The sequence below is a fragment of the Opitutus sp. GAS368 genome (genome assembly GCF_900104925.1).
Lineage (GTDB): Bacteria > Verrucomicrobiota > Verrucomicrobiia > Opitutales > Opitutaceae > Lacunisphaera.
In genome coordinates this window covers 2,047,846-2,105,268 of record NZ_LT629735.1, presented here as the reverse complement: position 1 = coordinate 2,105,268, position 57,423 = coordinate 2,047,846, and the positions used below count along the sequence as shown (strand labels likewise).

The following is a 57,423-nucleotide window of genomic DNA, read 5'->3' as shown; positions in this document are numbered from 1 at the left end:
GCGAACGCATGGATTCTTCACTTCGTTCAGAATGACAGGAAACGGGTATTTGTTGGGTTTGAAACACTCCCTAATGGATCAGCTCCACGCCACGGATGCCTACGCCAAAATCCTTGCTGATCTAAAGGCTGCGCGTCTGTGCTGCGCAGAGTCGGGTTTTAGAACGGTCAGCAACCGCCTTGAGTTCTACGCGAGAGAAATTGCCCGACTTGTTGAGCTGGGACCCGAAGGCATCATGCGAGAATTTGACGGAGCTATTGCTGTCGGCCCGGCCCGGCATCTCCTGACATAGGGCTGTCAGCGGGCTGTGTTAACCTGCGGGATGATCGTCCTTGTGCTGATTCTGTCCGCGCTGTGCTTGCTGGTGTCGACCGACGCCAGCAAAACATCCGAGTAATCGTTGCTCTTCACGACCTTTACGCGGCCGGTGATTTCTGCATCGTTTCCGCCACGGGCCGCTCATTTTATGTGTGCCCGTCTGCGCAAATCTTCTGTCTCGAATGCTCCGTCCGCTCCGATCGCTTCCGTCGAGAGCGTTATCTACACCGTCCGCGGCGAGCGCGTGATCCTTGATGCAGAGTTGGCCAAGCTCTACGGCGTCCCGACGAAAGCCCTCAATCAGGCCGTCCGCCGCAACCGCCGGAAGTTCCCGCCAGATTTCCTGTTAGAGCTCACAAATGCGGAAGCCGCAAATCTGCAACGTCTCAGGTTCCAACAAGATACAATCTCAAGGTCACAAATTGTGACCTTGAAACACGGCAAAAATGTGAAGTTCCGGCCCTTCGCCTTCACGGAACACGGCGCCATCATGGCGGCCAATATCCTCAACAGCCCGCAGGCTGTCCAGATGAGCGTCTTTGTCGTGCGGGCGTTCGTGAAGATGCGCGGGCTGCTCACCGACACCCGCGAGCTGGCGAAGAAACTTGCCTCGTTGGAAAAGGAACTGACCTCGCGACTCGATTCGCACGAGACCGCGATCTTCGACGTGCTGCAGCGCATCATGCTCCTGCTCGATCCGCCGCCCGGACCCGACGCGCCGGCCAAGGAGATGGGATTTCACACCACGCTGAAAAAACGCCCGTGAGCATCCCCCGGTCGTTCGTAATCTAATAGACTACCAACGACGGGTGCTCCCGCCTCCGGTTTGTCATCCATTAGATGACATTCGCCAAAGGGGAGGGTGAATCTCAGACTGTTTAGCCGCCTTCCCGCGCGATCAGGTCTTGCAGCAGGAATCGGTGGCATTGCGTCGCGTGCTCGGCGCAGTGGCACAGGAGCGTGACGTTTTGCTTTTCGGCGAGCTTGGCAATCAGCCGCAGCGTGAACTTCTGCCCGTGGTTTTTGATCGTGGCATTGGCGGCGTCGGTCGCGGCCGGCGCGAAGAGTTCGTCACGGTAACGCCTGGCAAATTCCTTCCACGTGATCTTGCTGGCGAGGACCGACTTCAGCAGCCGTTCGCTCGGGCCGAGGTTCGCCATCCACACATCGTAGCGGTCCGCCGGCAGCCCGCGCCCGCGGAAACGCGCCACGAGCAGCCTCAGGCCGTCACCCGGCTCGATCGGTGAATGGACTGACTTGGTCTGCAACATCGCCCCGCTCAGCTTTTCGCCTTCACCTTCTTGTCCAGCCGCGCCTTGCGGTAGGCCTCGTAGTCCGGCACGCGGCGCTCATAGGCCGTGTTCAGCAGCGGAGACGAGATGATGAAGTCCGCGGTGGCGCGGTCGCACGCGGTGGGCACGTTCCAGACCACGGCCATGCGCAGCAGCGCCTTCACGTCGGGGTCATGCGGCTGCGGCTCGAGCGGGTCCCAGAAGAAAATCAGGAAGTCGATCTTGCCCTCGACGATCATGGCGCCGATCTGCTGGTCACCGCCCAGCGGGCCGCTGAGCAGCTTGTTCACCGGCAGGCCGAGCACACCCTCCATCATGGCGCCCGTCGTGCCGGTGGCCCAGATCTCATGCGTGCCGAGCGTGCCGCGGTTGAACTTGGCCCACTCGACGAGGTTCTGCTTCTGGCCGTCGTGGGCGACCAGGGCGATGCGCTTGCGCGCGGGCATGGCGATTTTGCGGTAGGTCATGGGCGGAGGCAGGATGGGATTGGAGGGACGGTCAGCCCTTGGTTGCCGGTTTCGGCGTGGCGTCGGTCACGATGCGCATCACATAGTAGGTTGCGGTCGTGGCGCCGGCGTTGCGCCAGCCGTGCTCCTCGTTGGAACCCGCGAGAATGATCGATCCCGGTCCGGCACGCGAGACGGTGCCGTTCATGGTCACCTCCAGCGTGCCTTCCTTCACGAGGACAATCTCCTCGTCGGGATGGTGGTGCGGGGCGTGCGGGGCTTCGCCGGGTTTCAGCGTGGTGACGTGGCACTCGAAGCTGGCCAGCGTGTTGGTCGGTGAGTTCACGACCTCGCGGCGCTCGCCGGTCTTGGTCGGCCTCACCTCGAGCTTCGCCCAGTCAAAGACAGACGAGGCCAGCTTGCCCGGCACGGCCGCGGCGGCCGCGCCCTGCTTCGGGGCGGACTTGGTCAGGCCCGACGTGAAATTGAACACGAAGTAGGTCGCCGGCGTGTCGCCGACGTTCTTCACGTTGTGAAAATCGTTCGCGGCGAAGAACAGCAGCGAACCGGCACCGGCGCGGGTCGTGACGCCGTTGATCGTCACGTCGAGCGTGCCTTCGCGCAGGATGATGATCTCCTCCTGCGGATGCTGGTGCGGCGGATGCGATATCCGGCCGGGCAGCAGCGTGGTGATGTGCGACTCGAAGCGTTCGAACGTGGCGGTCGGCGCAGCGGTGACATCGCGGCGTTCCCCGTTGCCGGTGGGCTTCGCCGCCAGGTCCTCGAACTTGAAAACCGCCGAGCCGCGCTTGGCGGCGGGCCCGGGCGTCTGGGCGGGGGCGATCGTCGCGAGACCGGCGGCCAGGAACAACAGGCGGGGTAGCTTCATAAGCCGGGCCAGTCTTCGCCGGACCCGGCGCCAAGGCAAGCCGCCTCAGACCCGGGCGGCCCGCAACATCGCGGCGACGCTTTGGTCCACGTCGGCCTCGGTCGTGGCCCAGGACGAGACGCTGATGCGCATGGCCGTGCGCCCCTGCCAGACCGTGATGCCCGCCCAGCAGGTCCCGTCATCCTGGATCGCCTGGATGACGCGCCTGGTCTTCTCGGCGTCGCCGAAGGCGACGAGCACCTGATTGAGCACGACGTCGTTGAGGATTTCGCAGCCGCCCGCTGATAGTTTTTCGGCAAAGCGCCGCGCTTGGGCGCAATTCCGGCCGACCATGTCCGCGAGGCCCGCGCGGCCGAGCGAGCGCAGCGCGGCCCAGACCTCGACACCGCGGGCGCGGCGCGACAGCTCCGGCGTGAAATCGCTCGGGTTGCGCTGCTCGGTCTGCGTCGGCAGGTATTCGGCGGTGATGGCCATGGCCGCCTGCAGCGCGTGCGGGTCGCGCACAAAGGCGAGGCCGCAGTCATAGGGCACATTGAGCCACTTGTGGGCGTCGGTCGCCCACGAGTCGGCCTCGCCCATCCCGGCCACCAGCTTCGCGCGGTCCGGCACGGCGGCAGCCCACAGGCCGAAGGCCCCGTCCACATGCACCCAAGCCCCGGCGGCGCGGGCCCGGGCGCAAATCTCGCCGATCGGGTCGACGGCCCCCGTGTTCACATTGCCGGCCTGCACGCAGACGATCGTCGGACCGCTGATCGCCGGCAACCGGTCGGCGCGCATGCGCCCCTGGTTGTCCACGGGCACCTTGATGACGCGGTTGCGGCCGAGTCCGAGCACACCGAGCGCCTTGGTGACCGACGGATGAACTTCGTCGCCGACGATCACCGTGATGGACGGCGCCCCGAACAGGCCGTCGGCCTCGACGTTCCAGCCCGCGCGCCGGAGCAGGGCGTGGCGCGCGGCGGCCAAAGCACTCAGGTTGGCGACGGTCGCCCCGGAAACAAAAGCCCCGGTCGCGGTCGCGGGCAGGTGCAGCACATCCAGCAGCCAGCGCAGGGCAACCTGCTCGAGATGCGCGGTGCCCGGCGAGGCGCGGTAAAGCACGGCGTTCTGGTCCCACGCGCCGGCGAGCCAGTTGGCACCCAGCGTGACGGGCAGCGCGCCGCCGATGACAAACCCGAAGAAGCGCGGCCCGGCCATGCCCATTGTCGCGGGCGAGCCGACTTCGTCCAACAACCGCAGCGTAGCCGCGGGATCAGTCGGCCCCGCCGGCAGGGGTTCATCAAAGGCCCCGAGCGCGGCCACCGCCGCATCCGAGGGCGTCACGGCGCGGGTCTGGATGTCCTGCAGGTAGCGGATGGCGCGCGCAGAGGCATCGGAAAGTATGGTTTCCATGCCGGCATCAAACCCGGGCGCACGATGGCGTCAACCGGCCGGGCGGCTGTCCTGGGGCAAAATCGCGCCAACTGCCCGCCCGGCATCGCGCGGTGCGGACTGTCGGTTTGGCTCAGGCCTGCCTGTTCATGGCCGCCGCGACCAGTCCCAGCAGGATCGTCGCGCCGCCACCGAAGAGCATCTGCTTCACGGCCAGCATCAGGCCCATGGGCTGCACGGCATAGTAGATCAGGAAACCGGGCACGCTGCTGGCCACCGCAAACCACAGGCCGAAACGCAGGCCCTGGCCCAGCCAGCCCTTGCCGGTTTCCCGGCCGCGCTGGTAGATGACGGTGACACCGGCGGCGAGGAACAAATGCGCGAGCAGCATCGCGGGGAAGTGCCGCTGCGCGTCGGCTTCCTGGCGCATGAGCGCCGGCTGTGCGGCGTAATCGTTCTTCAGCAGGAGACCGTGCACGCAGAAATCCAGGGTCATGGAGACAAGAAACAGGACGACGATCGAGATCACACACTGCTTGGTCATGGGAATGAGCGGGGTTGGGGTTGGCCGCCGGGTGGTGGCGGGCAGCCGAGGAATAAGCGCCATCCGCCCCCGAAACAAGTCCCTGGTGACGCCACTGGCGCCACAAACGTCATTGCTTTGCAGCAGGAATTCGCGCCGGCGGCCCTTTGCCCCGCAAAAAAACAGCGCGGGAAATCCCGGCGCCGGGCGTCAAAGCCGCGCGACTCCAGTGGTTTTACGCCCGGAGCGAATTCTACGACGGGCGCTACCTGCTCCACCCGGTCGGGATCGAGCGCTGATTTGCCGGGGAATCCGCCGGAGGACGGAATTCCCCGGACAAACCCCGGGCCGCGAGCACGCGGCAACGGGGCCTCAACGCGCGGCGATGCCGGCGGCGACCGCGGCCGCCTCGGGCGCCGTGCCGCGCGCGATGCTGGCCTGGGCCGCGATCACGGCATCGAGCGGCGGTTCAAGCAGCACGTGGAGCCTTTGCAGTTCCGCCGGCTTGAGTCCCTCGATCGTGAAATAGCTTCCATTGATCTTGCGCAGTTCCAACCCGACCAGGGCCGGGGTGCCCCCGGCCGAACCCCAGCCGTAGGTGCTCGTGAAGGTCTGCGGCCGCACGAACTGGATGTCCGTCCACGGAATGACCCGCAATGAATTGACAGAAGGGCCTAATGCCAGGCCGTCGCTGCGGAATTCCACGGTGCAGGACCGGCGGGCGCGCCACCATTTGCCCCCGGCGATGAAAGCGCCGAGCAGGCACATGATCGCGATCACGGGCGGCCAGTCCCCCTTTACCTCCAGCGCCTGCCCGGTGGCCACCGCCGCGACCGCGCCGACCAGGGCGAGCGGCACCAGCCAAAACGGGATGATGGTAAACCTGAACTGCAGGGGTTGCTGCCAGCGGAGGCGCTGGAGATCGGCCAATCTGGCCTCGGCGCGCTTCGTCCCGCGGAACACCTCGTCGATGTAATCGAGGATGCTGCGCTGGATGCGCGCGACATTCGGGCTGAACACATCCCAGCCGAAAGCCACCAGCCCCTGCTTGGTCTTGATGCGCAACTCCTGCACGATCGGGACGCCGTTCACGCGATGGGTGAACGTCTCGGTCTGGCCGAAATCGGCCCAGGAAATCGTGTAATCACGCATCCGGTAATACGGCAGGAAAAAGCCCGTGAAGCCCGTGCCGTGCCAGCACCGCAGCTTGACGCCCTCGGGGCTGAGCTGCAGGAACGGCGGGCGGAACAACGCATGGATGTTGCGGCAGCCGGCCAGGGCAAAACCGAGGGCCACCGCGCCAAAGCCCGCGGCGAAACCGAACTGGACCCCTTGGTCCTGCATCCTCTCATCGAGAAAGCCGAACTGGATCGCGGCAAAGCCGAGGAAAGCCGCCACGGTGAGGTGCAGCAGCCCTTTGACCACATGATTGATCACGGCGGGGCGAACGCTGCTGGCGGGGGAATTCATCAGGGTAACGCGCGCCAACTCAGTCGGCGCGCCGGCGAGCAGACGAAATTCCGCCCCGGCCTGCAATCCCAATACCAGCCCGGTCTCCGTCTATTTCAGGCTTCTGCCGTGGCGCCCGCCCGTGTAATCCGTGGGGACAAATATTCCCCCATGCTCCGCACCCTCGTCAAAGACGCCCTCCATGCCGCCGGCCCGGTCGATACCATTTTCCTGCAGGGCTGGGTCCGCACCCGGCGCGACGCCAAGGCCTTCTCGTTCATCGAGCTCAACGACGGCTCCTGCCTGAAGGGCCTGCAGGTCATCGTCGACACCACCCTGCCCGACTACGCGAACGTCGCGCATGCCAACACCGGCGCCTCGGTCGAGGTGCACGGCAAGCTCGTCGAGTCGAAGGGCCAGGGCCAGAAATGGGAGGTCGTCGCCACCGGCTTCAAGGTGCTGGGCGAGGCCGACGCCACCTACCCGCTCCAGAAGAAGGGCCACACGCTGGAGTTCCTGCGCGAGATCGCGCACCTTCGCCCGCGCTCGAACCTCTTCGGCGCCGTCTTCCGCGTGCGCAGCCGGCTCGCCTACGCCGTGCACCAGTTTTTCCAGGAGCGCGGCTTTTATTACGTCCACACGCCGATCATCACCGCCAGCGACGCCGAGGGCGCGGGCGACATGTTCCGCGTGACCACCCTCGACCTCGAGAACCCGCCGAAGCTCGAGGGCGGCAAGCAGGTGGACAACACGAAGGACTTCTTCGGCAAGAAAACCTTTCTCACCGTGTCCGGCCAGCTCGAGGGCGAGATCTTCGCCCACGCGCTCTCGAACGTCTACACCTTCGGGCCGACCTTCCGCGCAGAGAACTCCAACACCTCGCGCCACGCCGCCGAGTTTTGGATGATCGAGCCCGAGGTCGCGTTCTGCGACCTGGCGGGCAACATGGACCTGGCCGAGGCGTTCGTGAAGCACCTCATCCGCGACGCCAAGGAGCACTGCGCCGCCGACCTGGAGTTCTTCGCCAAGTTCGTCGACAAGGATCTGATGCCCCGCCTCGACTTCGTGCTCGAGAAGCCCTTCGTCCGCTGCAGCTACACCGAGGCGGTCGAGATCCTTGGGAAATCCGGCAAGACCTGGGAGCACCCCGTCGCGTGGGGCGCGAATCTCCAGGCCGAGCACGAACGCTACCTCACCGAGGAACATTTCAAGTGCCCGACGACGGTCTACAATTACCCGCGCGCGATCAAGGCGTTCTACATGCGCCAGAACGACGGCACGGCAGAGGGCCGCGAGACCGTGGCAGCGATGGACCTGCTGGTGCCCGGCATCGGCGAGATCATCGGCGGCAGCCAGCGCGAGGAGCGGCTCGACAAGCTCCGCGCCGGCATGGCCCTGCACCATCTCGACGAGAAGGCCTATTGGTGGTATCTCGATCTACGCCGCTACGGCAGCGTACCGCACGCGGGCTTCGGCCTCGGCTTCGAGCGCATGCTCATGTTCGTCACCGGCGTCGGCAACATCCGCGACGTCATCCCCTTTGCCCGCACCCCGGGCACAGCGGACTTCTGAGGCGCGGATTGCCCGGTAGGGGCGCTTGTCCTCAAGCATTCTTCCCAACCACGAGGGCCGTTGGGGGCAACGGCCCCTACCGCTATTCCGCGCGCAGCAGTTTCACGACGTCCACCTGGCCGGCCCGCCGCGCGGGCCGCCAGCACACTTCACCCGCCAAACAAGTCCGCTGGCGGTCATATCACTCTACGCCAAAAGGGCCAAAACTGCGCCTGCCGGGCGCCCCCGACCGCTCAGCGGTTGCACCCGGGCGGTTCTATCTTTCTCCTTGGCGCATGGCCGTCGCCAAATCCCCCGCCCCGCTGCGCATCCTGACCGCCGTCCCGGTCTGCGACGGCCATGACAGCGCGGTCACGACCATCAACATCGAGCTGGCCCGTCATGGCCTCGAGGTCATCTACCTCGGCTACCACCAGCCCGCCTCGGCCATCGTGCGCGCCGCCATCCAGGAAGACGTCAATGTCGTCGGGCTCAGCTCCTACAACGGCGGGCACATTGTCTTCTTCAAGGCCGTCGCCGATCAGCTCAAGCAGTCGGGCAATGGCGACATCCCGGTCTTCGGCGGTGGCGGCGGCACGATCACCCAGGCCGATGCCCGGGTGATGAAACGCCAGGGCACCGACCGCATCTATTTCGCCGGCACGCCGCTCGACAAGATGATGGCCGAGATCAAGCGCGCCTACGCCCGCGCCGCGAAGCCAAACGCCAAGTTCAAGGGCGACCGCGTTCTGGCGCGCGCGATTACGATTGCGGAAGGTGGAGCCCGACCTCCGGGCGGGCTTCCCCAACCTGCCCGGAGGTCAGGTTCCACCAAGAAATCCTTCGTCGTGGGTGTCGCCGGCCCCGGGGGCGCGGGCAAGTCCACGCTCATTGACGAACTGACTTCGCGCTTCCTGCGCGCCAACCCCACGGGCCGCATCGCCCTGCTCGCCAACGACCCGTCGCATCCCGATTCCGGCGGCGCCATCCTCGGCGACCGCGTCAGCGCCATTTACGCCCAGGACGACCGCGTTTTCTTCCGCTCGCTCGCCACGCGTGGCAGCCTCACGGGCTTGTCGGCCGCGGCGCCCGCCGCGATCGATATTCTTAAAGCCTCCGGCGAGTTCGATCTCATCCTTGTCGAGTCCGTCGGCGTCGGCCAGGAGAGCGACCCGTTCCGGATTTTCGGCCAAGGCCCGAAGCTCGTCGACGCCACGCTTTTCGTGCTCGCCCCGTATTACGGCGGCCTGATCCAGCTGCAGAAGATTGCCCTGCTCAACGGCGCCGACCTCGTCGCGCTCAACAAGTGCGACCATGCCATGGCCCACACGGCCAAGGCCGAGATCCAGGCCCGCCTCAACCAAAACGGCAAGGGCCAGACGCTCCACGCCACGACGGCCGCGAAGCATTTCGACCCGGGCGTGGATGCGCTCTTCGCCACCATCGCGAAGCTCGGCGACCTGCCCTTGTCCGCCGGCGGCGAGAAAGCCTGCCACCTGGAGGTTTCCTCATGAGCCAGCTCGGGAAAATCGCCGACTCGATCGACGCCTACAACGCCCACGTGGCCGCCGAGGTGGCCCGCGCCCGCACCGACGCCAAGTTTGCCGCCGAGCTCCGCGCGAAATGGGCTCAGCTGCGCGCCTCGGTCGAGATGACCCAGTCGCCCACCGGCACGCTCCTGCCACGCCTTGCCCTGCCCGACACCGACGAGCCCGGCGCCATCGCCGAGTATCTGCTCGGCCAGGGCTTCCCCGGCCAGTTTCCCTACGCCACCGCCGCTTACCGCGAGATGTATCTGGATCAGGGGGTGGAGCGCGCTGACCCCAGCGCGCTGCACACGTCCGCAGCGAAGCCGAAATCCCCGCGTGCCCGGATCAGCCCGCGCCACCCGCAAACCAACGGCAAGGTCAACGAGGAGCCGATGCGTCTCTTCGCCGGGCTCGGGCTCGCCGAGGACACCAACGCGCGCTTCAAATACCTCAACACGCACCAGAAGAGCCTGCGCCTCTCCACCGCGTTCGACGGCCCCACGCTCTACGGCCTCGACTCCGACCACGAGGGCGTGCTCGGCAAGGTCGGCGAGGGCGGCGTGGCCATCGACACCGTCGAGGACATGACGCGGCTGTTCGCCGGCTTCGACCTGACGCGCACCGACGCCTCGGTTTCGATGACGATGAACGCGCCCGCGCCGGTCATCCTCGCGATGTTCATCGCCGCCGCGAAGCGCCGTTTCGGCCCGGACTGCGTCGCCAATCTCCGTGGCACCATCCAGGCCGACATGCTCAAGGAAGTGCAGGCGCAGAACGAGGTCATTTTTCCCGTGGACGCCTCGCTCCGTTTCCTGTGCGACATGATCGAGTGGTGCGTGCCGAACATGCCGAAATGGTATCCCGTTTCCATCTCCGGCTACCACATCGCCGAGGCCGGGGCCACGCCGGTGCAGCAGGCGGCGTTCACGCTTTCCAACGGCTTCACTTACGCGGAGCTGCTCAAGGCGCGCGGCGCCGACGTCAACCAGTTCGGGCCGCGCCTCTCCTTCTTCTTGGACTGCGGCCTCGACGTCGAATACCTCGTGCTCGGCCGCGTCTGCCGCCGCATCTGGGCCATCGGCATGCGCGACGTCTTCGGCGCCAACGCCAAGGCGCAGGCCCTCAAGCTCCACACCCAAACCTCCGGCCGTTCGCTGATCGCCGCCGAGTTCCAGAACAACCTCACGCGTACGGCCGCCGAGCTGATGATCGCCTACATGAATTACACCAATTCATGCCACTCGAACTCCGCCGACGAGCCGTTCACCACGCCGACCGAGAAATACGCGCTGCTCGCCTCGCACGGCCAGTCCATCCTCCTCGAGGAATCCGGGATCTTCAAACACACCATGAACCTCTTCGGCGGCGCGCCGGGCCTGCTGATGCTTGAGCGCCAGGTGGAGAAGGCCATCCTCGATGTGTTCCGCGAGATGGACACGCTCGGCGGCGTCATCGCCGCGATGGAGCAGCGCTACCAGCGCAGCAAGATCCAGGAATCCGGCCACCGCATCGAGACGCAGATCTATTCCGGTGAGCGCCCCATCATCGGCCTCAACAAATATATTTCGCCCGAGCCGATGCCGAGCGTTCCCCTCGCCCGCACCCCGCCGCGCAAGCAGCGCCTGCAGGTCGAACGCCTCAAGGCCTTCAAGAAGAAGCACGCCAAGAAATCCCCGGAAGCCCTGCAGCGGCTGGAAAATGTCGCGCGTGGCGGCGGCAACGTCTTCGCTGAGCTCGTGCACACCGTTGAGGCCTGCTCACTGGGTCAGATCACCGCATGTTTGACCGGCGTGGTCGGAAAATTCCGGCCGATGGTGTGATTTGAGGAAGCAATCGCGAAAGCCCGGAAGAGCGAAAACACGGAGCTGGATTCGGATTCGATCAAGTCAGGCCGGAATTTCCGCGCTTTCGTCCTTTCGCGTTTCCGCGATCTCCTCCCCTTCCGCGGGCAGCTCAGTCCGCCAGCCGCAGTTCCAGGATGGCGCGGAGGCCCACGCCCTCGGGGCCGGCTTCCAGCGTCAGCGGCGCATGGTGCAACGCCGCGATGTGCACGGTGATGGCAAGGCCGAGCCCGAGGCCCTGCTGCTCGTGCTTGGCGCGGTCAAACTGCCGGAAGGCGGCGATCTGCCCGATCTCATCAAGCGTCATGCCGGGGCCGCGGTCCGTGATCTCGAGGCGATAGAGGCCGTCGGTGATCCGGCCCGTCACCATCACGGGCGTGCCCGCCGGGGAAAACTTGAAGGCGTTCTCGACGAGCTCGCACGCCGCGGCGCGGAGCCAGGCGGGGCTGATGCGGACGGCGGCGGGCGCACAGTTCAGGTGGAGGTCGGCGGAGCGGTTGAGCCGCTCGGCGACGCCGATCACCTCGTCCTCGATGCCCGCGCCGGCCTCCATGGCGGCGCCGGGATCGCTCCAGTTGGCCTCGCGGAGCTGCTGGAGTTGGAAATACTGCAGCAGTTTGCGGGCGAGGCCCTGCTGGCGCCGGGCGCTCTGGCTGATCGAGCGGGCCAGGTCGCGCAGGTCGGCCGGCGGGATGGAGCCGGCCTCCGACTCGAGCATGGCCGCGATGCCGAGGATGCCGTTGAGCGGCGTGAGCAGTTCATGCGCCCAGGGCGCCGCCATCTCCCGGTGGTATTCGTCGGTGTAGTGCTTCAACCGCTCGGAGAGGGTCTCGCGCTTGGCCAGCACGCCGGCAATGCTCTCGACCAGCTCGCGCGGCTCGAAGGGCTTGGTGATGTAATCGTCCGCGCCGAGCACCATGCCCTTGCGCTGGTCGGACCGGGCCGCGCGGGCGGTGAGAAAAATGAACGGGATCGAGCGCAGCTCCGGCTGCTGGCGCAGCGCCTCCAGCACCGCGTAGCCGTTGAGCCGGGGCATCTCGACGTCGCACAAGATCACATCCGGCTTCTCCGAGGCCAGCGCGAGCCCGGCCAGGCCGTCCGCCGCGGTCAGCACGCTGTGGCCGTCGGCCTCGAGACTCAGTTCGACGAGCGTGCGCCAGCGGGCGTCGTCCTCAATGACAAGCACCTTCCAAGTCTTGTGCTTGGCCGGTTCCACGCGAACGGGAGGAGTGCTTTGGGTGGTCATGCGGTCTGCCCGGGACGCGGCACCGTTCCGGGCGGAGGACATTTAATAGCCAGTTGTTGGCGTCAGTCGAGTCCTACTCACCCGACCACCTTATATCAGGTGGTTTAAATCAGGTGCGATCGCCCGTGTGAATCTTGCCCTTGGCCGCGAGGCGCTTGGTGGTCTCGGCCCGGAACGTGGAGTCAGCCGAGGCGAAGGCCTGCGTAATGACCCCGACAAAATTGTCGGCCGTGACGAGCTCGGCGTCCTCCTCGTCGTTGTTGACGCCCTGCACGAGGTAACCGCCGCGCGTCTCGCCGACGACGCTGTGTGCAACCCGGTGACCGTTGCTCTTGATGTAGACGACCGTCATGCCCTTCTTGATGTCGTCGTAATTGATTTCCTGGACGATCACGGCGGTGTTGGTGGCGTAAAGGGGCTCCATCGAGCCGCCGATGCCCCAGAGGGCCTTGGCGTGCGGCAGGGTGGCGGCGATCGCCTCGGCGGTCTTGAGCTGCGTGCCCTCGGCGACGAGCCGGGGCGCCGGTGTGCGCTCGATGATCGCGGCGAGCACGCGCTCGGACTTGATCCCCGCCTGTGCCACCAGCGCGCTGCCGGCGACCACGAGGGTCGTCAGGAGGAGGCGGGCGGTGCGGCGGTCGTTTTTCATGGGCTCAGTGTGCCCGAAACCGCCGCGCCCTCCCATCGGGCCACCCCCGTAAACCGGTCTGCGGGATTTCGCTGGGGGATTTTCCCGGACGGGACCAAGGTTTTTCTCGCCCCGGGGTTAAAATCGTGGCAATTAACCCTTTGCCCCCGTAGGGCCATGCGGGGCCGACCTCCTATCCGACCATGATGCGCGTGCTTTACGCCGAAGATGATCCGAACGTTGCCGCCGTGGTGCGGAGCTACTTCACGCACTTTGCGCCCGAGATCGACCTGGAGATTGTGCCCGACGGCCGCACCTGCCTCGCCCAGATGGCCCAGGCCCAGGGCGGATACAACGTGCTGCTGCTCGACCTCGTCCTGCCCGACATCAACGGCCTGCAGATCCTCGGGGAGCTCGCGCGGCGCGCCGATCCCACACCGGTGGTGATGGCCAGCGGTCTCGGGCAGACCGACCTCGCCGTGCGCGCCCTCCGCGCCGGCGCCGTGGACTGCGTGGACAAGACGTCGCCGCAATTTCACCAGATCGTGGACATTGTGAAGCGGGTCCACGCACGGCACCTGGAGGAAAAATTCACCCAACCCGCCGCGCCGCCGGCCGATCCGCCGCAGAAGCACCGCGTGCTGCTGGTCGAGGTCTCCACCGTCACCCGCCGCACCCTCGAGGATTTCTTCCGGGCCAACGCGCCGCAGATCGAGCTGACGGGCGACGCCACGCCGGCGGCCTTCGAGCGCATCCTTGCCGGTCACGCCGAGGCGGAGGCCGTGCTCATCGGCCCGACGCCGGGCGAGGCCAGCTCGCTCGACACGCTGCGGCGGCTGCGCTCGCACCGCGCGAAGCTGCCGGTCGTCGTCCTCGCCGCCCGCGGCGACGGCGAGACCGCCGTGGCCGCCTTCAAGCTCGGGGCGCAGGATTACATCCTGCACAAGCCCGACTACCTGGCCGACCTCGTGTTCTCGCTGAACAACATCCTGCGCCGCGCCGACACCGAGCGGAGCAACGAGCAGCTGACCCGCGAACTCGAGGCGCTCAACCGCTCCCTCGAGGCCCAGGTGCGCACCCGCACCGGCGAGCTCCAGGCCCTCTCGATGCGGCTCCTGCGCGTCCAGGAGGAGGAGCGTCGCACGATCGCCCGCGAACTGCACGACCACCTCGGTCAGTTGCTCACCGGCCTGCGGTTCCAGCTCGAGGCCGCGCACCGCGACGCACCGCCGGCGCTGCAGGGTCTGCTCCAGGAATCCCTCGGCGCCAGCGACGAGATCCTGCGCTACCTGCGGGAGATGACCCAACAGCTGCGCCCGCGCGTGCTCGACGACCTCGGCCTCGCCCCCGCCCTGGAGTGGCATGTCAACCTGTTCCAGCGCCAGACCGGCATCACCGTGGCGCTCGATGTCTCGCTGCCCCCGGGCCGCCTGCCCGGCGACCTGGAGACCGCCCTCTTCCGCGTGGTGCAGGAGGCGCTCACCAATGTCGCGCGGCACGCGGGGACCACCGCCGCCACCGTCACGCTCACGACCGGCGGCGCCCGACTGATCGTCGAGATCACCGACCGCGGCCGCGGCTTCGACATCGACGCCGTGCAGGCGCGCCGCGATTCGCTCGGCCTCACCGGCCTGTGCGAGCGCGTCATCCTCGCCGGCGGCCGGCCGGAAATCTTCTCGCGCGTCGGCCAGGGCACGCGCATTCATGCGGAGTTCCCGCTGGCCCCTTTGCCCGGCGACCGGCCGGGACAAACGCCGGGCCAGTAGCAACCGGCAACGACGTCCGCCTCCCATTCCCTCATGAACACCGTGATCCTGGCCGATGACCATGAAGTCGTGCGCCGCGGCGTGCGCAGCATCCTGGAGGCCGACGGCGGCTTCAAGGTGCTCGCCGAGGTCGCCGACGGCCTCAGCGCCGTGCAGGCGGTCGAGAAGTTCAAGCCCGCGCTGCTCTTCCTCGATCTCTCCATGCCCCGGTTGCACGGTCTCGAAGCCCTGCGCCAGGTGCGCACGGTCAGCCCGCACACCAAGGTGCTCGTCCTCTCGATGCATAACGACGAGCCCTACGTCATCGAGGCGCTGCGCGCCGGCGCGATGGCCTACATTTTGAAGGGCTCCGAATCCACCGAGATCGCCCGGGCCGTGGCGGAAGTCGTCGCCGGCCGGCGCTACCTGAGCGCGCCGCTGTCCGAGCGCGCCATCGCCGCGCTCACCAGCCGGACGCCCGACCAGGCCGACCCGCTCAACGGGCTCACGCCGCGCGAGCGGGAGGTGCTTTCGCTCGCCGCGGAGGGCCTGAGCACGACCGAGATGGCGGAGAAGCTCTTCATCAGCCCGCGCACCGCCGAGACGCACCGCACCAACCTGATGCAGAAACTCGGCCTGCAGTCGCAGACCGACCTGGTCCGCTTCGCCATCCGCAAGGGGCTGATCCAGCCGTAGGCCGGGGCTCAGCCCGGCGTCACCGGCGGATGCCGCGGCAGTTCGACGACAAAGAGCGCGCCGCCGCCCGCGGCGTCCTCGCTCCACACCCGGCCGTGGAGGGCGGCGACGACGCGCTGCGCGATCCACAGCCCGAGACCGGTCGATTTCTCGCCCCCGGTCGGCTTGGCGTCACCCAGGCCATATTGGGTGAAAACCTTGGCGCGCGCCTCCGGGCTGATGCCGGGCCCGTGGTCCCGCACCTGCACGCGCAGGCCGGTGCCGGTCCACCGCACCTCGACCTCGACGGCGGAGTCCCGCGGGGAAAATTTCACGGCATTCGAAACGAGGTTGTCCGCCACCTGGCGCAGTGCCGTGAGGTCGGACTGGATGGACATGGCCGGCTCTTGCGCCGTGAAGGTGAGCCGGATGGCCTTGCGGGTGGCCGGGGCCGTCAGGCTCTCCACCGCCTCGCGGAAAACGGCCGCCGCGTCCACCCGGGCCCAGCTGAAATTGCGGCGGCCGGTCTCGAGGACATTGGCGTCGACCAGGTCGTTGATGAGCCGCATCATTTGCTGGGCGGTGGCGCGCATCTGGTCGAGATTCCGGCGGGTGTCGTCCGCGCCCCGGCCGAGACGCAGGAGATCAATGCCCAGCGTGAGACCGGTCAGCGGATTGCGCAGGTCGTGGGTCACCGTGCGGAGCAGCTCGGATTTCTGTTCGCTGATCTCCGCGAGGCGGTCGTAAGCCTGCTCCAGCTCGGCCTGGATGCGACGGCGCTCGGCCAGCTCGCGGGCCAGCCGGCGGTTGTGCAGGAAGAGCAGCAGCAGCACGAACAGCACGCCGGCGGCCACCGCGGAGGCGATCTTGACGGCCCGGGACGACCACCGGTCGTCCTGCACGTCGACCGCCACCCAACGATTGGAAATCTCGTGCCGCTCCGCCGCGGAGATATCCGCCAGGGCCTTGTCGATGATCCCGGCCAGCACGGGCAGGTCCTTGCGCACCCCGAGGCGGATCTCGCTGGAGCCGGACATGCCGATCACGCTCCCGAGCCGGAGATTCGTCAGCCGCCGGGTCTTGACGAGGTAGGCGGCGTTCACCACGTCCGCCAGGGTCCCGTAGACCTCGCCCCGCGCCAGCCCGACCAGCGCCGCCTCGGTGGTCGGATATTCCACCGGAATGGCCGACGGGGCGGCATCGGCCAGCTCCGCCCGCAGAGTGTCGTAGCCGCGCACGATTCCGACCCGGCGGCCGTTGAGGTCGCTCAGGTCGAGGAGATGCGCCGTGTCGTCGCGCATGACGACGACATCCGGCGCGTAGCTGTAAGGCCGGCTGTAGATCAGGAAATTCTCGCGCTCCGGCAGGTAGCCGAGGCTCATCAGGACATCCACTTCGCCGGCCTTGAAGGCCGTCAGCACGTGCGGCCAGTCTTCGCGCACCTCGTTTTGGAAGCGCAGGCCGGTGCGGTGCGCAATGTGCGCCAGGTAATCGAGGTCGATGCCCACGAGATTGCCCTTCGCGTCCAGAAAGGCGTAGGGCGGATAGGTCGCATCCTGCCCGACCCGGACCACCGGATGTGCCGCGATCCAGGCCCGCTCCTCCTCCGTGAAGACCAAACCGCCCGTCTCCACCGGTTCGGCCGCGGCCAGCCGGAGCACCCTCAGGAGACCGAGGGCCAGGAACAGGGTTTTTCGGAGCAATTTCTTCAAGCGTAAACGTGCAGCTATTACGCACCGGCCCTGACCCGTCAATCGGTAGTTTGGTAAAATTACCCGCGGGAACGCCGGCATCAATCCGGCGCCGGTTGGGCATAAACCGCGACTTACCTAAAGTGGTTCAGCCCGGCAGCTTGAACCCTTCCATCAGGTTCTTCACCTCCTGCAGGAAGGCTGCGGCGCTCGCGCCGTTGACGACCTTGTGGTCGAAGGTGAGCGAAAGCGTGACGACCTCCGCGGGATGGATGACGCCGCCGTCATTGATCAACCGCTCGTGCGCGGAACCCACGAACAGCGTGCCCATGGCGGGCGGCACCACGATGGGCGTGGCGCTCTCGACGCCGAACGCGCCCAGGCTGGTCAGGTTCACCGGCGCCTGCACCTCGATGATCTTGCCGGCGCGCGTGTCCTCGACGGCCCGGTTGTAGGCCCCCACGAAATCGGCCCAGGCCAGTTTGTTCGCGTTGATGACCGGCGCGGTCGCGAGCCGGTCGCCCTCGAGCGCCACGGCCACGCCAAGCTCGAAGTCGGCCTGCTCGAGGATCGCGCCGTCCTTGTTGACGATGCAGCGGAAGGCCGCGTGCTTCTCCTGCGCCCGGACGACGCACCAGGCCATCATGGTCGAGGGCGACGCGGCGGCCTTGCCGTGCTGCTGTTTCGCCGCCTCGCGCGCGGCGCGCAACCCGTCCCAGCGGACATCCATCAGCATGTTGGCGGGGACAACGGCATCGAGACGCTTGGTGATGGCCGGATGCAAAGCGGGCGGGCGGACATTGCCTTTCATGGGAGCGGGTGTTGAGGAAATGACGGGAGCAGGCGCGGCGGATTTCGCGACGACGACGGCGGGCGCCGCGGGCCTGGTCGCGCCCTCGGTGGCGAGACTCGCGGTGCTCGCGGCATCGCCGGTGACGAGCGCGATCTCCTGGCCGATGAGCACGGTGTCATCGACCTTGATCTGCCAGGCCTTGAACCTGCCGGCGAACGACGCCTCGATCGGGTAGACCGCCTTGTCGGTCTCGACCTCGCAGAGCACGTCGTCATGCTTCACGGGATCTCCGGGCTTTTTGTTGAGTGCCACGACGCGGGCCGAGCGCAGGCCCTCGCCCATGATCGGCACGCGGACGATGATGTCGTTCGTGCCGGCGACCAAGGTGTTCTGCGGGGCGTGGGCGGCGGGAGCGGATGCGGTGGGAGGGGCTTGATGCCCCGACCTGTCGGAAGGTAAACCCCCTCCCGCATTTTCGCCGCGCGCCACGTTCACCGCCACCGTGCGCCAGATGGCGTCGAGGATGCGCGGCACGTCGGGCAGCGCGGCGTATTCGTAGATGGGGTTGTAGCCGATCATCACGTTGCCCTTGGAGACGAGCACCGGCGGGGCTTTCAACGCCGCCCACAGGTCGGGCTGGCTCATGATGTGCGTGATGATCATCTGGCCGACCGAGCAGTTCTCGGTGTCCTCCTGCACGATGACGAGGCGGCCGGTCTTGCGCACCGAGGCTTCGATCGTCGCCTTGTCCCACGGGACGATCGAGCGCAGGTCGATGAGATCGACCCCGACCTCGCCCTTCAGCCCGGCGATGGCCTCGAGGGCTTTCTCCATCGTGTTGCCCCAGGCGACCAGCGTGAGATCGTCGCCCTCGAGGCAGCGGCGCGCCACGCCCAGCGGGATGGAGACGACCGGGCTCGTGACCTCGCGCTCGGCCCAGAGCATGTGCTTGGGCACGAGGAAGAGCACGAGGTCCTCGGCGTGCATCGCGGTCCAGAGCAGACCGGCGGCGTCCTCCGGCGTGCTGGGGATGACGATGTTGATGCCGGGGAAATGCGCGAAGACCGATTCGTTGGCCTGCGAATGCCAGAGTCCGCCGCCCGGCAGGTAGGCGCCGTAGGGCGCGTAGATGACCGCCGGCACCTTCCACTCGCCGTTGGAACGCCAGCGCAGGTTGGCCAGGTTGGCCGTGAGCTGGTTGAAGCCGGGGTAGATGAAATCGATGAACTGGATCTCGAACACCGGGCGGCGGCCGTAGAGCGCCAGGCCGCCGGCGAGGCCGATGATGGTGGACTCGGCCAGCGGGGAATTGAACACCTGGCCGGGAAAATCCGTCGTGAGCTTCTGCGTCAGCCGGAACACGCCACCCTTCGGGTCCTCGACGTCCTCGCCGAAGATGATGCGGCCCGGGTCGGCGTCGAGTCCGGCGCGCAGCGTGCGGTTGATCAGGTCGCCCATGCGGTATTTGCCGGGCTTGAACAGCTCCTCGTGCAGGTCGGGCGAAGGTCCGAGGGTCTCGAGGAACAGCTCGTCGGCCCGCGGGTTCTCGGCCGTCTCGGCGGCGGCGTAATCCTGGCGCACCTTTTCCTTCAGCTCGGTCTCGAGCGCCGCATAATCCTTCTCGGTCAGCTCGCCGTGCTTGATCATCCGGTCCTTCAGGTGGCGGATGGGGTCGGCCTGCTCGAGTGCGGCGAGGTCCTCCTTCGAGCGGTAGAGGGCATGGTCGTCCGAACTGGTGTGGCTGGAGAGCCGCTCGACCTTCACCCAGAAGAGCACCGGCCCCTGCCCCGCCCGCAGGCCGGCTATCGCCTGTTGGGCCGCGGCGTGGACCACCTCGGGGTCGCGGCCGTCGATGACCTGCCATTGCGCCTTGTTGATGACCCCGAGCGCCAGCGGGTTGTTCGCCTTGGTCGGGGTCGAGATGCCGTAGCCGTTGTCCTCGACGATGAGCAGCAGCGGCAGCTTCTTCTCCAGCGCGAAGCTGACGGCCTCGTAGAAATCGCCCTGGCGCGACGCGGCGTCGCCGATGGTGGTGACGACCACGCCGTCCTTCTGGTCGAGTTGCAGGCCCCAGGCGATGCCACAGGCCGGCAGCAGCTGCGAGCCCGTGGGCGTGGGCACGCTGACGATGTTGTGTTCGCGCGAACAAAAATGCGACGGCATCATGCGGCCGCGCGAGGCCGAGTCGCGCTTGGCGAAATATTCCAGCGCGAGGTAGCGCGTGGTCAGCCCGCGGCCCATGCACAGGCCGCGGTCGCGGTAATACGGCACGATGAAATCGCTGTCGCGCAGCTGGGCGCCGATGGCGGCCAGCGCCTCGTGGCCGCGGCCGGAGACGTGGAAATGGCCCTTGCCCTGCCGGTTCAGGCTTTCCTCGCGCAGGTCGCCGTGCCGGCTTTCCAGCATCGTCAGCAGCAGATGACGCTTCTGTTCTTTGTTCAGGGTGGCGGCGGTGGCCATGGGGAATGCCGGGAAATTTCCCGCCAAAGCGGACGCCCTGCAACGCATTAATCAGCGGGGTGCCGCCCGGGCCGGGTTTTAATCCCTTTGGCTGAGGCGTGGACCGAGCGGTAGGGCGAGCCGTCCCCGACGAGCCGCGCTTGTCGGCTCATCCGGAGGATTCGCCCTACCCGGCAAACTGCCCGCTGCTCCGCGCGTAACGCATCAGGCCGCCGCGCCAGGCCGGGAAGCCCGCGCCGAGCAGCAGCGCCAGGTCGGCCTCGTCGGCCGTCTTGAGCACGCCTTCCGCCAGCACGCGCTTTGTCTCGTCGATCATCACGCCGTTGAGCTTCTCCGCCACGGCCTCCGGCGCGGTTTTCGCGGCGGGGGCGAACGACGCCATCGCGGCGTTCAACGTCTCCTTGCCGTCGGCGTAGGCGTAGAAGCCGGAACTCGCGCCGTTTTTGCGGCCCTTCAATCCCGCCGTCAGCATCTTCTGCGTGACGGTCGTGCGGGTAAACCGGTCCGGGAAATAATGCTGCATCTCGGCGAAGATGAAATCCGTCACGTCCACGCCGACCTCGTCGATCAGCCGCATCGGGCCCATCGGCCAGCCCCAGTCGCGCAACGCGCGGTCGATCGCCTCCGTCGAGGCCCCCTGCTCCCACAGCCGGCACGCCTCGTTCAGGTAGAAAAACAGCACGCGCGTGACGAGGAATCCGGGCGAAGACCGGCAGATGACCGGGGTCTTGCCGAGCGTCTTGACGAAGGCCAGCGCGCGGTCCGCCGTCGCCCGCGTCGTCGCCTTCCCCAGCACCAGCTCGACCAGCGGCATGCGGCCGACCGGGTTGAAGAAATGCAGCCCGATCACGCGCCCCGGATTGGTCGCGGTGGACGCCAGTTCCTCCAGCGGCAGGGCCGAGGTGTTCGACGCAAACACGCAGTCGGGCGCCATGACCTTGGACAGCTCGGCAAAGAGTTTCTGCTTGGCCCCGACGTTCTCCACGATGGCCTCGATCACGAGGTCGCACACGTCGAAATCCTCAAGGCTGGTGGTGACGCCGATGCCGCCCATCATGCGGTGCGCCTCGGCGGCCGTCAGCGCGCCGCGCTCCTCCTGCTGCTTGAAGAGCCCGCGGATGACCTTGATGCCGCGCTCGACCGCCTCCTTGTCGGTGTCGCACAGGATGACGCCGAAGCCGCGCGACGCGCACCATTGCGCGATGCCGGAGCCCATGACGCCGGCGCCGATGATGCCGATGATGCGGAACGGCTCAACCTTGGCCGCGGCCTTTTCCTGCGGGAACCAGGCGTCCGTCGTGAGTTTCTTGCCGGCCTCCTTGAGCAGGAAAACGTGGATGAGGTTCCTGGCCACCTCGCCCGCGGCGACCCCGCCGAACAGCTCCGCCTCGAGGTCGAGCGCGGCGGCCAGCGGCAGGCCCGCGCCTTTTTCCACGGCGTCGAGCACCGCGAGCGGGGCCGGCTGGCCGCGCTGCTTGGCGAGCACGGCCTGGCGCTGGCCGGCAAAAAAATCCGGCGACGCCGCGGGCCAGTCCGCCCGGCGCGGCAGGCCCCCGGCCGCGAGCCGCAGCGCCGCGGCCTGGGCGCGGGCCTTCAGCTCGGCCGCGGGCACCAGCTCGTCCACCAGCCCGGCCGGCTGCGCCGCCGCCGCCGGCACCAGCGCGGCCTTGAGCATGTGCGTCACCGCCGCCTCGGCCCCGATGAGCCGCGGCAGCCGCGCGCACCCGCCCCAGCCGGGGATCACGCCGATCCCGACCTCGGGCAGGCCGATGACGGTTTCCTTGGCGTCAGTGGCGAGGCGCCAGTGGCACGCAAGCGCAAGCTCGTAGCCGCCGCCGGCGCAGGCGCCGTGGATGGCGCACACGACCGGCACCTTGAGGCCGGAGAGCGACGCGAACAATTCCTGGCCGTCGTGGGAAAGTTTTTTCGCGGCCGCGGCGTCGGGCAGGGCCACCAGCCACTTGAGGTCGGCGCCGGCGATGAAGATCTTCTCCTTCGCGCTGTGGACGACGACGGCCTTCGGCGACCGGGCCGCCAAGGCGGCCACGGCGGCGCGAAAGGCCGCCTGCGTGGTGGGATTGAAAACGTTGGCCCGGCCCGTCGGGTCATCGAAAACTATCCAGCCTACGCCCTCCGCATCAACGGAGTGGGTAACCGGGGTAGAATCGCTCATGGGTCATGCTTTGACGGGACATACAACCGGCCACCCGCCCGATGTAAAGCCTCCGCGGGGGTTTCACCCAAACGGAGGATCAGCACCGGGGGGCCTGGCGGCCGAATTTGCGCAGGTATTTCAGGGCGACCTCCAGGTCGTTGGGCAGCGGTGAGACCAGGGTCATTTTCTCCCGGCTCAGCGGGTGCGTGAAGGTGAGCCCGCCGGCGTGCAGGGCCAGGCGGGCGATCAGCGGCTTCTCGTCGTCCCGGCCCTTGTAGCCGCGCTTCAGGTCGGAAAGCAGCAGGCGCGCGTCATTGCCATACAACGGATCGTTGAGGATCGGCGTGCCGGCTGAGCCGAGGTGGATGCGGATCTGATGCATGCGGCCGGTCAGCGGGGCGCACTCCACCCAGGCGAAACCCGGCCGGCCGGCGGTTTGGGGAAAACGCTCCAGCACCGTGAACTCCGTCTGGCTCACCTGGCCGTGTTTTTTCACGATGCACATCACGCCGGGCTTCCCCTCGTCCTCCTTGATCACGAGGTCCACCGTGAAAGTGTCCGCCGCCGGCAGGCCGGCCGTCAGCGCCTGGTAGCTTTTGCGCACGGTCTTGGCCTGGAACTGCCCGCTGACAAAATCGAGCGCGACCTTCGTCTTCGTGCACAGCACCAGGCCGCTGGTGTCGGCGTCGAGGCGGTGCACGTTGGCCACGTCGGGGCCCCATTTCGCGCGCACCAGGCCCATCAGGTTTTCCGCCGCCTGATCGCGGCGGTCGGGCGCGACGGCCAGGCCGCTCGGCTTGTCGAACGCGATCAGGGCATCGTCTTCAAAGAGGACCGGCGGCAGCGGCATGGGATTTGCGCCACAGTGCGCCGGGACCCGGCAGCGGCAACCGTATTTCCTGTAGCGGCGCTCTATGGAGCGCCGGACGGCGGTCACAGACCGCCGCTACAGAACGGGCCGCATAATCCGGGTGGCCTTTGGCCGGCGGCGGATGTAGTCTTCCGTTTCCCAATCCCATGACACTGGCGCCACGGTTCCTGGTCAATCTCTGGGCGGCTTACCGCGCGACGCGGCTCGCGCGCAAGCTGCGGACCCCGGGGCACGACGACGCGGCGCAGCACGCGGCCTTCACGGGATTGATGGCGCAGGCCGCCGGCACGGAGTTCGGCCGGGCGCACGGCCTGTCGGCGGACACGACCTACGCGGAATTCCGCGACGCCGTGCCGCCGCGCACCCACGACTATTTCCAACCGCTGGTTGCCCGCATGGCGGCCGGCGAGGCGGATGTGCTGGTGCCGGGCCGCTGTCCCTTCTTTGTCGAAACCGCCGGCGCCACGGGCCTGGCGCCCAAGCTGCTGCCCGTGCCCGAGGCCATGCTCGCGCATTACCGCCACGGCCTGCGCGATGCGCTGTTCCTCTATGCCGCCCGGACCGGCCATGCCGGGGTGTTCCTCGGCCGGCAGGTGCACGCTGGCGCCAGCACCGCGCTGCGCGAGGCGCACGGCACCTACGTCACCGGCCTCGACGGCATGCTCGCGCTCTGCCTCTCCCCCTGGGTCGAGGCGAACCTGTATGCACCGCCGCCCGCCGTGGCCCGGCTGCCGGAAGGCGCGCCCAAGATCGCCGCGATCGCGGCGGCCATGCGGCGACGCGATGTTACGCTGGTCGGCGGCACCCCGGCCATGGTTGCGGCGCTGGCCGAGGCCGTGCGCCAGCCCGCCGGCGACCCCCCATCCCCTCCGCCCCAGCTGCCGGCCGTGTGGCCCAACCTCGAGTGCTTCCTTCACCTGGGCGCCCCGCTCGGGCTCTTTGCCGAGGCGCTGCGCGCGGCGCTCGGCCCGGCGGTCAATTATCACGAGGTCTACGCCGCCGCCGAGGGTATCTTCGCCGCGCAGGACGACCACCCGGGGCCGGGGCTGCGCCTGCTGACCGATGGCGGCGTGTTCTACGAATTCATTCCGCTGGCGGATTACCAGGAGGCCCAGCTGCCCTCGGCCGGCCGGCACTGCCTGCCGCTCAAGAAGGTGCAGCCGGGCGTCGACTACGTGCTGCTCGTCACGACGCCCGCCGGGCTCGCCCGCTGCGTGGTGGGCGACATCGTGCGTTTCACGTCGGTGGCGCCGCCGCGGCTGCAGTGCATCGGCCGCCTCGGATCCTATCTCAATGCCTTTGGCGAACAGGTCACGGAGCGCGAGCTGCTCGACACCATGCTGGCGGTCTGCGCCCGCAACGGCTGGCACGTGGTCAGCTTCCACGTCGCGCCCTTCCAGCACCGGATCGCCGCCGGGCAGGGCGTCCGGTGCCACGAATGGTGGCTGGAGCTGCACACGCACACCACCCGCACGCCGACGGCCAACGTGCTCGGGCCGGAGCTCGACGCCGAGCTGGCCACGCGCAACCACGACTACGCCGCCCGGCGCAACGAGCGCACGATCGACTCGCCCCAGGTGCGGCTCGTCATGCCCGGGGTGTTTGAGCAATGGGCGCGGCAATCGGGCCGGACCGCCAGCCTGAGCAAGATGCCCCGCGGCCGCTCCGACCGGCTCATCGCCGACCAGCTGGCCGCGTTGGCGCGCTTCCATCCCGCCACCCACGCGCCCTTTGCGCCGGCTGACCGGCCCTGACGCCGGTCAGTCCCCGGACTTCTTCGCCTTGGACTTCTTGGCGGCGGACTGCTTGGCGTTGAGCCACACCTGACCCTTGGCGTTCGCGTTGAGCCAGTAGATCTCCCCGCCGTGCTCGGCGAACGTCGGCTTGGCCTTCGGCGATTCGGGCAGCTGTAGCCCGGTGGAGGCCAGCATGGCCATGACCTGCTCGTCGGACTTCTCCAGTTTCGCCGCCAATTCGCCGATCGGGGCGGTCACGCCCTCGCCGCGCTTCTTCGGCGCCATGAGCAGGCGGACGGCGGTGAGAATGTTTTCCGGCGGCAGGGACTTGGTCTCCACGACGTCCGCCCGGGGACTCTCGTGGGCGCGTTCGCCCTCCGGCCGCGTCTCGGCGTCCTGTCCCCTGTCTTTAGTCTTCTGTTCTCCGCTGCCGGCGCCTTCCTCGGCGTTGATCCAGATCTCGCCGCGCTGATTCTTGTTCAGCCAGTAGGCAAAGCCGTTTTCGTGCGCGACGACGGGTTCGGCGCCGCCCTCGAGGCGCAGGCCGAACGCCGCCAGCTGCTCAAGCAGCTGGGCCTCGTCCAGCTTCAGGGCCTTGGTAAGATAAGGGAAGCTGCCGGACCAGCCGTGGCCGCGCCGGTTGCGGCGCATCATGCCGCGGATCTTGGCGAGCAAAGTCCTGGGCGCGCCGGCGTCTTCGCGGGGCGGCTGCGCCGGTTGCTGCGGCTGCCGCTGGCGTTCCTCGCGGCGCTCGTCGCGTCGGTCTTCCCGCCGCGGTTCCGGCGGGGCGGGAGCGGGGGTGGCCGCCATCTCCGCGGGCACCTCGTCGTCGGCCAGGCGCTTGCCCTGCACGATGCGGAACACCGGCTCGGGCTTCTCGCGTGTGTTGATCCAGGTCTCGCCGCGGCGGTTGATGTTCACCCAGTAAAGGTCGCCGTCGTATTCGACGTAGACGGGCTTGGCGTTCTCGTCGGCGGGGATCTGCAGGCCGCACTCCACGAGCGCGGTCTTGATGTCGGTCTCCTCGAGCTTCCACTTCTTGGCGAGGTAGTCCACGCCGACGGACATGCCGGCCCCGCGCTGGTTGCGGCGCATGTGGGGCTTGAGCGCGTCGAAGAACGACGGCAGCTCGTCCTCGGCGGTGAGCTTGTGCCACTCGTCCTCCGGGGCGTCGGGATCGTCGTCGCGCGAGGTGTCGACCGGACGGCGGAAGCCATCCTCCGGGGCGGCCTTTTCCTCAATGAAGTCGACGGGCTTCTCCTCGGTGGCGGGCGCGGTGGCGCCGGTGGTGACGGCCTTGAACTTGGCCTCGAACTCCGCGCGCAGCTTGTCGGTCTCGGCGCGGGCCGCCGTCGCGGCGGCGTCCTCCAGGGTCCAGTCGCGCTGCACGGGGCGGCGGGCGAGGCCGGTGAAGGCCAGCGCGTTGTCGGGCGCGGTGTGGAAATTGATGATCTCCCACTGTTCCTGCCCCAGATCGTTGATAAATTTTTCCATCAGCGCCGGGGAGGCGAATCCGCCTTTGCCGCTGCTGATGACTTTGTATTCCCAGTTGGCCATATGAGCCGCAAGGCATCCCGCATCCCCCGCCCCGACGCCAGTCCTAAATTCCCGCCCCTGCGCCGGTCATAAGCGCAGCCCTCCGGCGCGCCGGCCCATCACACGATATGACACTTCGCGTTTTGCTTTTCGCCCCGTTCCGGCCAACCCTTTTGCTCCCATGAGAAAACCGCCCCTGCTTTTGCTCACCGGCCTCGCCCTGCTCCTTCTGGCCATCGCACCTTGCCGCGCCGAAACGCCGGCGAAGACGGGCGCCCTGCCCGCGCCCGACCCCGACAACGGCGGCATCACGCTGCCCCCCGGCTTCCGTGCCGTGGTGTTCGCCGACAACCTCGTCGTCGGCAAAGATGTCGGCGCCCTGCGCTTCCTCGCCGTCGCACCCAACGGCGACGTTTACGCCAAGACCAAGCAGGGCCCCATCCTCGCGCTGCGCGACACCAACGGTGACGGCCGCGCCGACGTCGTGAAGGAGTTCGGCGGGGGCGGCGGCTCCGGCATCATGTTCCACGACGGCTGGCTCTACCACTCCACCGACAAGGACGTTTACCGCTACAAATACACGCCGGGCGAGCTGGTGCCCTCCGCCGCGCCCGAGCACCTCATTGTCGACCTGCCCAACCAGCGGCAGCACGAGTCGAAGGCCTTTTTCTTCGACGACGCCGGCGCGCTCTTCGTCGAGACCGGCTCGCCCTCCAACTCCTACGGCGGGGCCAACGACCGTCGTTTCGGCGCCAAGGGCTCCGATGCCACCGACTTTCTGAAGATCCACGGCGGCTTCTGGCGCTTCGACCCCGCCAAGCCGGGCCAGCACCAGTCCGACGGCTACCACTACTCCACCGGCCACCGCCACGTCGTCGCCGTCGCGTGGAACCCGGTCGCGCACTCCGCCTTCTTCGCGATGAACGGTCGCGACAACCTGCACGACGTCGACCCCGAGCACTATTCCATCGCGGACGGCGCCGAGCTGCCGGCCGAGGAATTCCACCAGCTGAAGGAGGGCCTCAACATCGGCTGGCCCTACACCTATTACGACGGGTTGCAGAAGGCCCGCATGGTCTCGCCCGAGTTCGGCGGCGACGGCCGGAAGCGCGCCGAAGCCGGCCGGTATCCCGACCCGCTCATCGCCTTTCCCGCCCACTGGGCTCCGCTGCAGATGGCCTACTATGACGGCGCGCAGTTCCCCGCGAAGTATCGCGGCGGCATTTTCCTCGCCTTCCACGGCTCATGGAACCGCGCGCCCCTCCCCCAGCGCGGCTACAACGTCTGCTTCATCCCGTTCGATGCCGCCGGCCGGCCCACCGGTGATTACGAGATCTTTGCCGACGGTTTCGCCGGCAGCACGAACTTCACCTCCACCCGCGACGCCCGCTTCCGTCCCTGCGGCGTCGCCGTCGGTCCCGACGGCTCGCTCTATGTCGGCGACACGGAGAAAGGCCGCATCTGGCGCATCTTTTACACCGGCGATACCGCGCCCGTGGCCGCCGTGGCCGCAGCCCAGCCGGCCGCCGCGACGCCGGCCACCCCGGCCGTCGCGGTGAACACCAAGGGCCGGGATACCTACCTGATGCTTTGCGCCAGCTGCCACATGCCCGACGGCTCAGGTGTCCCGAATCTCCAGCCCTCGCTGCGCGACAGCGCCGTCGTGCGCGGCGGCGCCGCCACGCTCATCCGTTCCATCCTGCTCGGTCCTGCGGCCGTGCTGCCGGCCGACCGCCCGAAATACTCCAACGTCATGCCGGGCTTCGATGCCGCGCTCAACGACGCCCAGGCCGCCGATCTCGCCACCTACCTCCGCCAGGCCTTCGGCGGCGGCGCCCCGGCCGTCACCCGCGAACAGGTGAAGGCCGGGCGTTCGCCCCGGTGAAGCCCGCCGCACGCTACCTCGCCGTCCTCCTTCTGACGCCGGCGCTCCGCGCGCAGACCGTCACGCTCGATCCCGTCGCCGTCACGGCCGCGCGCGCCGCCCAGCCGGCGGCGGCGGTGCCGTTCTCACTGGCGATCCTCGGCGGCGACACGCTGCGCGCCACGCCCGCCGTGACGCTCGACGGTGCGCTGCGGAGCGTGCCGGGTTTCAGCCTTTTCCGGCGCAGTGACAGCCTGACCGCCAACCCGACCGCGCAGGGCGTGTCGTTGCGCGGGCTCGGACCCAGCGGCGCCAGCCGGTCGCTTGTGCTGCTGGACGGCGTGCCGCTCAACGATCCCTTCGGCGGCTGGGTCATCTGGAGCAAGGTGCCGCGCGAATCGCTGGCCGGCGCGGAGCTCGTCCGCGGCGGCGGCGCCACCGCGTGGGGCAACGCCGCGCTCGGCGGCGTCGTGCAGCTGCTGACCGAAAAAAAACCAAGCAACCTGATAGGTTACAAAGCGCCCGCCGCCTCTGGCGGGCGGCTGGCCGCCACCGCGGGCGATTTCTCGACCCGCAGCGTCGAGCTCGCGCTAAGCCAGTCCGCCGGCCCGGGCACGCTGGAGCTCAGCGGCCGTGATTTCGCGACCGACGGCTTCAACCTGGTCGCAGCGGAGAACCGCGGCCCGGTGGACATCGCGGCCTGGAGCCGGCACCATTGGATGGCCGCCCGCTGGACCCAGCCGGTTGGGGAGAACGCGACGCTCACGGTCACCGGCCGCACGTTCGCCGAGGCCCGCGGCAATGGCACGCCCTACCAGCAGAATTCCTCCCGCGAGAACCTGGGCTCGGTCGCGCTCACGGCCCGGCCGGACAAGAATTTCTCGTGGACCGCCCTCGCCTACGCGCAGGACCAGACGTTCAGCAGCACGTTTAGCTCCGTGAACGCCACGCGCACGGCCGAGACGCCGGCCAGCGACCAGTTCGCGGTGCCCGCCAGCGCGCTCGGGGCCGCGTGGACCGGGAGCTGGACGCATTCCGGCGATGCCCGCACCAGCGCCGGGGTCGACTTCCGCCGCGTGCGCGGCGAGACCCGGGAAAATTTCACCTTCAGCGCCGGCGACTTCACCCGCCAGCGCGTCGCCGGCGGCACGCAGGAATTCGCCGGGCTGTTCGCCCTCCACGAACGCGCCCTCGCTCCCGACTGGCACCTTACGCTCGGCGCCCGGCTCGACGACTGGCGTGAGGCCGACGGCCACCGCCGCGAGACCGACCGCGCCACGGGCGCCGTGTTGCGCGACGACCATTACGCGGACCGCGACGGACTGGAGTTCAGCCCGAGCGCCGGGCTGGTCTGGACCCCGGCCCCGGCCTGGCGCGTCCGCGCCGCGGCCCAGCAGGCCTTCCGCCGGCCGACCCTGAACGAGCTCTACCGGCCGTTCCGCGCCGGCAATGTGATCACCGAGGCCAACGCCGACCTGCAGACCGAGCGCGTGACGAGCACGGAACTCGGGGCCGATTACACCCACGGCACGCTCACACTCGGATCCGCGCTTTTCTGGAACGAGCTGCACGACGCCGTCGGCAACGTGACCATCGCCCACGGGCCGGGCACTTTCCCCATCGTGGGCTTCATCCCGGCGGGCGGCACGGGCCGCGAGCGGCTCAACCTCGACCGCTTGCGCGTCCGCGGGCTCGAGCTCACGGCCGGATGGCGTCCCACTCCGGCGCTCTCGTTCGACGTCGCCTATCTCTACGACGATGCGCTGGTCCGGCGCGCCACGCTGGCCCCGGCCCTTGTCGGCAAGCGCCTGGCCCAGGTGCCCCGTCATGGCGCCACGCTCGGCGCGTCGTGGCGGACCGGCCGGCTCACGCTCACGCCGCGCGTCCGCGTCATCGGCCGGCAGTTCGAGGACGACGAGAACCTGCTTATCCTCGGCACGGCGGTCATCGCCGACCTGGGCGCCAGTTGCTCCCTCGGCCGCGGCGAGGTGTTTCTCACCATCGAGAACCTCGGCAACGCGCGCGTCGAGACCGGGCGCAGCACCGACGGCATCGTCAACACCGGCACCCCGCGCCTCGCCCTCGCCGGCTTCCGCTCCGCCTGGTAGCAGGCGACCTTTGTAACCCATTAGGTTACAAGTCTCCCGGGTTCTCAGCGGAGGGCCTGGGCCGGGAATCTTCCCGATGGCGTGGTCCGCCAACTGGCCGCCGGGGCCGTCGGGATTGAAATCGAATCCGTGCAGCCGGGTGTAAGCCGGCCGCGCCCTCAGTCCGTGCCATGCACGGTATACCGGATCGGCACCCTCATCCGGGTGTTGACCTTGCGGCCCGCCTTGAGGCCTGGCCGGAAGCGCCACTTGGCCACGCCATCGACCGAGGTCCGCTCAAACCCCGGATGCGTGGAAGAAAGCACGTGGATGTCGCGGGTCTCGCCATGGGTATCGACGACGAAGTCCACGACCACCTGGGCCTCCTCGACATCCTTTTTCAGGCTGTAGGGAAATTCCGGGGCGGGTTGCACGATCGGTTCCGGCACGTGGTCGAGCTGCGAAATATCGAAAATGTCCTTGAGCCCGGAGGGTCTTTGTCCCGCCGGGGCGATCTTCAGCGGTATACTGGTGAGCTGCGCGGTATTAAGATCGGTTTGCAGCGGGACACTCAGCTCCAGGGGCTGCACAAAGACCGACGACAACTCCACGGTGGTGGGCACGTCGGCGAGCCGCGGCACCTGCACTCTCGGATCCTGGTCCATCTGGTTCTCGAGTTCCTCGACCGGCGGCTCCTTATCCTCATCGAGCGGCGGCATCACCAGCTGGATGATCGACTGGTCCTGCGCCACCGCCACCGGTCGGTGGACGGGCCGGGCGCCGCCGCCCCACAGCAGCAGGGCGTGCAACCCGGCGGAAAGCAGCGCGGCAAACCACGGGATCCGCGGCGCCTTGGGCAGCCCGGCATAATGCCAGTCACCCACCCGGCTGGTGGCTGGCGCCAGTTTACGGACAGCCGATGCGGGTGCAGGGTGCCAGCTCTCGGTCTTGAATGCGTGATGGGGGTAGACCGTCGTATGCACATTACCATTAAACGCTTTATTGGCCGGCTGGCCCTGCATGGATTGTCGGATACTGGGCATTTATTGACCTGCCCCGGCGCGTCCCGCATGAAGACCCCATGCGCCGGCTCGACCAGCTCCTCGCCAATCTCGGTTACTGTTCCCGCCGGGAGGCGCGCGCCTGGATCCAGGCCGGCCGGGTGACCGTGCGCGGCCGGGCCACCGATGATTTCGGCGCCAAGGCCGACCCGGCCGATGTGCGCGTGGACGGCGAACCGCTCGACCACCCCGCCGGCCTGTTGCTCCTGGTGCACAAACCTGTCGGCCTCGTCTGCTCGCACGACGAACGCGAGGGCCCGAATGTCTACTCGCTGCTGCCCCCGCGCTGGCGCGCGCGCAACCCGCAGGTCACCAGCATCGGCCGGCTCGACAAGGACACCAGCGGCCTCCTGCTGCTCACCGACCAGAGCGCGCTCGTCCACCGGCTGACGTCGCCCAAGCACAAGGTGCCGAAGGTCTACCGCGCCACCGTGAACGCCGACCTGACGCCGGCGCTGGTCACGCTCTTTGCCGGCGGCACGCTGCAACTGAAGAACGAAAAGGCCCCGTGTGCGCCGGCGGAGCTTAAAATCATTTCGCCGCGCGAGGCCGAGCTGACGCTGACCGAGGGCCGCTATCACCAGGTGCGGCGAATGCTTGCCAGCCAGGGCGCGGAGGTGATGGCCTTGCACCGCGCCCGCTTCGGCCCCCTCGAACTCGGCGACCTCGCGCCCGGCCAGTGGCGCGAGCTGCCCCTGGACACCTTTCCACCATGAATGAACTCCCCCTTCTCACCGGCGCCCAGAAAACCCAGCTGCGCGGCCTCGGCCAGCAGCTCAGCGACTCGCTCCGGATCGGCCGGCAGGGCCCGACGCCCGCGCTCTTCACCGAGCTCAACCGCCAGCTCGACACCCGCGAGCTGGTGAAGGTGCGCTTCGAGGTGGCGGATCGCGACGAACGCGCCCTCCTGTGTGAAAAAATGGCCGCGGACACGCCGTGCCTCTGCGTCGGCTCGGTCGGGCGCACGGCTCTGTTCTGGCGCCCCGGCCCGGAAGGCTCCAAGCTGCTCCCGGCATGACGCTCGCCGCCCTCGGTTGGAACGACCACTTCGCCCGGGCCTTCGCGCCCCACGCGGCCGAGGGTTGCCTGCCCGGGCGCGTGACCCTCGAACTCAAGGGCTACTACGAGGTCACGGGCGAGTTCGGCGCCAAGCTCGGCGCCTGCTCGGGCAAATTCATCAACACGGCCCGGGCCCAGGCCGACTTTCCCGCCATCGGCGACTGGGTGGCCGTGACGCCGCAGGAGGGTGAGGAAACCCGCGTCCACATCCACGCCGTGCTGCCGCGCCGCACAAAGTTCTCCCGCCAGGCCGCCGGCCTGGAGGAGATCGAACAGGTCGTCGCCGCCAACGTCGACACGGTGTTCCTCGTCAGCGCGCTCGACGGCAACTACCACCTGCACCGCCTGGAGCGCTACCTCGCCGCCGCGTGGGCGAGCGGCGCCCGGCCCGTGATTTTGCTCAACAAGGCCGATCTCGCCGAGGATGAAGCGACGGCCGTGCCCGCCGAGATCGCCACGGTGGCCCCGGACGTGCCGGTGTTCGTCGTCAGCGCCAAGACGCGCCGCGGACTGAAAGCCCTCGCGCCCTACCTCACGCCCGGCGCCACTGTCGCCCTGCTCGGCTCGTCCGGCGTCGGCAAGTCCACCCTGATCAACCGGCTTGTCGGCGAAAATTTGCAGGACACCGGGGATGTGCGCGACGTCGACGGCAAAGGCCGGCACACGACCACCCAGCGCGAGCTGCTCGTCGCGTCGGACGGTTTCATCGTGATCGACACGCCCGGCATGCGCGAACTCCAGCCGTGGGACGCCGCGGCGGGCGTCGATGCCGCCTTTGGCGACGTGGCCGCGCTCACGGCGCGATGCCGGTTCCGCGACTGCACCCACACGGTCGAGCCCGGCTGCGCCGTGCAGGCGGCGCTGGCCGACGGCACCCTCGACCCGGCCCGCTGGCAGAGCTACCTGCGCCTGGGCCGGGCCACCGCCCATGAGGTCCGGCGCGTCGACCGCGCCGCCCAGCAGCAGCACAAGTCCCACCACAAGAAACTCACCAAGAGCCTCCGCCAGCGCGTCCGCGAGAAATCCGGCGAGGAATGAGGGCCGGTAGGGCGAGTCCTCCGGATGAGCCGCGGCTTGCCAGCCGGTGGCGCGGCTCGTCGGGACGACCCGCCCTACCCAAACAGGGCATCCCGCGCGCGAAGGCGGATAGCGACGTTGACCTCGCCCCGTACGCGGCCAGACTGCGGCCACTATGTTCACCATTCTCGGGGCGGACGGAAAGGAATACGGGCCGGTGGCGACGGCCAAAATCCACGAGTGGATCAACGGCGGCCGGGCCAACCTGCTGACCAAGGCCCGGCGCGACGGCGAATCCGAGTGGAAGACCCTCGGGGACTTTGCCGAGTTCGCTCCCGCGCCCGGCGCCGCGACGCCCCCGGCCGCAGTCGTTCCGACCCAGGCGCCCGGCAGTGCGGCCGACTCCGTCGCCACGCCGCCGACCGGCACCATCGGGGAAATCGCGGCGGCCTACTCGGCCCGCGCCCGGCTCATCGACCCGTTTGACTGCCTTGGCCGCAGCTTCGAGCTTTGGAAGTCCAACTTCCTTCCGCTCGTGGGCGTGACGCTGATGATCATGCTGATCCAAATGGTCATCGGTTTCATCCCGCTGCTGGGCATGTTCGCGGGCCTGTTCCTCAACGGGGTGTTCTATGGCGGTCTGTATTACTACTACCTGGGCAAAATCCGCAGCGAGCCCCGGGAGATCGGCGACGCCTTCGCCGGATTCAGCCGGGCGTTCGTGCCCCTGATGCTGGCCAGCCTGCTGTCGGCGGTGTTGATCATCACCGTGCTGATGCCGTTTTTCGGCCCGGTCTTCCTCGTCTTCGTGAAGGCGGCGCTGGCCGGCGGCCATGCCCGACCCGACTTCACGGGCCTTTCGTTCAGCTTCGTGTTTCTGGGCATCATCCCCCTGCTCTACATCAGCATCGCCTGGGTCTTCACCTTCGTGCTGGTGATCGACAAGGGGCTGGGTCCGTGGACCGCCATGGAGGTCAGCCGCCGGGTCGTCACCCGGCAATGGTTCCGGGTGTTCATCACGGTATTTTTCGGCGCCATTCTCACGCTGCTCGGCCTCATCGGGCTGTTCATCGGCGTGTTGGTGACGCTCCCTCTGATGATCGGGGCCACGCTTTTCGCCTACGAGGACCTCTTCAACCCGCCGCCGAAGGGCTGAGGCGGCGGCCTATTTGGCCGCAGTCTTGCGGGCGAGCAGCGCGTCGAGCGACAGCTTGCCCGGGCCGAACGCGAGCACGAGGAGCGCGGCGAAGAGGAACAGGAACGGGTCGGCGCCGAGGAATTTGTCCGGGGCGCTGAAGATCCCCAGCAGGGCCTCCTTGTCCGCGGTGGCGTAGGCCACGATCATGCAGAAGGTCAGCGGCACCGCCGCGGGCCGCGCGAACAGCCCGAGGGCCAGCAGCACCCCGCCGAAGCACTCGGTCGAACCGGCCGCGATGGCGTTGAGGCGCGGCATCGGCAGGTGGAGGCTGGTGAAGAATTCGGTGGTCCGATCCAGGTTCATGAGCTTGCCCCAGCCGGTCTGGGCGAAGGAGATGCCCCAATAGAGGCGGATGACCAGCAGCAGCGGCGATTGGAGGAACGCAGCGAGGCCATCGAACTTGGCGAGCAGGGAGCGGAGTTGCATGGTTGGTGGGAGGTTAAGATCCGGCGGTTATTCCATCGTATTCGTTCTCGGGTCATCCTGAGCGAAGCGAAGGATCCATCAGGGCGAGTGCACGGAAATGGATTCTTCGCTTTGCTCAGAATGACAGAAACTGGATGCCGGTCTGTTATTCCCGGCGGCACAGCCAGCGGAGCTCCATCCAGCTGCGGAACCAGCCCTGGACCCGCGGGGCCCAGTCGGCGCGGGCTTGCTTCGTCCGGGGGATGCCCGTGGCGAGCGCCTGCTCGAGCGTTTTTCCCCGGCGCAGGGCGGTGAGGATGCGGTAGGCCGCCGGCTCGAGCTTTTTGAAGTAGATCTGCCCGTTCAACCGGTGCACGGCCACGTGGGTGAGGGCGCGCGCCGGCAGGGCGGCCTTGTTTTTGCGCAATTTCCGCCGCGCCGACGGGGCGTTGCTGGCGTCGCCGCGCAACAGCTCGGCCTCGCGCTTGATCGCGAGGAGGAAATCGTCCACCGGGTGGTCCAGCTGCAGCAGCTGCAGGTAGGGCTGCAGCGCGAGCTTCAGCCTACCCTGCCTGGCCGCCGGCACGTCGAGCAGGTCGTTGACCGTGAAGACCGGCTGCGAGGCGGTGTCGAAGACGACGACGCGCGCCCACTCGAAGCGGGCGAGGTCGTGGCACAGCGCGGTGTGGGGCCGGGTGTAGCGCGGCTCCGCCTTGATGAAGTGCGCCAGCCGGCTGGGCAGGTTGCGCAACGTGAAGGAGGCGGACGGGTATTTTACGAGATAGGCCTCGGCGAGAGTGATGAACTTCTTGTCGCCCAGCACCGCGCGCAGGCCCGGGCAGTCGTCATAGAGGCTGTCGAGAATCCGGAACCAATACATGCGGTTGTAGATCTCGAGCCGCTCGAAGGAGGTCAGCCGGTCGTTGGGCTTGGCGATCTGCGCGGCCACGGCGCTCGTCGGCCGGCCGTCGGTCCAGCGTTGTTGCATCTGGTTGTCCGCCGTCAGCGGCCGCGAGATGACGCGCCACATGGCGCGCTGGAGGTCGGCGAGGTCGGTAGTGGAATGGACTTTCGCCGGAGCGAAGCGTTTTAATTTAGCGGGCATTCTTTGAAACCGTCATTCTGAGCGCCCTTGTCAGCCGTAGGCTTGGCGAAGGCTGAAGCGAAGAATCCAAAATAACATGCGCCGGCGGTCGTCCTGCTGGATTCTTCACTGCGTTCAGAATGACAGGGTGAAGCCTTCAACGCGGGCGGGAGCGAACCGTTTCACGCGGGGCGGGGATTTTCGCGGCCCGGGCCTGCGCGATGTATTCATGGGCCTTCAGGGCCTCGTCGTGGACCTCGTCAAACGAGGGGATCTTGTCGTCCCACTCGAGCAGCGTGGCGGTGACGCCGCAGAGCTTCGTGGCGTGGGCGTAGAGCTTCCAGACCGGGTCGAGCACCGGGTGGTCGTGCGTATCGAGGATGTATTTCTCGAACTTGGTGTGCCCGGCGATGTGCATCTGCGCGACGCGGTGGTGCGGGATCTCGTTGAGGTAGGCGTAGGGGTCGAAGCCGTGGTTCTTGGCCGAGACGTAGATATTGTTCACGTCGAGCAGGATTCCGCAGTCGGCCAGCTCGACGACCTCGGCGAGGAACTCCCACTCGGTCATCTCGGAGACGTGGAACTCGGTGTAGGAGCTGACATTCTCGACCGCGATCGGGAGCTCGAGGTAGTCGCGCACCCGGCGGATGTTGGCCGCGGTCTGCTTCGCCGCGGCGTGGGTGTAGGGCATGGGCAGCAGGTCGTGCGAATAGGTGCCGTCGACGCTGCCCCAGCAGAGGTGGTCGGAAAGCCAGGGGGTCTTCGTGCGCGTCGTGAGCGCCTTGAGGCGGCGGAGGTAATCCCTGTTCGGGCCGTCGGCGGCGCCGAAATACATGGCGACGCCGTGCTGGACGACGCGGTATTGGGCCAGGATCTGCTCGAGCACCTCGAGCGGCCGGCCGCCGTCGACCATGAAGTTTTCGGAGATGATCTCGAACCAGTCGACCGTGGGCTTGCGGCTCAGGATGTGGTCGTAGTGCGGGATGCGCAGGCCGATGCCGATGCCGTAGTCGGTGTAGCCGTTGAATTTGTTGGCGGGCATGATGCGGAACGTTCGGACGGAGGGCGCGGCCCCGTCACCCGGCAGCCAACACCCGGAAGAGGGCGGAGACAAGAAGGGAGACCGGGCGGACGCCCGGCCTCCCCGTGGAAAGGTCAACTAGCGGACCCTCAGCCCTTCTTGGGCTCGTCCTTCTTGTCCCCCGTCTCGGCCTTGCAACCGCCCTTGCCCTTGCAGTCGTTCTTGCCCTTGCAGGAGTGGTCGGCGGTCTTGCAGCCACCCTTGCCCTTGCAGTCGTTCTTGCCCTTGCAGTCATGGGCCTTGCAACCGTCCTTGCCCTTGCAGCCGTCCTTGCCTTTACAGCTGTCCTTGCCTTTACAGCTGTCCTTGCCCTTGCAGCTGTCCTTGGCTTTTTCGCCGGCCGGGGCCGTCGAACCGGCGTCGCCCGCGTAGGACTTGGCGGCGAGGCCGCCCATGTAAAGTCCCGCGATGGCCGCGGCCGTGATGATCGTTTTGTAGGATTTGTTCATGTGATGCTGGATTTTGGGTTCTGTTTCTTCATTCCGACACCACGCGGCAACGGGCCGGGGGCATGGACTGAAAGTCAAAAGTGGGGATAAACTGGTGGCGGGTGAGAGCGGCCGGGAAGCGGGGTTATTCCAGCAAAAATACGGCCGGGCCGGGGGATTGGATGCACCCGCGAAACTAGCCCACTGAACCCGGCGGGCGCCAGCCAATATCGGCCAATGGCGTTACGTTGCGGTGACTTGGCGGTTGCGCGGGTCAAAACGCCCCTTCAAAAAGGCTCCATGCGCCTCCCCTGCCGCCTCATCATCACGGCTGCCGCCCTGTTCGCGGCCGCCCTCGCCCCCGCCAAGACCCTCATCCACGCCGGCTCGCTCATCGACGGCCGCGCCGACACCGCCCGCAAGGCCGTGACCATCACCGTCGACGGCGACCGCATCACCGGCATTGCCGACGGCTACACTGCGCCGGCCGCGGGCGACACCCTCATCGATCTGAAGAACGCCACCGTCATGCCCGGCCTGATGGACATGCACGTCCACCTCGACGGCCAGCAATCGCCCACCACCTACACCGAGGGCTTTTATCTCAACCCGGGCGACTATGCCCTGCGCGCCGCCTTCTACGCGAAAAAGACCCTGCTCGCCGGCTTCACCACCGTGCGCAACCTCGGCGACAACAACTACTCCACCCGCGCGCTGCGCAAGGCCATCGCCGCCGGCTGGGTCGACGGCCCGCGTGTCTACACGGCCGGCCCGGCCATCGGGACGACCGGCAGCCATGCCGACGGCACCAACGGTTACAGCGACCAGGTCATCAACCTGTTTCCCGAGCCGGAGATCTTCAACGGGGCCGACGGCGCGCGCGCCGCGGTGCGCAACCACGTCAAGCACGGCGCCGACCTGATCAAGATCATGACGACCGGCGGCGTGCTCAGCCTCGGCGACAGCGCGCAGGGCGCGCAGATGACCAGCGAGGAGGTCAAGGCCGTCGTCGAGACGGCGCACGAATACGGCCTGAAGGTGGCGGTCCATGCCCACGGCTCCGAGGGCATGAAACGCGCTATCCTCGCCGGCGTGGACTCGATCGAACACGGCACGTTCATGACCGACGAGATCGTCGCCCTCATGAAGGAACACGGCACCTACTACGTCCCCACGCTCAGCGCGGGCAACTACGTGATGGAGAAGGCCAAGGTCCCAGGCTTCCTCCCGCCCAGTGTGGCGGCCAAGGCGATGCTCGTCGGCCCGGCGATGACGGCCACCTTCCAGCGCGCCTACCAGGCCGGCGTGAAGATCGCCTTCGGCACCGACCAGGGCGTCGCCCCGCACGGCGAGAACGCCAAGGAATTCATCTACATGGTCAACGCCGGGATGAAGCCGATGGACGCCATCAAGACCTCCACGCTCGAGGCGTCGAAGCTGCTCGGCGTGGACAAGGACCTCGGCACGGTCGAGGCCGGCAAGTTCGCCGACCTCGTCGCCGTCCCGGGCGACCCGCTCGCCGACATCAAGCTCATGACGAACGTCACCTTCGTCATGAAGGCCGGCACGGTCTATAAGCAGTGATGCGATCCCCGGGCATCTCAGTGCTCCGCATCAATCCGAATCCGACTTGGGGCCCTTGATTTCAATCGAGAGCTTTCCCAAGGCGATTTCACCCGAAACAACTTCTATAGACCAAACACCGGCTTGAGACCCAGTAAAAGAAAGAGGGATAACATGATTAGGCCTAGATACAGGTCCCTTAGTGCAAATCACTGTGAAAGGTTTTTCTACCACCTGAAACCCCGTTGGATCTTTAACTAGAACACTCAAAGATAGGGATGAGCCTGGCTCAATTGAACCAGTATCGATGGAGCACGCCAACGGCCAGTTAGCCATGAACGGAATGGTGGGAAATCCATAGTTATCCCAACCTGCTCCTAGAAGATAATGTAAACCGTTCTTGAGGTGCACACAGTCAGCAAGCGTCAACGTCGTAACACGCAGACCAGACTCAATGTCTGATTTTGTGGCCACCCGACTTGATATCTCCTGCGCGCCGGCCCCACCGGGTTGACCTCCCCTGGCAACAATTGACTTCAATATCCTGCCATCGGCCGTAACAAAATTCACAATGGAATCTTCACCAGGTCCTCCATCGCGCCCTCCTTTCCCAACGCGAATTTCGGCCCGTTCAAAACCTGCACGCCGAAGTTCGTCAAACTCTTCAGGCTCTATAGTAAGATGCACCTGATCACCTCCGCCTCCGCCTGCCCCTGCTTTTTTATTATCTCCGACTATCCCCCCACCACCTCCTCCGGCACCCGGCGCTAGCCCGGAACTTCCCTGAATTATTATTTTCCCACCTGGCCCTCCATCTCCGCCTTTGGACCCTGTGCCCAATGCACCCCCGCCACCACCACCAGCTCCGGGCGCTAGCCCACCTTGCCCACCAAGCGAAATTTCTGGACGTTCCTCAGATTCAATACCGAGAAATTGCTTCCTGACATCACCCATTGGCGGACTGTCCAAAATGGCCGTTATACGCTCAAGGTGGTAGAGTCCGACTACGAGAGGGTTTGCAGATTCGATGAGAGACTTTCTTTCACCCAAGGTGAGTTCTTGATTGGTGACAAAAGCAATTCCGCATGGGCTGTGTGCATTTGCACTCGCGACATCGGCAGAAAATTTCTTCTGAATTGCAGTGAACTGACCCTGACCTCGCGGGAAGTAGACAGCCATAATCCAACGATTTCCGTCCTTGAGGCACACTGCATCTTTCCCGCCATCGGGTCCACCAAGTGGATGGCTTGGCTCTAAGGAGGTAAATCCTTCGTGTAATAATATCTGAGCCGAAAGTCTTTCGGAGGGAGTCTGTCCATTCGTCCAATCTCTAAGCCTATGCCAAGTCTCATCCCAACGAGTGCTATTCATATATGTTCTCTCCTCAAATAATCTGGTCGATCAGCAGTTCGTTTTTCTCAAAACGGCGGAGGTTTTCCAGGAACTGACGGACGAGCTTCACGTCCTGGTCGCCGGTGCCGCCGCCGAGATGGCAGGTGATGAAACAGTTCGGCGCCGACCATAGCGGATGTGCCGGGGGCAGCGGCTCGGGCTCCATCACGTCGAGGTAGGCCGCGCCGACCTGGCCGGATTTGAGCGCGGCGATGAGCGCGTCCTGGTCCACCGTGGTGCCGCGACCGACGTTGTAGAAGCGCGCCCCGTGCTTCATGGCGGCGAAACGCGCCGCGTTCATGAGCAGCTTTGTCGCCGGTGAGTCCGGCAGCAGGTTCACGACGTGGTCGGCCGCCGCGAGCGCGGCGGACAGGCCGGCATCGGTCACAATTTTGACGCCCTCGTCGCCGCGCGGCGTGCGGCGGTAAGCCGTCACCTGGCCGCCGAACGGCGCGAGCAGGTCGGCCAGGCGCCGGCCGATGGCGCCGAAGCCGAGGAGCAGCACGCTCTGGCCGGTGAGCACGGTGGCGGTGAAGCGGTCCTCCAGGTACCGCCACTCGCGCGGGCCGTCCTGGTTGCGCAGCTGCGCCGGCAGGTTGCGGGCGAGCGCGAGCATGGCGGCGAGCATCTGCTGGGCGCACGGGTCGGCGAACACCTGCGAGGAACTGGTCACCAGCGTGCCGCGGCTGGTCATGGCCGCGCGGAATTCCGGCGTGTCGTAGCGCGTGTAGCCGGCGGTGGTCAGCGCCACGTAGCGCAGCTTCGCCAGCCGCATGGTGTCGGCGACATCCGGCTGGCCGAAGGCGACGTCGGCTTCCGCCATCGTCGGGTCCGACGCTCCTGCGGCCAGCACCGAGGCCGAGGATTTCGGGGAATGGACGAGCCGGTGTCCGCCGGCCGCGAGTTCCTGCTTGAACAGGTCGAGGGCCTCGGGGCGGAAGCCGTGGTTGGTCCAGATCGTCTTGCTCATGCGCCCGGCAAGCTCGCCGCGTGCCGGGACGACGGCAAATAAAAAGACCCCGTTTAACCACTAACGGGATTCATCAAGGATGAATCCTACAAGGTGTGCGGCGCCTGATCGTCGCCGCGAATTGGTTTTGGGGCCTGCTGATCGCAGGCAGCGGGGCGTAATGCCCCTCCTGCACAAAAAAAAGAGCCCGCGATTAGCGGGCCCTTGAATTTATCCCGGAGCCGATCAGGCGAAGGGGTAAACGTGGGTTCCGCCCATTGGCGGAACCCATCAGTGGTTAAACCAACCTCACCAGATCTTGGCGCGCTTCTCGGGCGGGACCCACATCGGGTCGCCTTCCTTGATGTTGAAGGCGTCGTAGAAGGGCTGGAAGTTCACCAGCGGCCCGATGGCGCGGCACCAGCCGGGGGCGTGCGGGTCGATGTTGACGCGGCGCGCCTGCTCGGCGTCGCGGATGTTCGTGCGCCAGACCTGCGCCCAGGCGAGGAAGAACCGCTGCTCCGGGGTGAACCCGTCGATCAGCTTGCGCTCCTTGCCGACGAGCGAGCGCTCGAGCGCCTCGTAGGCGAGCGTGACGCCGCCGAGGTCGGCGATGTTCTCACCGAGGGTCAGCGCGCCCTTCACGTGCACGCCGGGCAGCACCTCGTAGCCGTCGAATTGGTCGATGACCTTCTGGGCGCGGGCCTGGAACTCCTTGGCGTCGGCATCGGTCCACCACTCGCTCAGGTTGCCGTCGCCGTCATAGTGGCGGCCCTGGTCGTCGAAGCCGTGCGTGATCTCGTGGCCGATGACCGCGCCGATGCCGCCGTAGTTGACGGCGTCGTCGAGCGTGAAGTCGAAGAACGGCGGCTGGAGGATGCCGGCGGGAAAGTTGATGTTGTTGGCCGTCGGGTCGAAGTAGGCGTTGACCGTCGGGGGCGACATGAACCACTCGGTCTTGTCCACCTTCGTGCCCAGCTTCGCGAGGTTGCGCTTGTCCTCGAACTGGTTCGCGGCGCGGATGTTCGCGAAATAGTCGCCGTGCACGATCTTGACCGTCGAGTAGTCGCGCCACTTCTCGGGGTGGCCGACCTTGGCGTAGAAGCGGTCGAACTTCGCGAGCGCCTTCTGGCGCGTCGCCGGCGTCATCCACTCGAGCTGGCCGAGGCGGTCGCGCATGACGGCGACGATGTTGTGGATCATCACTTCCATCCGGGCCTTGGCCTCCGGCGGATAGTATTGCGCGACATACAACTGGCCGAGCGCCTCGCCGATCTCGCCGTCCACCGTGCGGGCCGCACGCTGCCAGCGGGGCTCCTGGGCGGGCGTGCCCTGCAGCTCGGTGCCGTAGAAGCGGAACCGCTCGTTCTCGAACGGCCCGGCGAGGAAGGGGGCGTCGGCGCGGAGGATGCGGTAGCGCAGGTAGGTCTTCCAGTCGCCGAGCGGGCGGGCGGCCAGCTGCTCCTGCAGGCCCTCGAAGAACTTCGGCTGGCCGACGATGATCCCGGCGGCGGCCGGGCCGCCGATGCCGCGCTCCGCCAGGTAGGTGGCGAAGGGGAACGCCGGCACCTTGGCCACGAGGTCGGCGGTGGCCATCTTGTTGTAGTTGGCGAGCGAATCACGCAGCTCGATCGGGGTGCGCGCATTGTTGGCGAGGGACTTTTCCACCTCGAACACGGTCTGGGCGCCGCCGGCGGCGGTCGCCGGCGCGTCGCCGGCCAGCTCGAACATCTTGGCGACGTGCGCTACAAAGCCCGTGCGCTGCTTTTCATACTGCGGGGCGAAGTAGTATTCCTTGCTCGGGAGGCTCAGGCCGCCCTGGTTGGCCTGCAACACGTTCAACACGCTGTTCTTCTCGTCGGGCGCCACACCCAGGTTGAACAGGACGGCGACCTGCTGGTTGTGCAGGTCCGCCACGGTCCGGGCCAGGTCGGCCGGCGAGGCGATGGCCGCGACCTGCGCGAGGTCGGTGGCGATGGGCTTGAGCCCGGCGGCATCGATGGCCGCGGTGTCCATGGCCGAGGCGTAGAAATCACCGACCTTCTGTTCGATCGAACCGGGTTCATGCGACTTGGCGGCGGCGCTCTCAAGGATGCCCTTCAGCGCGGTCTGGTTGTATTGGTCGAGCTCGTTGAAAGCGCCCCAGCGGGACTTGTCGGCGGGAATCGGGTTGGCCTTCGCCCAGGCGCCCCACGCGAAGTGGGCGAAGTCCTTGCGGGGGTCGACGGTCGGATCCATGTTGCCGGGGCTGAAGCGCGGCGCGACGGGTTTGGCGGGATCGGCGGCCACGAGGGATGCCACGGTGGCAAGGCCGAGGGCGGCGAGGAGGAGGCGGGGATGTTTCATAGGGGAACCCGCACGCTAGGGCGGAAAACCCCGCTTTGGCAACGGAGCAGTGGCGGAGGCCGGATTTTTCACGACCAGCCGCATCTGTAGGGCGGGATCACCGCATCCCGCCTTTGTTCGAAGACCATGGCACACCCGAGGCGGGATACGGTGATCCCGCCCTACATTGTCAGTGTCCCAGCAGCGCCTCCGCCATCTCGGGCGCGGCGAACATGCCGCCGCCGTCGTGGCCGATGCCGGGCGTCTCCACTTTGCGCCAGTTGAACGTCCAGCCGCGCTCGGCGGCCAGCTTCTGTGCAAACTCAAAGCAGGCGCGGCCGCGGGCCAGCCGGAACGCGCCCTGTCGCTCCGCCTCGGGCGACCGGTCGAGGTTGTCCGTGTTGGTCAGGATGTCGCCGGTGCCGAGATAGAGCGTGAGCGGGGCGGCGAGGTAGCGCTGCAGCGCCGCATCGTCGCCGATCTCCGCCGGGAGTTGGCCGAAACCGTAGCCGAAGTCCCGGTCGCGCCGCGGGAACAGGTGGCTGCCGGGATTGCCGGCGACGATGCGCTTCGCCTCGGTCGGATAGAAAGCCGCGAACCGCTCGAGGAACTGGCCGCCGGCCGAGTGGCCGAGCAGATAATAGGGCAAGGTGGGTTTTCCCTCCCCCGTCCGCAGCGCCGCGATCAGCTGCGGCACGAGCGCATAGGTCCACGACTCGCGCGGCCGCAGCGTGCCGTCCTGGTTGAGCAGGCCGCCGCGGATGTAGGCGTCGGCCGGAAAACGTGCCTTGTCGAACAGCGGCGCGGCCACGAGGACCTTGAAGCGCTCGGCGACGGCGATGGCGAAATTGCGGTAGTCCTCGGCGTTGCGGCTGATGCCGTGGAACACGAGCACGAGCGGCCCGTCCTGGTAGAGCGACGGCCGGTAGGTGAAGACCTTGATGACGCCGCCGGTGGTGGCGATGTCCTGGATTCCGGCGCCGGCCGGCATGGCCGCGGCGGAGAGGGTGGAGGCGAAAGCGAAACCGAGGAGGATGGTGAACAGTTTCATGGGGTAAGCGGATCTTTCGGTGTAGGGTCGTCGCTTGCGACGACCTTGGGCTATTTCCAGGCGAGGTCGTCGCAAGCGACGACCCTACAAAGCAGATGACGGCGGTCGGCGCAAAATCCGCGCACCCTTCGTCCGGTCGAACTCCCCCTCCCACATGGCCACGACGACCATGGCCACGGCGTTGCCGCAGAGGTTGGTGAGCGCCCGCGCCTCGGACATGAAGCGGTCGACGCCGAGGAGCAGCGCGATGCCCGCGACGGGAATGTGGCCCACCACCCCCAGGGTCGCGGCCAGCGTGACGAAGCCGCTGCCCGTGACGCCCGCCGCACCCTTGGACGTGATCAGCAGGACGGCGAGGATGCCGAGCTCCTGCGCCAGGGTCAGCGACGTGTTGGTCGCCTGCGCCACGAACATCGCGGCCATCGTCAGGTAGATGCAGGTGCCGTCGAGATTGAAGGAGTAGCCGGCCGGCAGGACGATGCCGACGATCGGCCGGGCGCAGCCGATTTCTTCCATGCGCAGCATCATGCGCGGCAGCACGCTTTCCGAGGACGAGGTACCGAGCACGATCAGGATCTCCTCCTTGATCCAGACCAGCAGGCGCCAGAGGCTGAAGCCGTGCACCCGGGCGACGAGCCCGAGGACGACAAAGACGAAGAGCCCGCAGGTGAGATAGACGCACAGCATCAGCTTCCCGAGCGAGAGCAGCGACCCGAGGCCGTATTTGCCGACGGTGAAGGCCATGGCGCCGAAGGCGGCGACGGGTGCCACCTTTGTGACGAATCCCACGATGCCGAAGAACACGTGTGAAACCTGGTGCAGCAGGTCGAGCACCGGCCGGCCGCGCTCGCCCAGTTTTGCCAGCGCGAAACCGGACAACACGGCGATCAACAGCACCTGGAGCAGGTCCCCCTCCGCGAAGGCGCTGACAAAGGTGTCCGGGATGATGTGCAACAGCCAGTCGACCCAGCTGAGGTGGCTGGCCGCGGTCGTGTAGGTCGCGACGGCCTTGGCGTCGAGGGTGGCGGGATCGGCGTTGATGCCGGCGCCGGGCTGCATCCAGTTGACCACGATGAGGCCGATGACGAGCGCCACGGTCGTGATGACCTCGAAGTAGATGAGCGCCTTCAGCCCCACCCGCCCGACCTTCTTCATGTCGTTCATGCCGGCGATCCCCCCGACCACGGTCGTGAAGATGATCGGGCCGATCAGCATCCGGATGAGCTTGATGAACGCGTCGCCCAGCGGCTTGAGCTGGGCGCCGAGCGCCGGATTCTGCCAGCCGAGCAGCACGCCGGCGAGGATCGCCAGGAGGACCTGGACGTAGAGGTTGGGAAGAAAGCGTTTCATGGGGCCGGGGTGAAACCGAGCATTAGGCCCGGGTCGCCTGAATCGAGACTGAACGGCACCTGAACGCGCATTAGGAAAGAAGCCCGGGCGCGGACTTTATGGTCACGGCGACCACAGTTTCTGACGAGGCCCTAGAGCTTTTTCGTAATTTGAAACGAAAAGGTGCGGCCCCGGGCCATGACATTGTAGACCGTGGGATCATAGCCGATCGAATTGGCGCTCAGCGGCGGCTTGGTGTTGAGCACGTTGTTAATGCCGAGGCGAAATTCCGTATCGTTCAGCCACCGGTTTTTCGAGGTGAAGTGATAGCTCAGGTTTACGTTATACGATTCTGAATCGTGCACGACATAACGATAACTGTAAGCGCCATTGGAAAACACCGGGCGGATATAGCCGGGATCGCCCAGTGAATCATAAGTGGTCTGGGAGGTCGTCGCCGCAACATCGGTGAAGCTGCCCGTATAATACATGCCCACGCCTGCTCCCCAGTGCCGGTGTTGCCATCTGAGCGTCACGGTTCCACGCCAGCGCGGCGTTGCGCCACCCACGGCCACCCCGTTGCTGTCCCGCAATTCGGTGCGGGGAGCGCCCGCGGCATTGTATGAATAAAAGGAGTTTAGCAGCGTCCAGGCCGTATCGAACGTGAAATTGCCGAGCGCCATCCTTGGCAGCCGATAGTTGAGATCGAAATCGAAGCCGTTCACGAACTGCTCCGCCTTGTTGAAATAACTGGCCAGGGTGTAGTTGATGGCCCCGACCACGGCCCGCTGGTTGCCGGGCGGCTGAGTGGCGTTGTAGGCCGCGAAAAGATCCTTGTCCGCCTGGGTGACCGGAAGGCGCACGACGGAGGCGTCGCCTTTGTAGTTGAGGGTTCCGGAGCCCAGGTCAATCGAGTTGATATTCTGCCCGGCCGCCAGCGCCGCCTGCGTGGCGTTGAGGAGGGCCGCGGTATCATCGGGGATCCCGCCCCCGGAGGCGATCACGTCCTTTTGCCGGATCTCCCAGTAGTCGACCGAGAGCGAGAGCCCGGTGATCCGCGGCACATCGATGACGATGCCGCCGGATTTGCCCACCGACTTCTCCGGCCTGAGGCTGCTATTGCCGGACGAGATGACGTTAAGGGTGGTTGAGGAATCCGTCGCAAGTTGCGTGACATTTGCGCGGTAGGTGTCCTTGGCGCCGAGGTTTTTGCTGATCTGGCTGCCGGTGAACAATTCGGCGAGATTGGGGGCATGGAAGCCCTCGTTGTATGAGGCCCGGACCATCATCCACGGTGCCGGTTTCCAATTGAGTCCATATTTTGGCTTAACCGTGGAACCAAAATCCGAATACCGCTCGAATCTGGCCGAGGCCGTCAATTCCAGTGCGTGGACCAGAGGCAAGGCATGCTCGCTGTTCAGCAGGGGTATCACCGACTCGGCATAGGCGGCCGCGACGTGCCGTTGCCCGTGCGTATCCGGTCGCGACGAGGCGGAGACAAAGTCCCCCAGGGTGGGATTCAGGCCCGAGCCGGCCGGACTCAGGCCGACAAACGGAGGGCGAACGTCGTCATACGACTCGTAGCGAAATTCGCCGCCGAACGCGCCACTGATGATGTTGCCGCCCCAGATGGGATAGATCTCCCCGGAAGCCTTGAAGTCCCCGCTGCCCAGTTTGGTGGTTCCGCTGCGGATGTAAGGCGCGCGAAACGTGGCGATCACGCTCTCCGGGTTTTGCGCTTCGCCGGTGACGGCGATGGTGCCGTTTTGGACGGCGAAGGTCTTTTCGAACGGATTGAACGCCAGGGTCGGATCGGTTTGGTTGATCGCCGCCTTGAGCAGGCTCCGCCGCGTGGATCCCGCCTCATATTCGGTGGCGCGGCCTTCCGACCAGAGCGCGGCCGATTCCCAATTCCAGGAATCCGCCACCTTGCCCCGCAGTCCGACCAAGCCGCGATAGACCGAGTCGGTCACGGTGTCCAGGCGGGTGGCGAGGTCTTCGAACCGCTTGTTGGTGATGGACACGGCCAGGGGCGTGCCCGTAAGCCGCGGTGTGCCGTCGGCATTGGGCGCGCCGGCGGGATCCCAGAATCGCGTGCCAAACGGATTGTAGGGATTCGTCGTCGGGACAATGAGGAATCCATCCGAGCTCGCCGAATAGGTATCGGGCTCGCGATAGGTATAAGAATGGGCCCGATACAGGCTCAGGTCCGCAAAGGCGGTGATCCGGTCGTTGAGCTCATAGGTGGTGCCCGTGAAGATGTTGCCTCGCGTGGATTGCGGCTGGATCACCCGGTAGACATTGCTGTTCCAAAAGTAGTCGAAGCCCGGCCCGCTGGCGGCGCGGGTCGGAGTGGCTTTCGCGATCACCGGCTGGCTGCCGGTCACCGGGACGATGGCAAACAGCCCCGAAGTCGGGTTCATGAGCGTGGCCTGAAGGGCATTGGGCACAATGCGCGAGAAAGTCGTGACGGTCCCGTATTGGTCGGTGGCGGTGACCATGCCCGTCAGGTAGCTGCCGTAGGCGCTCGAGGTTGAGCGAAAATTAAAGGTGGTGTCGGTCGGGACATTCCACGGGGCCGGGGCCACCCCGGTGAGGTCTCCCGTCGGATCGAAAGGCCGGTCGCGCTGGTAGATCGCCTGCCGGTCATAGAAGTCGGCAATGATCAGGAAGTGTCCCTTGTTGTTGGCGAAATCGAGCCCATGGGTGAGCGTGGCGCGCACCTCCTTGCCGTCGTGGTAACTGGTTTCCCCGTAATGCAACGCCAGCTCGGTTCCGGTAAAACGGGTCTGGGTGATGTAGTTCACCACGCCGGCAACCGCGTCGGTTCCGTAAATTGACGAGGCCCCGTCGCGCAGCACCTCCACGCTGGCCAGGCCGCGGTTGGGCAATTGATTTACGTTGGTGGAAAGGGCGATCACCGTGCCTTCGCTTTGACTGATCGGGTGCGGCACGAGCCGGCGCCCATTGAGCAGAATCAGCGTATTGCCTGAAACCAGGCCGCGCAACGACACCGAGGCATTGTCCCCGCGTGCATTCTGGGTGGCAAACGCCGTCTCGTTTCCGGGCAACCCCGTGACCATGGGCAACGCCTGCAGCAAATCCGACGGCTGCGACGCGTCGCGGATCGCCATGTCCGCCGGGGTGATGACGGTGAGGGGCAGGACTCTTTCCTGGTCGAGCCGGTGGATGTTCGAGCCGGTGACGACGAACTTCTCGAGCAGGACGGGGCTGTCCTCGCCCTTGGCGGCGGCCTTCGGGGCGGGGGCCGGCTTGTTTTCAGCCGGGGCCTTGCGGGTCACGGCCAGCGCGCCGGTGCGCTCGTCCTGCTGCACGATCAGGTTGGTGCCGGCGACCAGACGGTCGAGCGCCTCGCGGGCGGTGAACCGTCCCTTGACGGGCTGGGTCGTCACGCCGGCGACCGCGTCGGCGGAAAACAAGAGCTGTTCGCCGGACTGCGCGGAGAACTGCTTGAGCGCGGCGGCCGCGGCCGCCGCGGGGAGATCGTAGTCCTTGCGGACCGGCTCGGCGGCGCCGAGCCCGGCCGACAGCGCGAGGGCCAACAGGACGGTGAACACCGCCTGGAAAATACGGGGGGAACGCCGGCCCGCGGGCCGGCAGGACGTAAGGTGCTTGGTCATGGGGTGAAAGACCGGGGATCGTTTGACGGGGTAATCCGCCGGCAATGAGGAAGACGGTCTGGATCACGAAAACATCTAAAAATATTTCCCGGCCGGAGCCGGGAGCGGTCACTTGAGCCGGAGCATCGTCCGGTCCTCGCTGCGCTCGGCGGTGACGCCGAAGGTCGTCTCCAGCAGGCGCACGAACGCCGGGTAACCGTCGGCCCGGAAGGTCCCGCCGAAGCGCCGTGTCTCGAGCCGGGGATCGTCGATCACGAGCTGATGGGTGTTGTAGCGGTTGAATTCCGCCACGACCTCGGCCAGCGGCACATCCTCGAATTCGAGCCGGCGCTCCTGCCAGGCGAGCGCCCGCTCGACCTCCGCCGGCGCGACCGGCGCCACGGCGGCGGCCGCGCGGCCGGTGACGGCCTGCAGGGGAATGGTGGCGCGCTCGCCCGCCACGAGCAGCGGGGTCGGCTCCTCGGCGCGCGCCATGAGCAGCGAGCCGCCCTGCACGCTGTCGTTCACCTGCACCTTGCCCTCGGTGACGAGCACCTCGACGGCGGAGGAACGCAAGCGGACGTTGAAGGCCGTGCCCACCGCGCGCACGGCCACCTGGCCGGCGCTGACGATGAAGGGGCGGTCGGGATTCTTCGCGACGGCGAAATGAGCTTCGCCGCGCACGAGCCGCACGCGCCGCTCGCCGGCGGTATACTGGACGTCGATCGCGCTGTCGGTGTTCAGCTGCACGACGGAGCCGTCGGGCAGATCCATCTTCTGGAACGCCCCGACGGCGGTGACGACGTTCCGGTGCAGGTTCGCCCCCGGCACGCGCGGCCACGCCAGCGCGAGAAACACGACGGCGGCGGCCGCGGTCAGGGCCGCGCAGGCCCACAGGACGCGATGACGCCGGCGGCGCGGCGCGAGCAGGTCGGCGTCGGGCCGTCCCATCCCGGCCGGCCGGGCCACGCGGAGCCGGTTGAAACTTTTCCACGTGTCGTCCAGTTCGGCGAACACCTCGGCATGGCGGGCGTCCTGCTGCAGCCAGCGGATGAACGTGGCGGTCTCGGCCTCGCTCATTCCGCGGTCGCGCCGGCCGAGCCAGACGGCGGCAGTGGCCTCGATGGCGTCGGCCTCGGGGCCCTTCAGGGGCGGAGTGGAGGAGCTGGAATTCATCAGTCGTGGGTCCCGGTCACGCCGTGGGCGCGCAGGTAGGTCCGCAGCCGCAGGACGCCGATGGCGAGCTGGGCGTTGACGGTGTGCTCGGAGATCTCGAGCTGCTGCGCGATGTCGCGGTGGGTAAGGCCATAGATCTTGCGCAGGGTCATCACCTGCCGGCAGCGGGCGGGCAGCGCCTGGATCGCGGCGGCGAGCAATTGGAGTTCCTGGTCATGGCAGACGGTTTCGGCCACACCGGGCCTATCTTCCAAGACGGGCAGGAGGTCGATTTCAGCTAGGCCGTCGATTGCGACCACCTGCCGGCGGCGGAAGAAATCGAGGGCGGCGTTGCGCGCCGTGGCGAACAGGAACGAGCGCGGGGCGTGCACCGGGTGCGCCTCCCGGGCCTGCAGCAGCCGCGCGTAGGTCTCCTGGACGAGATCGTCGATATCCGGGTGGCCGGGGAAGCGGTTGCGCAGGTAGGCCCGCAGCGAGGATTCGTGCGGCTGCACTTCCTCGGCGAACCAACGGGCTTGTTCGGCGTCCTGCGGGGGCATGGGGTGGTCTTTCAGTTCATGCCCAAGCCCGGCTCTGTCGAGGTGTTAAATAATAATCTGTTTTCCGTTAGTAGAAGCCGCCGCCTAATCCGTCGTAGCGGGGACGGATCAAGGTGGAACCCGGCCTCCGGACGGGTTGGCTTGGCGAAGATCCTGCAAGCGCGTCCGGAGGCCGCGCTCCACCTAGCGCCCCGTCAGATAAGTTCGCTGCATAATCTCAAGGGACCAATTCCCGAATGTAGGAGCCTGCTTGCAGGCGATTTTAATCCGCGGAACCAATCCTCACGCCTGAATCGCCTGCAAGCAGGCTCCTACAATATGAACCGAACTTGTCTGACACCACCTAGAGCTTTGCGGCAAACGACGCGCCCGTCCTGGCTTTCACCTCATCGAGCGTCACACCCGGGTGCAGCTCGATCAGCACGAGACCGCCGCCCGGCTTCACCTCGAACACGCAGAGATCGGTGATGATGAGACTGACGACGCCCTTGCCGGTGATGGGCAGCGAGCAGGCCTTGAGAATCTTCGGGCTGCCGTCCTTCGCGGTGTGCTCCATCACGGCCACGACGCGCTTCACGCCGGCGACGAGATCCATCGCGCCGCCGGGGCCCTTCACCATCTTGCCCGGCACCATCCAGTTCGCGATGTCGCCGTTGTCGGCCACCTCGAGCGCGCCGAGGATCGACAGGTCGATGTGCCCGCCGCGGATCATGGCGAACGAGTCGGAGCTCGAGAAGAACGCCGAGCCGGGGATCGTCGAGATCGTCTGCTTGCCGGCGTTGATCAGATCGGCGTCCACCTGGTCGTCGGCCGGGAACGGCCCGATGCCGAGCAGGCCGTTCTCGGACTGCAGCGTCACGTTCATGCCCTTCGGGATGAAGTTCGCCACGAGCGTTGGGATGCCGATGCCGAGGTTTACGTAATAGCCGTCACGCAATTCCAGAGCGGCGCGCTTCGCCATCAATTCCCGGATGGGCGTCTCTTTCTTTGACGCGGCGCTGCCCTGCACGGTGCGGAACTCGATGCGCTTCTCGTAGGCCGCGCCCTGGATGATGCGGTCGACGTAAATGCCCGGCGTGTGGATGTCGTCGGGCGCCAGCTCCCCCACCTCGACGAGCTGCTCGACCTCGGCGACGCAGACCGTGCCGCAGGTGGCGATCATCGGGTTGAAGTTCCGCGCGGTTTTCCGGAAGACGAGATTGCCCGACTTGTCACCCTTCCACGCTTTCACCAGCGAGACCCCGGCCTTGATGCCCGGCTCGAGGACATACTCCTTGCCGTCGAAAACCTTGGTCTCCTTCCCTTCCGCCAGCTTCGTGCCGAAGGCCGTGCGCGTGTAGAAGCCCGGGATGCCGGCGCCGCCCGCGCGCAACCGCTCGGCCAGCGTGCCCTGCGGGATGAGCTCGAGTTCGAGTTCACCGGCCAGCACCTGGCGCTCGAACTCCTTGTTCTCGCCCACGTAGGAAGCCATCACCTTCTTCACCTGTCGCGTCGTGAGGAGGATACCCATGCCGAAGCCGTCCACGCCGGCGTTGTTCCCGACGATGGTCAGACCCTTCACACCGCTGTCGCGCAGCGCGGCGATCAGGTTCTCCGGGATCCCACACAGCCCGAACCCGCCCGCGGCGACGGTCATATTGTCGTGCAACAGGCCCGCAAGGGCGGCCGGGGCATTGGGGTAGACTTTGCTCATGGGATCAAAGCAAGGACACTGAGTTCACAGAGGACTCACGGAGTGCACTGAGGTTCAAAAGGAACTCGGTGACCTCTGTGCAAACTCCGTGTTCTCTGTGACTAGATTCATAGAAGTTCCACACACACGGCCAGGCCTTCGCCGCCGCCGATGCAGATGGCGGCAACGCCGCGCTTGAGTTCGCGTTCCTTGAGGGCGGCGATGAGTGTCACAATAATGCGGGCGCCGGAGCAGCCGATGGGGTGGCCGAGCGAGATGGCGCCGCCGCGGACGTTGAGCTTGGCGGCCGGGATGTGCAGCTCCTGCGCGAAGGCCATCGGCACGACGGCAAAGGCTTCATTCACTTCCCAGAGGTCGACCATGTCCGCGGTCCAGCCGGCCGCGTCGAGGGCGCTTTGCGCGGCCTGCACCGGCGCGGTCGTGAACCAAACCGGATCCTGTGCGTGACTGCCGAAGCCGGCGAGGCGCGCGATGGGTTTCAGGCTGCGCTTCAGCGCGGTCTGTGCGGTGGTCAGCACCAGGGCGGCGGCACCGTCGTTGATGCTCGACGCGTTGGCCGGCGTGATCGTGCCGTCCTTCTGGAACGACGGCTTGAGCGAGGGGATCTTGTCATACTTCACCTTGGCCGGGCCCTCGTCGTGCTCGACCTTGGTGACATTGCCCTTGGCGTCGGTGATCTCGACCGGGGTGATCTCGGCCGCGAACTTGCCGTCCTTCTGCGCGGCGTTGGCGCGCTTGAAACTTTCGATGGCGTAGGCGTCCTGCGCCTCGCGGGTGAACTTGTATTTCGTCGCACACTGCTCCGCGCAGTTGCCCATGTGAAGGTTGTTATACGGGTCCCACAGGCCGTCCGAGATCATCGAGTCGATCACCTGCTGGTGACCGATGCGGTAGCCGTCGCGGGCTTTCGGGAGCAGGTAGGGCGCGAGCGACATGTTCTCCATGCCGCCGGCGACCGCGATGTGGCCCATGCCGCCGGCGAGGAAGTGCGAGGCCCCCATGACGGTTTGCATCCCGGAACCGCAGACCTTGTGCACGGTGACGCAGCGAACCGACGTCGGCAGCCCGGCGTAGATGGCCGCCTGCCGTGCCGGAGCCTGGCCCTGGCCGGCCTGGAGCACGTTGCCCATGAGGCAGTCGGTGATGTCGTGGGGATTGACGCCGGCCTGGGCGACCGCGCCCTTGATGGCGGCCGCGCCAAGTCGGGCGGCGGGAACGGAGAAGAGAGCGCCCTGAAAGGCGCCGAGCGGTGTGCGGGTGGCGGAGAGAATTACAATATCAGTCATGGGACAGGAGGTTTACACCAAGAACGCAAAGATAGCGAAGGGGACCATGAACTTTGTGCCCTTTGCGTTCTTTGTGTGAAAATTATCCGGGTCTTTTGATGGTGAACAGCTCGGTGGTGCGGGTGTAGTAGTCGCCGCCCATGCGGCCGATGGTGTCGAGCTTCTGCGGGTCGAGCGCGCCGTTGGTCACCACCGATTCGTCAACGTGCGCGCAGAGGATGGTGCCGAACACGACATTGCCCGCCAGCGGGCCCTCGCCGATGCGGACGATGCGGTCCAACTTGCACTCGAACGAGACGGGCGACGCGGCCACGCGCGGCGGCTTGACCAGCGTCGACGGCGCGGTGGCGATGTGGAACTTCTCGAATTCGCTCTCGCCGTGCGGCAGCGGTGCCGACGTGAGGTTCATGATGTCGCGCAGCTCGTAGGGCACGATGTTGACGACGAACTCCGGCACCTGCTCGACGTTGACGACGCTGTCCTTTTTCTTGCCGGTGCGGTCGTTGGCGCCGCTGAACATCAGGGTCGGCGGGCTGGCGCAGATGCCCTGGAAGAACGAGAACGGCGCGAGGTTGGTCTTGCCGGCGGCGGAGATGGTGGAGACCCAGGCGATAGGCCGCGGGTTGATCGCGTTGATCAGCCACGGGTAGGACTCGCGCGGCGGGAGCTTTTGGAAATCAACAATCATTGTTTACACAAAGAACGCAAAGAGAGCGAAGAAGACAAACGTGGTTTCAGAATCTTGGCGTTCTTTGCGACCTTGGTGTAAAATTCAGCCCAGCCACGACAGCGGGTAGTTCGGATCGTCCATCGCTAGCGCCTCGGCCGTCAGCTCGAGCGGGTACTGCGTGTCGAACATCACGGCGAGCTCGTCGGTGCGGGTGTGCTCGAAGCTCTTGAGCGTCGTGCCCGGGTGCGGGCCGTGTGGGATGCCCTGCGGGTGCAGCGTGAACGAGCCGGACTCGATGCCCTTGCGCGAGCCGAAGTTGCCGCGCACGTAGAAGAGCACCTCGTCGGCCTCGGTGTTGTCGTGCGCCCACGGCACCTTGATGGCCTCGGGGTGGTGGTCGAGGTAGCGCGGCGCGAAGGTGCACATGACGAAGCCGTGCATCTCGAAGGTCTGGTGCACCGGCGGCGGCAGGTGGACGGTGCCCGTGAGCGGCTCAAAATCATTCGCGTTGAACGTGAACGGGTAGAGGTAACCGTCCCAGCCCACGACGTCGTGCGGGTGGCCGGCCATGATATTGCGCGTGAAGCGCGTGCGGTCCTTCGTCAGCACGGCGAAGTCGCCTTCCTTGTCCACGGTCAGGTTCTCGGTCGGGCCATGGAAGTCGCGCTCGCTGTAGGGCGCGCCCATGCGGATCTGGCCCTCCTTGTGCAGGTAGCGCTCCGGAATGCGGACAGGGTGCGTGGATTCGATGATGAGGTAGTCCTCCTTCGCGATGTCGTCGGGCACGAGCCGGTAGATGGTGCCGCGCGGGATGACGACGTAGTCGTCCTGCCGGTAGCGGAGCCGGCCGTATTGCGACTCGAGCCAGCCGCCGCCGGCCCAGACGAAGATCACGTCGTCGCTCTGGCCGTTGCGGTAGAAGTCATAGCCCGCCGCCATCGCCGTCGCCGGGCGGCAGCGGTAGGCGCCGATGTCGGCGTTGAACATCAGCGGCACCCGGCCGGTATAGGGATCGCCGGCCCGCGCCATTGCGGCGGACTTGAGGTGATGATGCCGCAGCGGCGTGGGTGCGCCGGGCTTGAGGGCGAACTCCTTGAACAGCTCGACGCTCTTCACGCGGGTCGGCGGCTTCAGGTGATAGAGGATGCTGTAGGCCCGGTCGAAGCCCTCGGTCGTGACGACATGCTCGTAATGCAGGCCCTCGCCCTTGTAGCTCGCCGCCGTCTCGCGCGGAAACTTGATATGATGTTTCCGGGGCAGCGCGCCGAGCTGGTGGTATTGGGGCATGGGATTAGCGGGGGACGGAGGACAGATTACAGAGGACCGAACCGTTGGCCAGAGCGGGTTTTGTTCTCTGTCCTCTGTTTTCCGTCCTCTGATTCACAGGGACCCGCGCTTCGCCTGCTCGCGCTCGATGGCCTCGAACAGGGCGCGGAAGTTGCCCTCGCCGAAGCCGATCGAGCGGCCGCGCCGCTGGATGACCTCGAAGAAGAGCGTCGGCCGCGCGAAGACGCACTTGGTGAAAAGCTGGAGCAGATAGCCCTCCTCGTTGTCGCGGTCGACGAGGATCTTGAGCTGCTTGAGCGCCGTCTTGTCCTCCTGGATCTTGCCGACGCGCTCGTCGAAGGTGCCGTCATAATAGCTGTCCGGCACGTCCAGGAACTCCTGGCCCATCTTGCGCATCTCCTCGATGGTCGCGGTGATGTCGGGCGTGAGCAGGGCGATGTGCTGGACGCCGGCGCCGTTGTATTGGTCGAGGAATTCCTGGATCTGCGAGTTGGCGGACGAGGGCTCGTTGATC

General features: G+C 66.8%; 46 protein-coding genes (1 of these 46 only partly in view). 15 read left to right on the top strand and 31 right to left on the bottom strand.

Annotation, left to right across the window (positions count from 1 at the left end; all coding sequences use genetic code 11):
- The first annotated feature begins 466 nt into the window (after window positions 1-466).
- The gene (locus BLU29_RS08995) at window positions 467-1,084 is read left to right on the top strand and encodes an ORF6N domain-containing protein (protein ID WP_091056905.1); all 618 of its coding nucleotides are present in this window, start codon (window positions 467-469) and stop codon (window positions 1,082-1,084) included.
- Window positions 1,085-1,196: 112 nt separating this feature from the next.
- On the opposite strand, the gene BLU29_RS08990 is transcribed toward BLU29_RS08995, so the two are convergent.
- The 5 genes from BLU29_RS08990 to BLU29_RS08970 all read right to left on the bottom strand — a co-directional run bounded on the left by BLU29_RS08990 (window position 1,197) and on the right by BLU29_RS08970 (window position 4,860).
- Window positions 1,197-1,589, bottom strand: a complete 393-nt coding sequence (locus BLU29_RS08990) for a DUF488 domain-containing protein (protein WP_091056903.1) — start codon at window positions 1,587-1,589, stop codon at window positions 1,197-1,199.
- Between the two features lie 8 nt (window positions 1,590-1,597).
- Entirely contained in the window at window positions 1,598-2,077 is a 480-nt protein-coding gene (locus BLU29_RS08985; RefSeq protein WP_091056901.1) for a methylglyoxal synthase, read from the bottom strand.
- Window positions 2,078-2,108: 31 nt separating this feature from the next.
- Complete coding sequence (locus BLU29_RS08980) at window positions 2,109-2,945, bottom strand: cupin domain-containing protein (protein ID WP_091056899.1); 837 nt, start codon at window positions 2,943-2,945, stop codon at window positions 2,109-2,111.
- 45 nt (window positions 2,946-2,990) lie between these two features.
- Window positions 2,991-4,337, bottom strand: a complete 1,347-nt coding sequence (locus BLU29_RS08975) for an aminotransferase class V-fold PLP-dependent enzyme (protein WP_091056896.1) — start codon at window positions 4,335-4,337, stop codon at window positions 2,991-2,993.
- Between the two features lie 112 nt (window positions 4,338-4,449).
- On the bottom strand, window positions 4,450-4,860 hold the full coding sequence (locus tag BLU29_RS08970) for a hypothetical protein (RefSeq protein ID WP_091056894.1): 411 nt from the start codon (window positions 4,858-4,860) through the stop codon (window positions 4,450-4,452).
- A 146-nt stretch (window positions 4,861-5,006) separates the two neighbouring features.
- Here BLU29_RS08970 and BLU29_RS18685 point away from each other — a divergent pair, with 146 nt between their 5' ends.
- Complete coding sequence (locus tag BLU29_RS18685; protein WP_255400912.1) at window positions 5,007-5,138, top strand: hypothetical protein; 132 nt, start codon at window positions 5,007-5,009, stop codon at window positions 5,136-5,138.
- A 73-nt stretch (window positions 5,139-5,211) separates the two neighbouring features.
- On the opposite strand, the gene BLU29_RS08965 is transcribed toward BLU29_RS18685, so the two are convergent.
- The gene (locus tag BLU29_RS08965; protein ID WP_157693747.1) at window positions 5,212-6,309 is read right to left on the bottom strand and encodes a hypothetical protein; all 1,098 of its coding nucleotides are present in this window, start codon (window positions 6,307-6,309) and stop codon (window positions 5,212-5,214) included.
- Between the two features lie 150 nt (window positions 6,310-6,459).
- Here BLU29_RS08965 and asnS point away from each other — a divergent pair, with 150 nt between their 5' ends.
- From asnS to BLU29_RS08950, 3 genes are all read left to right on the top strand, one after another.
- Window positions 6,460-7,860, top strand: a complete 1,401-nt coding sequence (gene asnS / locus BLU29_RS08960; RefSeq protein WP_091056890.1) for an asparagine--tRNA ligase — start codon at window positions 6,460-6,462, stop codon at window positions 7,858-7,860.
- A 275-nt stretch (window positions 7,861-8,135) separates the two neighbouring features.
- Window positions 8,136-9,353, top strand: a complete 1,218-nt coding sequence (locus tag BLU29_RS08955) for a cobalamin-dependent protein (RefSeq protein WP_091056887.1) — start codon at window positions 8,136-8,138, stop codon at window positions 9,351-9,353.
- Window positions 9,350-11,188, top strand: a complete 1,839-nt coding sequence (locus BLU29_RS08950) for a methylmalonyl-CoA mutase family protein (protein ID WP_091056885.1) — start codon at window positions 9,350-9,352, stop codon at window positions 11,186-11,188. Before BLU29_RS08955 ends, BLU29_RS08950 begins: the two co-directional genes overlap by 4 nt.
- A 133-nt stretch (window positions 11,189-11,321) precedes the next feature.
- On the opposite strand, the gene BLU29_RS08945 is transcribed toward BLU29_RS08950, so the two are convergent.
- The gene (locus BLU29_RS08945; RefSeq protein WP_172830243.1) at window positions 11,322-12,455 is read right to left on the bottom strand and encodes a hybrid sensor histidine kinase/response regulator; all 1,134 of its coding nucleotides are present in this window, start codon (window positions 12,453-12,455) and stop codon (window positions 11,322-11,324) included.
- Window positions 12,456-12,564: 109 nt separating this feature from the next.
- The gene (locus BLU29_RS08940) at window positions 12,565-13,104 is read right to left on the bottom strand and encodes a hypothetical protein (RefSeq protein WP_091056880.1); all 540 of its coding nucleotides are present in this window, start codon (window positions 13,102-13,104) and stop codon (window positions 12,565-12,567) included.
- A gap of 182 nt (window positions 13,105-13,286) precedes the next feature.
- Here BLU29_RS08940 and BLU29_RS08935 point away from each other — a divergent pair, with 182 nt between their 5' ends.
- Entirely contained in the window at window positions 13,287-14,849 is a 1,563-nt protein-coding gene (locus BLU29_RS08935) for a response regulator (RefSeq protein WP_091056878.1), read from the top strand.
- Window positions 14,850-14,882: 33 nt separating this feature from the next.
- A complete protein-coding gene (locus BLU29_RS08930; RefSeq protein ID WP_091056875.1) occupies window positions 14,883-15,524 on the top strand; it encodes a response regulator transcription factor in 642 nt (213 codons plus the stop codon).
- 8 nt (window positions 15,525-15,532) lie between these two features.
- Here the strand turns inward: BLU29_RS08930 and BLU29_RS08925 are convergent, their stop codons facing one another.
- The 4 genes from BLU29_RS08925 to BLU29_RS08910 all read right to left on the bottom strand — a co-directional run bounded on the left by BLU29_RS08925 (window position 15,533) and on the right by BLU29_RS08910 (window position 23,452).
- Window positions 15,533-17,215 (bottom strand): transporter substrate-binding domain-containing protein, encoded by a 1,683-nt coding sequence (locus tag BLU29_RS08925; protein WP_172830242.1) that lies wholly within the window; start codon window positions 17,213-17,215, stop codon window positions 15,533-15,535.
- 127 nt (window positions 17,216-17,342) lie between these two features.
- Entirely contained in the window at window positions 17,343-20,447 is a 3,105-nt protein-coding gene (locus BLU29_RS08920; protein WP_172830241.1) for a thiamine pyrophosphate-dependent enzyme, read from the bottom strand.
- Between the two features lie 166 nt (window positions 20,448-20,613).
- Window positions 20,614-22,620, bottom strand: a complete 2,007-nt coding sequence (locus BLU29_RS08915; protein ID WP_091056868.1) for a 3-hydroxyacyl-CoA dehydrogenase NAD-binding domain-containing protein — start codon at window positions 22,618-22,620, stop codon at window positions 20,614-20,616.
- A gap of 79 nt (window positions 22,621-22,699) precedes the next feature.
- Window positions 22,700-23,452, bottom strand: a complete 753-nt coding sequence (locus tag BLU29_RS08910; protein WP_091056866.1) for an RluA family pseudouridine synthase — start codon at window positions 23,450-23,452, stop codon at window positions 22,700-22,702.
- A gap of 167 nt (window positions 23,453-23,619) precedes the next feature.
- On the opposite strand from BLU29_RS08910, the gene BLU29_RS08905 reads away from it, so the two are divergent.
- Entirely contained in the window at window positions 23,620-25,227 is a 1,608-nt protein-coding gene (locus BLU29_RS08905) for a GH3 auxin-responsive promoter family protein (RefSeq protein ID WP_091056863.1), read from the top strand.
- A gap of 6 nt (window positions 25,228-25,233) precedes the next feature.
- On the opposite strand, the gene BLU29_RS08900 is transcribed toward BLU29_RS08905, so the two are convergent.
- The gene (locus BLU29_RS08900; RefSeq protein ID WP_091056861.1) at window positions 25,234-26,766 is read right to left on the bottom strand and encodes a hypothetical protein; all 1,533 of its coding nucleotides are present in this window, start codon (window positions 26,764-26,766) and stop codon (window positions 25,234-25,236) included.
- A 160-nt stretch (window positions 26,767-26,926) separates the two neighbouring features.
- On the opposite strand from BLU29_RS08900, the gene BLU29_RS08895 reads away from it, so the two are divergent.
- Together BLU29_RS08895 and BLU29_RS08890 are read left to right on the top strand one after the other, a co-directional pair.
- Window positions 26,927-28,630, top strand: coding sequence for a c-type cytochrome (locus BLU29_RS08895; protein WP_091056859.1), 1,704 nt, complete (start codon window positions 26,927-26,929; stop codon window positions 28,628-28,630).
- Window positions 28,627-30,717: a TonB-dependent receptor gene (locus BLU29_RS08890; RefSeq protein WP_172830240.1), complete on the top strand. Its 2,091-nt coding sequence runs from the start codon at window positions 28,627-28,629 to the stop codon at window positions 30,715-30,717. The genes BLU29_RS08895 and BLU29_RS08890 overlap by 4 nt, the downstream gene beginning before the upstream one ends.
- Before the next feature lie 158 nt (window positions 30,718-30,875).
- On the opposite strand, the gene BLU29_RS08885 is transcribed toward BLU29_RS08890, so the two are convergent.
- Window positions 30,876-31,580, bottom strand: coding sequence for an energy transducer TonB (locus BLU29_RS08885; protein WP_172830239.1), 705 nt, complete (start codon window positions 31,578-31,580; stop codon window positions 30,876-30,878).
- 197 nt (window positions 31,581-31,777) lie between these two features.
- Between BLU29_RS08885 and BLU29_RS08880 the strand changes: the two genes are divergently transcribed.
- From BLU29_RS08880 to BLU29_RS08865, 4 genes are all read left to right on the top strand, one after another.
- Window positions 31,778-32,473 (top strand): pseudouridine synthase, encoded by a 696-nt coding sequence (locus BLU29_RS08880; RefSeq protein WP_091056852.1) that lies wholly within the window; start codon window positions 31,778-31,780, stop codon window positions 32,471-32,473.
- Window positions 32,470-32,775 (top strand): YhbY family RNA-binding protein, encoded by a 306-nt coding sequence (locus tag BLU29_RS08875; RefSeq protein WP_091056850.1) that lies wholly within the window; start codon window positions 32,470-32,472, stop codon window positions 32,773-32,775. The genes BLU29_RS08880 and BLU29_RS08875 overlap by 4 nt, the downstream gene beginning before the upstream one ends.
- Window positions 32,772-33,854, top strand: a complete 1,083-nt coding sequence (gene rsgA / locus BLU29_RS08870; protein ID WP_091056848.1) for a ribosome small subunit-dependent GTPase A — start codon at window positions 32,772-32,774, stop codon at window positions 33,852-33,854. The genes BLU29_RS08875 and rsgA overlap by 4 nt, the downstream gene beginning before the upstream one ends.
- Before the next feature lie 154 nt (window positions 33,855-34,008).
- The gene (locus BLU29_RS08865) at window positions 34,009-34,989 is read left to right on the top strand and encodes a hypothetical protein (RefSeq protein ID WP_091056846.1); all 981 of its coding nucleotides are present in this window, start codon (window positions 34,009-34,011) and stop codon (window positions 34,987-34,989) included.
- 9 nt (window positions 34,990-34,998) lie between these two features.
- Here the strand turns inward: BLU29_RS08865 and BLU29_RS08860 are convergent, their stop codons facing one another.
- The 4 genes from BLU29_RS08860 to BLU29_RS08845 all read right to left on the bottom strand — a co-directional run bounded on the left by BLU29_RS08860 (window position 34,999) and on the right by BLU29_RS08845 (window position 38,050).
- Complete coding sequence (locus BLU29_RS08860; RefSeq protein ID WP_091056843.1) at window positions 34,999-35,457, bottom strand: DoxX family protein; 459 nt, start codon at window positions 35,455-35,457, stop codon at window positions 34,999-35,001.
- Window positions 35,458-35,602: 145 nt separating this feature from the next.
- Window positions 35,603-36,541 carry a putative DNA-binding domain-containing protein gene (locus BLU29_RS08855; protein ID WP_091056841.1) on the bottom strand — a complete coding sequence of 313 codons (939 nt, stop codon included), beginning with the start codon at window positions 36,539-36,541 and terminating at the stop codon, window positions 35,603-35,605.
- 136 nt (window positions 36,542-36,677) lie between these two features.
- The gene (locus BLU29_RS08850) at window positions 36,678-37,562 is read right to left on the bottom strand and encodes a DUF692 domain-containing protein (protein WP_091056838.1); all 885 of its coding nucleotides are present in this window, start codon (window positions 37,560-37,562) and stop codon (window positions 36,678-36,680) included.
- A 128-nt stretch (window positions 37,563-37,690) separates the two neighbouring features.
- Window positions 37,691-38,050, bottom strand: a complete 360-nt coding sequence (locus tag BLU29_RS08845; RefSeq protein WP_091056836.1) for a hypothetical protein — start codon at window positions 38,048-38,050, stop codon at window positions 37,691-37,693.
- Between the two features lie 279 nt (window positions 38,051-38,329).
- Here BLU29_RS08845 and BLU29_RS08840 point away from each other — a divergent pair, with 279 nt between their 5' ends.
- Window positions 38,330-39,613, top strand: a complete 1,284-nt coding sequence (locus BLU29_RS08840; RefSeq protein WP_091056834.1) for an amidohydrolase family protein — start codon at window positions 38,330-38,332, stop codon at window positions 39,611-39,613.
- Between the two features lie 30 nt (window positions 39,614-39,643).
- Here BLU29_RS08840 and BLU29_RS18010 read toward each other — a convergent pair whose 3' ends face one another.
- The 13 genes from BLU29_RS18010 to hppD all read right to left on the bottom strand — a co-directional run.
- On the bottom strand, window positions 39,644-40,963 hold the full coding sequence (locus tag BLU29_RS18010; RefSeq protein ID WP_157693745.1) for a hypothetical protein: 1,320 nt from the start codon (window positions 40,961-40,963) through the stop codon (window positions 39,644-39,646).
- Between the two features lie 13 nt (window positions 40,964-40,976).
- Window positions 40,977-41,954, bottom strand: a complete 978-nt coding sequence (locus BLU29_RS08835; protein WP_091056831.1) for a D-2-hydroxyacid dehydrogenase — start codon at window positions 41,952-41,954, stop codon at window positions 40,977-40,979.
- Between the two features lie 288 nt (window positions 41,955-42,242).
- Complete coding sequence (locus BLU29_RS08830) at window positions 42,243-44,279, bottom strand: M13 family metallopeptidase (protein ID WP_091056830.1); 2,037 nt, start codon at window positions 44,277-44,279, stop codon at window positions 42,243-42,245.
- Between the two features lie 169 nt (window positions 44,280-44,448).
- Window positions 44,449-45,309: a hypothetical protein gene (locus tag BLU29_RS08825; RefSeq protein WP_091056827.1), complete on the bottom strand. Its 861-nt coding sequence runs from the start codon at window positions 45,307-45,309 to the stop codon at window positions 44,449-44,451.
- 84 nt (window positions 45,310-45,393) lie between these two features.
- Window positions 45,394-46,659 carry a dicarboxylate/amino acid:cation symporter gene (locus tag BLU29_RS08820; RefSeq protein WP_091056826.1) on the bottom strand — a complete coding sequence of 422 codons (1,266 nt, stop codon included), beginning with the start codon at window positions 46,657-46,659 and terminating at the stop codon, window positions 45,394-45,396.
- Between the two features lie 131 nt (window positions 46,660-46,790).
- Window positions 46,791-50,279 carry a TonB-dependent receptor gene (locus BLU29_RS08815; RefSeq protein WP_091056823.1) on the bottom strand — a complete coding sequence of 1,163 codons (3,489 nt, stop codon included), beginning with the start codon at window positions 50,277-50,279 and terminating at the stop codon, window positions 46,791-46,793.
- A 108-nt stretch (window positions 50,280-50,387) separates the two neighbouring features.
- Window positions 50,388-51,434: a FecR domain-containing protein gene (locus BLU29_RS08810; RefSeq protein WP_091056822.1), complete on the bottom strand. Its 1,047-nt coding sequence runs from the start codon at window positions 51,432-51,434 to the stop codon at window positions 50,388-50,390.
- Window positions 51,434-51,973, bottom strand: coding sequence for a sigma-70 family RNA polymerase sigma factor (locus BLU29_RS08805; RefSeq protein ID WP_091056819.1), 540 nt, complete (start codon window positions 51,971-51,973; stop codon window positions 51,434-51,436). The genes BLU29_RS08810 and BLU29_RS08805 overlap by 1 nt, the downstream gene beginning before the upstream one ends.
- A gap of 343 nt (window positions 51,974-52,316) precedes the next feature.
- Complete coding sequence (locus BLU29_RS18740) at window positions 52,317-53,666, bottom strand: 3-oxoacid CoA-transferase (protein WP_091056817.1); 1,350 nt, start codon at window positions 53,664-53,666, stop codon at window positions 52,317-52,319.
- A 107-nt stretch (window positions 53,667-53,773) separates the two neighbouring features.
- Entirely contained in the window at window positions 53,774-54,952 is a 1,179-nt protein-coding gene (locus BLU29_RS08795) for a thiolase family protein (protein WP_091056815.1), read from the bottom strand.
- Between the two features lie 82 nt (window positions 54,953-55,034).
- Window positions 55,035-55,640 (bottom strand): flavin reductase family protein, encoded by a 606-nt coding sequence (locus tag BLU29_RS08790; RefSeq protein WP_091056812.1) that lies wholly within the window; start codon window positions 55,638-55,640, stop codon window positions 55,035-55,037.
- 84 nt (window positions 55,641-55,724) lie between these two features.
- The gene (locus tag BLU29_RS08785; protein ID WP_091056809.1) at window positions 55,725-56,909 is read right to left on the bottom strand and encodes a homogentisate 1,2-dioxygenase; all 1,185 of its coding nucleotides are present in this window, start codon (window positions 56,907-56,909) and stop codon (window positions 55,725-55,727) included.
- 93 nt (window positions 56,910-57,002) lie between these two features.
- Window positions 57,003-57,423, bottom strand: partial view of a 4-hydroxyphenylpyruvate dioxygenase gene (hppD, locus tag BLU29_RS08780; protein ID WP_091056807.1) — the end only. Its footprint extends 695 nt past the window's final position; the window shows 421 of its 1,116 coding nt (coding positions 696-1,116); its start codon lies off the right edge, out of view — the gene reads right to left on this strand; its stop codon occupies window positions 57,003-57,005.

Excerpts from the sequence above, each read along its gene's own strand:
- BLU29_RS08995 (WP_091056905.1), top strand. The coding sequence starts at position 467 with ATGTGTGCCCGTCTGCGCAAATCTTCTGTCTCGAATGCTCCGTCCGCT.
- BLU29_RS08990 (WP_091056903.1), bottom strand. The coding sequence starts at position 1,589 with ATGTTGCAGACCAAGTCAGTCCATTCACCGATCGAGCCGGGTGACGGC.
- BLU29_RS08985 (WP_091056901.1), bottom strand. The coding sequence starts at position 2,077 with ATGACCTACCGCAAAATCGCCATGCCCGCGCGCAAGCGCATCGCCCTG.
- BLU29_RS08980 (WP_091056899.1), bottom strand. The coding sequence starts at position 2,945 with ATGAAGCTACCCCGCCTGTTGTTCCTGGCCGCCGGTCTCGCGACGATC.
- BLU29_RS08975 (WP_091056896.1), bottom strand. The coding sequence starts at position 4,337 with ATGGAAACCATACTTTCCGATGCCTCTGCGCGCGCCATCCGCTACCTG.
- BLU29_RS08970 (WP_091056894.1), bottom strand. The coding sequence starts at position 4,860 with ATGACCAAGCAGTGTGTGATCTCGATCGTCGTCCTGTTTCTTGTCTCC.
- BLU29_RS08965 (WP_157693747.1), bottom strand. The coding sequence starts at position 6,309 with ATGAATTCCCCCGCCAGCAGCGTTCGCCCCGCCGTGATCAATCATGTG.
- asnS (WP_091056890.1), top strand. The coding sequence starts at position 6,460 with ATGCTCCGCACCCTCGTCAAAGACGCCCTCCATGCCGCCGGCCCGGTC.
- BLU29_RS08955 (WP_091056887.1), top strand. The coding sequence starts at position 8,136 with ATGGCCGTCGCCAAATCCCCCGCCCCGCTGCGCATCCTGACCGCCGTC.
- BLU29_RS08950 (WP_091056885.1), top strand. The coding sequence starts at position 9,350 with ATGAGCCAGCTCGGGAAAATCGCCGACTCGATCGACGCCTACAACGCC.
- BLU29_RS08945 (WP_172830243.1), bottom strand. The coding sequence starts at position 12,455 with ATGACCACCCAAAGCACTCCTCCCGTTCGCGTGGAACCGGCCAAGCAC.
- BLU29_RS08940 (WP_091056880.1), bottom strand. The coding sequence starts at position 13,104 with ATGAAAAACGACCGCCGCACCGCCCGCCTCCTCCTGACGACCCTCGTG.
- BLU29_RS08935 (WP_091056878.1), top strand. The coding sequence starts at position 13,287 with ATGATGCGCGTGCTTTACGCCGAAGATGATCCGAACGTTGCCGCCGTG.
- BLU29_RS08930 (WP_091056875.1), top strand. The coding sequence starts at position 14,883 with ATGAACACCGTGATCCTGGCCGATGACCATGAAGTCGTGCGCCGCGGC.
- BLU29_RS08920 (WP_172830241.1), bottom strand. The coding sequence starts at position 20,447 with ATGGCCACCGCCGCCACCCTGAACAAAGAACAGAAGCGTCATCTGCTG.
- BLU29_RS08915 (WP_091056868.1), bottom strand. The coding sequence starts at position 22,620 with ATGAGCGATTCTACCCCGGTTACCCACTCCGTTGATGCGGAGGGCGTA.
- BLU29_RS08910 (WP_091056866.1), bottom strand. The coding sequence starts at position 23,452 with ATGCCGCTGCCGCCGGTCCTCTTTGAAGACGATGCCCTGATCGCGTTC.
- BLU29_RS08905 (WP_091056863.1), top strand. The coding sequence starts at position 23,620 with ATGACACTGGCGCCACGGTTCCTGGTCAATCTCTGGGCGGCTTACCGC.
- BLU29_RS08900 (WP_091056861.1), bottom strand. The coding sequence starts at position 26,766 with ATGGCCAACTGGGAATACAAAGTCATCAGCAGCGGCAAAGGCGGATTC.
- BLU29_RS08895 (WP_091056859.1), top strand. The coding sequence starts at position 26,927 with ATGAGAAAACCGCCCCTGCTTTTGCTCACCGGCCTCGCCCTGCTCCTT.
- BLU29_RS08880 (WP_091056852.1), top strand. The coding sequence starts at position 31,778 with ATGCGCCGGCTCGACCAGCTCCTCGCCAATCTCGGTTACTGTTCCCGC.
- BLU29_RS08875 (WP_091056850.1), top strand. The coding sequence starts at position 32,470 with ATGAATGAACTCCCCCTTCTCACCGGCGCCCAGAAAACCCAGCTGCGC.
- rsgA (WP_091056848.1), top strand. The coding sequence starts at position 32,772 with ATGACGCTCGCCGCCCTCGGTTGGAACGACCACTTCGCCCGGGCCTTC.
- BLU29_RS08865 (WP_091056846.1), top strand. The coding sequence starts at position 34,009 with ATGTTCACCATTCTCGGGGCGGACGGAAAGGAATACGGGCCGGTGGCG.
- BLU29_RS08860 (WP_091056843.1), bottom strand. The coding sequence starts at position 35,457 with ATGCAACTCCGCTCCCTGCTCGCCAAGTTCGATGGCCTCGCTGCGTTC.
- BLU29_RS08855 (WP_091056841.1), bottom strand. The coding sequence starts at position 36,541 with ATGCCCGCTAAATTAAAACGCTTCGCTCCGGCGAAAGTCCATTCCACT.
- BLU29_RS08850 (WP_091056838.1), bottom strand. The coding sequence starts at position 37,562 with ATGCCCGCCAACAAATTCAACGGCTACACCGACTACGGCATCGGCATC.
- BLU29_RS08845 (WP_091056836.1), bottom strand. The coding sequence starts at position 38,050 with ATGAACAAATCCTACAAAACGATCATCACGGCCGCGGCCATCGCGGGA.
- BLU29_RS08840 (WP_091056834.1), top strand. The coding sequence starts at position 38,330 with ATGCGCCTCCCCTGCCGCCTCATCATCACGGCTGCCGCCCTGTTCGCG.
- BLU29_RS18010 (WP_157693745.1), bottom strand. The coding sequence starts at position 40,963 with ATGAATAGCACTCGTTGGGATGAGACTTGGCATAGGCTTAGAGATTGG.
- BLU29_RS08835 (WP_091056831.1), bottom strand. The coding sequence starts at position 41,954 with ATGAGCAAGACGATCTGGACCAACCACGGCTTCCGCCCCGAGGCCCTC.
- BLU29_RS08830 (WP_091056830.1), bottom strand. The coding sequence starts at position 44,279 with ATGAAACATCCCCGCCTCCTCCTCGCCGCCCTCGGCCTTGCCACCGTG.
- BLU29_RS08825 (WP_091056827.1), bottom strand. The coding sequence starts at position 45,309 with ATGAAACTGTTCACCATCCTCCTCGGTTTCGCTTTCGCCTCCACCCTC.
- BLU29_RS08820 (WP_091056826.1), bottom strand. The coding sequence starts at position 46,659 with ATGAAACGCTTTCTTCCCAACCTCTACGTCCAGGTCCTCCTGGCGATC.
- BLU29_RS08815 (WP_091056823.1), bottom strand. The coding sequence starts at position 50,279 with ATGACCAAGCACCTTACGTCCTGCCGGCCCGCGGGCCGGCGTTCCCCC.
- BLU29_RS08810 (WP_091056822.1), bottom strand. The coding sequence starts at position 51,434 with ATGAATTCCAGCTCCTCCACTCCGCCCCTGAAGGGCCCCGAGGCCGAC.
- BLU29_RS08805 (WP_091056819.1), bottom strand. The coding sequence starts at position 51,973 with ATGCCCCCGCAGGACGCCGAACAAGCCCGTTGGTTCGCCGAGGAAGTG.
- BLU29_RS18740 (WP_091056817.1), bottom strand. The coding sequence starts at position 53,666 with ATGAGCAAAGTCTACCCCAATGCCCCGGCCGCCCTTGCGGGCCTGTTG.
- BLU29_RS08795 (WP_091056815.1), bottom strand. The coding sequence starts at position 54,952 with ATGACTGATATTGTAATTCTCTCCGCCACCCGCACACCGCTCGGCGCC.
- BLU29_RS08790 (WP_091056812.1), bottom strand. The coding sequence starts at position 55,640 with ATGATTGTTGATTTCCAAAAGCTCCCGCCGCGCGAGTCCTACCCGTGG.
- BLU29_RS08785 (WP_091056809.1), bottom strand. The coding sequence starts at position 56,909 with ATGCCCCAATACCACCAGCTCGGCGCGCTGCCCCGGAAACATCATATC.